This is a genomic window from Niallia sp. Marseille-Q9988 (assembly GCF_976954375.1).
The window spans coordinates 115,344-173,014 of the sequence record NZ_CDRJSZ010000011.1 but is presented as its reverse complement, the minus strand read 5'-3'; the positions used below and the strand labels follow the sequence as shown (position 1 = coordinate 173,014).

Here is a 57,671-nt window from a genome sequence, read left to right as displayed (position 1 = left end):
TTTTCTTTCATTCCATTAATAACAAAAGCGATATGATGTGGACCTTCTCCATGTTCATCCAAATATTCACGCCATGTACTTGGATTACGATCTGGTTCAATCAATTCAAGCTGAAGGGATCCCAAATTAAAGAAGGCAAGCTTGGCACGTGCTTCTGTAGATTGATTGCGATATTCTGTTTGTGCACGATCAACCGTATCAGTTAAAGACCACTCGGGTTTATCTACGCCGAAAAAATCTGCATATGCCTGACTTGTTTTTTCAATATCGTGAACTAAAATCCCAATTTGTGTAATGAAGTTATTTCCTAACATATTTTTATCCATCACTCATTCTCCTTATTATTTAAATGAGATGTTTTTTCCATTTAGACATTGGATGAACTTCTGAAAAAGCCAACTATGGAAGAATCTTTGAAACGTATTTGTATCAAGCTATAAATTTAGCAATAAACAAATGTTTGAAAAAAAACGCAGACAATCTCAGATTGGGTTAACTGTCCCATCAAATCAAGTGGACGTATTTCCATGCTTTAACCCCTCATAGAAATAGGCTTTACTATACTCTCTCCATGCTCTCGAACCGATCCTCTGCGCCCTCTATCAATATATATCTTTCCTTATCTTTCGTATGAAGTATTCGTATTTGTTCTTCTTGTTGATATGAAGCATATTCTTCTTTTCTTAATATGTTATACCGGATACGACAATCACCACCATGTGAGGAGTAGATAGATAAAAAGGTGAGTTGATGATTATCCCATTTCATTTCTATTTCAAAACCTCCCCTTGCTTTTAATCCTTTTACTTCTCCACTTTTCCATGCTTTTGGTATAGAGGGAAGAAGATGAATGTCATTTGCATGGCTCTGAATAAGCATTTCTGCAATTCCAGCAGTTCCACCAAAATTCCCGTCTATTTGAAATGGTGGATGATTGTCAAATAAGTTTGGTAGGGTAGAAGATTTTAGTAGCTCTAGTACATTTTCGTATGCTAACTCTCCTTCTTCTAACCTTGCCCACATATTTATAATCCAAGCCCGACTCCAGCCAGTATGTCCACCACCATATTTCAATCTTCTTTCTAAGGTGCGTTTAGCAGCTATAGCCCATTCTGGTGTTTCTCTAGGATTTATCTGCTTTCCAGGATGAAGAGCAAATAAGTGGGAAATATGTCTGTGACCAGGTTCAGCTTCTTCATAGTCAACAAGCCATTCTTGAATTTGTCCATACTTACCTATTTTCAAGGCAGGTAACTTGTTTTTGAGTTGTGTTAATTCCGCCCTAAAAGGATGATCTCTATTCAGTCGTTTACTTGCTTCAATGCAACTAGAAAACAGGGCATAAATTATTTGTATATCCATCGATGGCCCTTCTGTTAAGCTTCCCTTCTCCCCATTAGGCAATAGATACGTGTTCTCTGGTGAGACAGAAAGTGGTGTAATAAGTTCTCCTTCTGGTGTTTCAACTAGATAATCAACAAAGAACAAAGCAGCATCTTTCATCAATTCATAAGCCTTATCTAAAAACGTAATATCTACTGTATACTCAAAATGCTCCCACAAATGTAAAGATAGCCAAGCAGCTCCTAATGGCCAAATACTCGCTGGTATAAACATATCTTGAGGAGCAGTATCTCCCCAAATATCCGTATTTTGATGGGCGGTAAATCCACGGCAACCATACATGATTTGAGCAGTTATCCTTCCTTGTTCTCTCATTTTCTCCAAATGATCAAATAGTGGTTGGTGGCATTCGGAAAGATTACATACCTCCGCTGGCCAATAATTCATTTGTGTATTAATGTTGATTGTATATTTACTATCCCAAGGAGGTAACATTTGATCATTCCAAATTCCTTGCAACGTTGCTGGTAAGGAATCTGGTCGACTACAAGAAATAAGTAAGTATCTGCCAAAGTGAAAATACGTACTGATTAAATCAAGATCTTCTTCTCCTTCTTTTAGTAAATCCAGCCTTTTATTTGTTGGTATATCGTGCTTTCTATTGTCTTTTCCTAGGTTGAGATCCATTCGATGAAACAAAGATTGGTAATCTTGAAGATGTGTTTTCCATAACTGTTCATATGATTTCTTTTCCGCAGCTAAAACGGTCTTTACACATTGACTAGCAGGTTGTTCGTAGCGATAGGATGTAGCTGCAGCTAGTATTATGGTTACAGCACTTGCCTCTTGAACTATTATTCTATTTCCAATCGAAGTGATTACTCCTTTTTCCACTAACACTTTGACCCCAGTATGAAAATGAATTCCATTCTCTCCACCAGTTTTTCCATCCATTATTAAATAATCTGGTTCGACTGCTTTCATATCATCTATATTTCTTGTCTTTCCTCTATCCAAAAACAATTGAAAGGAGATTTCTTTCTCTTTAGAAGCAGTTAAACGTATCACCATTACTTGGTCAGGATAACTTGTGAAAACTTCTCGATTGTAAGCAATATCTTTACACATATATTTAATAGTAGCTACTCCACGGTCTAAATCTAATTCTCGTTTATAATTGGTAAATACATCATCTTCATGATGAAAATCTATCCGCAAATCTCCTAATGGTTCATAATGTCTTTGTGATTCCGGGATGCCCGTACAAGCAAGTGCAGCTAGTTTTTCGGCTTCCCTAATTTCCCCGTTTTCTAAATGTTCCCGAATGGTAGGAAATTGCGTAAGTGCATCTGGATTATTTCGGTCTCTAGGTCCGCCATACCATACAGAGTCTTCATTTAATTGAATCCGCTCCCGCTCGATATGACCAAAAACCATTCCCCCAATACGTCCATTTCCAATAGGCAATGCCTCATTCCAGTCATTTGCTGGTTGCTCATACCAGAGTCTCTTTTTGCTTTGATTCACTTCATTCACCTCAAAATCAAAATATATTCTCCATTCATTGATGAAAATAAAGATGCTATCCTCTAAAAGACAAACTAGATAGCTTCTGTTATATCCTGCAATAAACATTTATTATTCATTCAAAGGTTCCATTCTAAAATAATCAAAATCAGCATAACCACCTATTTCTTCTGTAGAAAAATAAAACAAGGCATATCGATATCCGACAAAATGATCTAATTTATACTTCATTTGGAGTTCAGCACCTATTCTATTCCAATCCAATCCGTTTAAACTATAATAGAAATATGCCTTATCCCTACTATCTTTAAAATCACAATCAATTCTAAAATAAACTCTTTCCTGCTCTAGAGGAATAGATTCTACTACCACAGGGGAACCAGGACTTGCGTCGACCATTGTTATCATTTTTGAATCATTTATTACCTGTACACCAACATATCCATAATCTTTTTGAAAAGCAGCAAATCCAGCAATATCGCCATTCTTCATACCGTAAGTCTCCAATGAAATATTGGCAGAACATTTGGGTCCGAAAGTTCGTTGGGTAAGGGTATTTTTTGCTGCCTCTAAGTCAGGACAAAGCTTATTAGTTGTTAAACGTAAGTACCCAGGACGATCCGTTACAGACCATTTCGTCGGATCGGGATTATGATTCCACTGCCATACCAAGTCAAGTGAATCACTTTCATAAACAAACTCATCTGATGATACAATACGGTTTTCACTTGTTTCCTGATGAACTGGAATGGACATGTTTTTTGGTGTAATACCATTTTCTCCAAAAATTGGCCAGCCATCCTCCCACTTAACTGGGAGTAAACACGGCATTCTGCCTGCAGCCCCATTGTCGCAAAATAACATACCGTACCATTCACCTGTTGGCGTATCAACTATTCCTCCTTGTGCTACACCAGTTGGATCATCTACTGCAATTCTCCCTTCATATTCTCCATCAAACGCTATTGCCCGATGCACTAATTGGGTTCGATGTCCATTTTTCGGCCACGTAATAGTAAAAACATAATAATAGCCATCTATTTTTTGAATATGTGCACCTTCTGCTTGTAATCCTACTTCTTCTTTTGGAGATGCTACTAAACTAGCATCTGGAATGATTATCTTATTCAATCCACCCTCTTTAATAGCTGTTGCATCTGCTGTTAGTTCAATTGCGCGTATATTCCCATTTCCATAAACTAAATAGACACGTCCATCATCATCAAATAATAAAGACATATCATGATAATATTTATTCAAAATAGAGCGCTTCCATTTATCTTTCTCCAAATCCTTTGTCTGAAAAATATACGTTTTATCTGTTGCTAAAGAGCCCACAACTAAATAATACATCCCTTGATGATACCGAAGACAACTTGCCCAAGAGCCTTTTCCATATTCGTTTTTTCCATTGTTCAGCTCTTGCTCGTCATTTGCTGCTAAAGTGTCATATACATAGTTAACAATTTTCCAATGCAATAGATCTGTTGATTTCATAATCGGAACGCCTGGATTCATATGCATCGTTGTACTAGACATATAATAGGTATCTCCAACCCTAATTACATCTGGATCCGGAATATCCAAATACAAAATTGGATTTTCGTAGGTAAGCGCTTTCTCTTTTTGGCCACTATCTTCTAATTTAGAATGACTAGTCATTATTCCTCTCCTCTACTCCTTTTGTTTTCTCACCACTTATTAAGTACTTTATCAGTTCGATAGATTCCTCCTTTTTTTGGCTATAATTTGGTACAAATGCCACTAAAGATTGTTTCGATGTCACCCCTAACTTTGAGAAAGCATAAGAATCATTCCCTAGAGGGAGGGCATATAACTCCGTTTCGGATGTATCAGGATTCATTCCCTTTAAATTTTCTAGAAGATTACTATTTAGAGATAGCTCTTCTCTACTTTATATGTGGTAGATGCCTGGAAGACTTCCATTATAGAAAATGTTTGTCGCTCAAGCTAGAGGCCAATCCGTTTTTCCAGCTCTTCAAGGAGGCACTGTAATGGTGACGGTAGAACAAGTTGCAGAAGCGGCTATTGGCGCAATGGAAAAAGGGGAACATCGCCATACCTATGCTATTTGTGGAAAAAACATGAAATTTCAAGAGTTTTACCAAATGATTGTAGACGCATTAGATCAACACGAAACCACTCAAGTACCAGTAGTAGACTATGAACAAATGAGACCAATTTATGAAGAACTGGATAAACATGCAGAAGCAGCAGGTACAGAGATGGCATTCATATGGCGATAAGTTCAAAATTACAAACAGAAGATTTATACCTTGATCCAGAAGATACTATGCCCGTATTAGGCATAAAAGAGTACGATATTATCGCTTCCATTAAGGAAACATTAGAAAAATGTTTATAAGAATGGGGAAATAGACAGGGAAATCTACTTTCTTTTTATAGAGTGTAAACTACGAAATTTGGTTTTCCCTTGATAGTTATCTATTTTTTACTATTAATATGTACAAATAGGAAAAGGCACCAGAATATCATTATCTGGTGCCTCCAAGTTCAATCCAGCTAAGCTTCTCTTTATAGCCCGACTCATTCGAAATCATTAAATCCACAATCTACTACTTTCCTGTCTTCTCAGTAGAAGCCTCAAAAATAGACGTAACAGCTTCTTTTAATGCAGCATTAAATTCCTCTTCTGATTGGTTAACGTTTAACTCTTCGCTTAGCGCTCGAGAAAAACTTGCGATGATATTGTCGTTTTCCTTTAATTTTTGATTTGCTTCTTCTCTGCTGTATCCACCTGAAAGTGCTACTACTCGCACTACTCTTGGATGTGTAGTCAATTCTTTGTAAGTATTAGCAACTGTAGGGATGGACAGCTTAAGCATGACATTTTCATCTTCTTTTAGACTATTTAGATTTGTTAATAGTTCCTCTTTCAATATCGCTTCTGATTGCTCTTTATCTGGACTAGTAATATCCACTTCTGGTTCAATAATTGGCACTAGCCCTGCTGCCATTATTTGTTTTCCGATTTCAAATTGCTGATCCACTACTGCTTTGATACTTTCAGAATTTGCTTCCTTAATAACTGAGCGCATTTTCGTTCCAAAAATATGGCGCTCCTTTGCACGTTGGAGGATCTCATCTAAATCCGTGATCGGCTTCATCAATTGAACTCCATTTGAAGGTTCAGCTAACCCTTTATCAATTTTTAAAAAAGGAACAATCCCTTTTTTCTCTGCTAAATAATCAGCTGTATACATGCCTTCTATCTTACTATCCATCGTTTGCTCGAACAAAATGGCACCAAGAATATACTGAGAATCAAAAGCTGGAGATGTAATAATTCTTGTCCGCATTTGGTGCACCTTATCAAACATTTCTGCTTCATTTGTATAGGCACTTTCAGGTACTCCGTAATTCAACAATGCTTTTGGTGTACTGCCTCCACTTTGGTCTAATGCGGCAATAAACCCTTTTTGATTCTTCATTCTTTCCAAATGGTCGTTCATATATTTCTCCTCCTTGTTGTGAAATATTGCTTATTAGAAATTATTCACTTAAGTTGAGGAGTTAAAACATTATTCTTCTGTTTAATAAATGATTTCTTTTACTTACAAAAAAATCTATCAAACTATCTTAAAACTCAAAAAAATGTTTAAAGAGTTATTGACTATTACACTTATACATTATAAAATACTATTAAAATATTCAGAAAATTCTAAAGAAAAACTTTGTATACAATTATACAATTCTTTACCCAATTAAATTCTGCAATTGGAGGAGATTATGGCCAATCGTACAAATCGAAAACTAACAAAAGATCATGCTTACCTTGCACTTAAACACCAAGTGATAAATGGAGATTTAAAACCAGATGAAATTATACGAGAAGAACAACTTGCATCCAACCTTGAAATAAGTCGTACTCCTTTACGCGAAGCAATACAACGACTAGAAATGGAGGATTTTCTAGTACGCCAAACAAATGGTAGATTAAAAGTTGCTCCTGCAAATAGAAAGGAAATGGAAGAAATATTTTTAATAAGAAGTATGCTTGAGGGAACAATCACAAGACACGCTGCAATGAGAGCAACCGATAAAGATATTCGTATATTAAATAGCATTCAAAACAAAATTAAATATTCTTTTCAAGAAGGAGCAAGCCAAGATTTTGTCTCCTATGGCTTTGAGTTTCATGATTACTTGGGTGAAATTAGTCAACTAAAGACTTTTGAAAAAACACTTGAAAAACTTAGGGACCATTCTCTTAGATACTGTCGACTTATTTCTCGATTCGGAAAGTGGAGCAATCATGCGGACGAAGAACATGCTTTAATTTTACAAAAAATAATGGAAAAAAACCCCGATGGTGCAGAGCAAGCAATGAAAGATCATATATTTAGTAGCTTATCTACAGCTCTAGATAAAATAGAAAGGATGACTAGTGATGAAACAAAAACAATGGGGATTTGATACAAAACTTATTCATGGCACTCATCCACAAGTTCTTAAATCTAAAGCTATTTCAAACAGCATAATTCCAGCAGTTGCATATGCATTTCCAAACATAGAAACTGCAACTGCGGCTGTAGTTGGTGACATTCCTAATGTTTATTATGGGAGATATGGGAATCCAACACTGAGGACATTAGAGCAAAAGATAGCATTTCTTGAAAACGGGGAAGACGCTCTTGGATTATCAAGCGGTATGGCTGCAATTGCAACAGCAATACTTGCTTTTGCAAAAAAAGACGACCATATTATTATCACAAAAGATATTTATGGAGGAACTTATAATTTTCTTTCAACTATAGCAAAAAGGTATGGTATCTTCTTTGATTTTATAGACTGTACCGATAGTAAATATATTGTTAAGGCAATTAAACCAAATACTAAAGCAATATTTATCGAAACACCTTCCAACCCTTTGCTTACAATCTTGGACATTCAAGAAATTGCAAATGTCAGCAAACAATATGACTTACCACTAATTGTTGACAATACATTCATGACACCTTACTTACAAAAACCGCTAGATTTAGGAGCAACTATTGTTGTACATAGTGCTACCAAATATATAAATGGACATGGAGATGTCTTAGCTGGATTTATTATCGGTAAAGAGCGAATTATTGAATTAATGCGTAAAAACTTTATGGGAAACCTTGGTCAGAATCTCAATGCATTTGATTCCTATCTTATATTAAGAGGGTTAAAAACGATGGCAATAAGGATGAATAAACATTGTGAAAATGCTTTACAAATTGCAAACTATTTAAAAAGTCATCCATCCATACAAGAGGTTTATTATCCTGGCTTAACTACCCATCCCCAGCATTCATTAGCAAAGAAACAAATGAAACAAATGGGTGGTATTATTTCATTTGAAGTAAAAGGAAATTATGAAACAGCTGTAAAATTTTTAAATTCACTTAAACTAGCATATATTTCTTTTAGCCTAGGAGACCCAGAAACTTTTGTGCAACACCCTGCATCAATGACCCATTCTTCTATTCCTGAGGTAGAGAGAGCAAAAATGGGGATAACTAATACTCTAATTCGGCTTTCTGCTGGCTTAGAGAATGCAATAGATATTATTCATGATATCGATCAAGCTTTATTGACAACTTCTTTACAATCATCAGAGATATATTCTGGAAATAAATAGTTAATTATACCTATTTCCAAATAAAAAAAATAGCGTTATCTTTATTGTCAATGGGAATAGTCGGGATTTATTGTTCGGAATTTTCCCGCTTTTATGTTTTTTAAAATTTTTTAAAGAAAGGAAATGTACATGATTGAATTAAAGGACATCCATAAATCTTATACACGTAAGAATAAGACCGTAGAAGCCTTAAATGGAATCAATTTAAAAGTAGATAAAGGTGATATTTTTGGGGTAATAGGATACAGTGGTGCAGGAAAAAGCACCTTAATTCGGCTTGTCAATTATTTAGAAATACCGACCAAAGGAGAAGTAATTGTTAATGGACAGTCCCTAGCTACCTTCAATAAAAGGGATCTTAGAGAAACAAAAAAACAAATTGGAATGATCTTTCAACATTTTAATTTATTAGAATCAAAAAAAATCTTCGATAATGTAGCAATTCCTTTAGTACTTCAAAAGAAAAACAAACAAGAGATAAAAAAAAGAGTAACAGAATTATTAGACTTTGTTGGATTAAGCGATAAATCAAACAGCTATCCAAACGAATTATCAGGAGGACAAAAGCAACGTGTAGGGATTGCTAGAGCTTTAGCTTCCAACCCATCCATTTTACTCTGTGATGAAGCAACTTCTGCACTTGACCCAGAGACAACCCAATCTATTCTACAATTGTTAAAAAAAATAAATGCTGAATATAACATAACAATCATGATTATTACACATGAAATGACTGTTATCCAAGAAATATGTAACAAAGTCGCCGTAATGGAGAATGGAAAAATTATTGAGTCTGGAACCGTACTTGAAGTTTTTGGGAAACCACAGCATCAAACAACCAAAAATTTTATTCAAACTGTGATTCATGATAAAGTACCAAATAGCCTTCAAAATTCTGTGGATTTCAGACATAAAATTTTCAAACTAAAATTTATTGGAGAAACCGCTTATGAACCAATCATCTATGAACTAATCCATCATCATCAACTCAAATTAAATATACTCTATGCAAATATGACTGAAATCCAAGGTACTGCGATTGGTAATTTGATTGTTCAACTGCATGGAGAATCAATGAATATTCAAAATGCATTAACCTATCTTCAAGATATAAATGTTTTTTTCGAGGAGGTACATGAGTAATGACTACTAATATTACCTTAGATCAATTTTTACAAGCAATAATTGATACCCTTTATATGGTTGGATACTCATTATTTATTGGATCGTTAATAGGAATCCCATTAGGAATTTTATTGGTTGTTACAAGAAGTGGAGGAGTACTGGAAAATAAAATAATCTATTCCATATTAAATCCATTAATAAATATTTTTCGTTCCCTTCCCTTTATCATTTTATTAGTAGCTATTATTCCTTTTACTAGATTAATTGTACAGACATCTATCGGGACAGCTGCTGCAATTGTTCCGCTAATCATTTATATTGCTCCTTACATTGGTAGACTAGTGGAAAACTCTCTTTTAGAAGTTAATCCAGGAATTATAGAAGCCGCTCAATCAATGGGAGCTACTCCTTTACAAATCATCTGGTATTTTTTACTTCCAGAAGCAGTTGGCTCTTTAATACTTTCCATCACTACTGCAACCATTGGTTTAATTGGTGCAACAGCAATGGCTGGAACTGTTGGTGGAGGGGGTGTAGGTGATTTAGCGATTGTATATGGATATCAAAGATTTGATACTGTAGTAATGGTAGTAACAGTCATAGTTCTTATAATTATGGTTCAAGGAATTCAGTCGCTTGGGAATTTCTTAGCTCGAAAAGCAAGACGTAACTAAATTAATACAAACAATCATTTATTTTAAAAACTATAGTGAGGAGATATAATATGAAAACTTGGACAAAACATGATCGATTTAACGCCCTCCTTTCCGGTGAAAAAGCGGATCGTCCGATTATAAGTGGGTGGAGACATTTCATAAACAAAGAACATAATGCAATTGATTTAACAAGTTCAACAGTGAACTTTACAAAGAAATACGATTGGGATTGGGTTAAAATAAATCCTAGAGCAACTTATCTTGCAGAAATTTGGGGCAATGAATACGACTTCACGGACTACCATACTGTTTTTCCAAGACAATTAACAACAGTAATAACTAAACCTTCTGACTTATGGAATTTGGAAGTAAAAAAAGTGTTTGAATCTTCTTCTTTACTAGAACAACTTGAAGCGGCTAAAAGTATTAGAGCTGAATTACCTGATATACCTTTAACTCAGACTATTTTTTCCCCACTGTCCGTGTTACTTTTTATTGCAGGTAGGTCTGCCTATGTGTATGAAACGGTATTTGGAATCGATGCACCTGTTTCTTTCGAAAGCTTATTTGTAGATAATCGTTCTGGTGTTCATCATGCCTTACATGCTATTGCTCTAACTATAGCTGAATTTGTTCAAGAATTAGATAATGTAGGTATAGACGGGCTATTTTATGCCGTAACAGGAACAGCTAATCCTACACTATTTGATGACTCTGCCTTTAATGAATTTTCAAGACCTTATGATTTAATCGTTTTAGAAGCAGCTCAAAATGGAAAAAGAATTTTACACACCTGCGGACCAAATGCTCAACCTGAAAAATTTAATGATTACCCAATTGAAGGCATAAGTTGGGATACCAAAGCTAATGGGAATCCAGGTTTATTAGCAGACGTAAATGCAACCGTTGTTGGTGGTGTAGATCACCATTTATTTGCAGATAATCATGTTAAATCTATCACAAGAGAAACAAAAAATACTCTTAAGCTGATGGAAAACAAACCTTTTATTGTTGCTCCTAACTGTGCCATCCCACTCAGTGTTACAGAAGAATCTTTATATGCATTCAGAAAGACTATTTTAGAAAAGGAGATTTCAAAATGAAAAAAACATTCATTACAATTTTAATAGGATTACTTCTTATTATTGGTGCTTGTGGTAACGACAAATCAACTGCTGGGGAGGACAAAAAAGAAATAGTAGTTGGCTTTGGTGTCGGAACATATGAAGAGCAATTTCGAAATGGGATTCTTCCGATATTAGAGGACAAGGGATATGATGTGACAATTAAAACATTTAGTCAGAACATGCAAGTAAATCCAGCAATGAAAGAAGGCTCTATTGATGCAAGTGTTTTTCAAAGCACTGCATATATGGAAGGCATCAATGAAGAACTTAATACAAACATGATTGGGATCACCTTTGTCCCAAGTGCTCCTCAAGGATTGTATTCCACTAATCATACAACATTAGATGATGTTAAAGATGGAACAACAGTTGCTGTTCCAAATGACCCAGTAAACCAAGAGCGTGCTGTACGAATTCTTGAAGAATTAGGATGGGTGAAAGTTGATAAAGACGCGGGTACAACTGATTTTAATTTAAATAGTGTTAAACCGGATAAGTATAATATTGATATTAAAGTCTTGGACCCAGCTCAAATATTAGTTTCTTTACAAGATGTTGACTATGGCGTAGTAAACGGAAATTATATTGCAAGCGCTGGTAAAAAAATTACCGATGCCTTAAAAATTGAAAATACTCCTGAAGAACATCGTATTATTGTGTCTGTCAATGAATCTAATAAAGATACCCAGTGGGCAAAAGATTTAAAAGCAGCCTACGAGTCAGATGAGTTTAAGTCTTATATTGAGTCACAAGGAAAATACGATGGTTTCATTCTACTAGATGCATGGAATTAGAAAATTCAGGAGTTTCTATGTTCAGGCTGTGTGCATAGAACTTAATGCACACAGCCTAGACTCTACCAATAAATTAATGCAGAAATGTACAATCGTTACTAATCTTTTCAATAAAAAGGAGTATGAATCATGAAAAAGATATATTTTATCGGTGGAGGACAAATGGTTGAAGCAATCATTCGGGCAGTTATTCACAATAATATTTTTGAGAATAAACAAATTAACGTTTATGATATAAATCATTCTCGACTAAAGTATCTTGCTGAAACATATGGGATTGGGGTTGTTTTTAATGAAAAAAGCGGGTTTAGAGATGCAGATTTAATTATTATTGGCGTAAGGCCACAAGATGATATCAAGGCTATAAGTGGATTAATTGATCAATATGCTGATCAGAACGCTACCATTATTTCTATTGTTGCTGGAGTTACGTTGAAAAAAATTGAATCCTATTTACATAATAAATTTCCTATTGTTCGTGTTATTCCTAATACGTTAACAGATACTGGCTTTGGGTATAGTGCTGCCACCCTAAATAAGCTTGCTGAAAAGAACAAAATCAATTCATTTTTAAACAGTTTTGGTAAAGTTGAATTCATCGAAGAATCCTTATTGGATATATTTACTGGTTATGGAGTAGCTGGACCAAACTATATTTATTATTTTATTGAATCATTAGCAGATGCAGGTGTTCTCGCAGGTTTGCCCAGAGATCTCTCTTGGAAAATCGCCCTAGAAAACACGAGTGGTGCAGTTGAAATGTTAAAAATAACAGGAAAGCATCCTAGACAATTATTAGACATTAACAATTCACCTGGGGGGGTTGGAATAAATGCATTATTTGAGCTAAATAAAAGTGACTTTGCAGCTGGATTACAAAATAGTGTTTTAACAGCTGTTAAACGGACATCCCAATTAGGAGGAGAACCAAAATGACAAAATTAGAATGGGATCATATCGTTCATTATGTTAACGATGTTGATAAACCGATTGAAATATTCAAAGAAAAAAACTTAATCGCTTTTAGAGGGGGGGCACATAAACAATGGGGAACCTATAATTCACTCAGTTATTTTAATCTAACTTATATTGAATTCTTAGGAGTTGAAAATAAAGAATTGGTTCAAAAAGTTAATGAGCCTAACAGAGTAGTCAAAGATTCAATTCAACTTCTCCCTAAACACGAGTCCTTAAGTAGAGTTGCTCTTCGAACAAATAATATAGAAGAAATCGCTCATAGACTAAAGGATGCTGGATTAAGCCTTTCCCCCATTATGGCAGGAAAACGACTAGATAGTAAAGGTGAAGTTATCGAATGGAAAATGATGACAATTGATGATTCCTATCAAGGTCTCCCCTACCCTTTTGTAATCGAGTGGAAAGGCACAGATTCAGAACGTTTACATACCCTTCAATCCTCAGGAATTATCCAAAATCATCCTGCTGGAAAAACTATTATTCATCAGGCTGTTTTTACCGTATCGGACCCTTCAGCGGTTGCTGAGCATTGGAATGAGTTATTTCACTTAAATATTATCGATTCAACTAATACTTCATCTACTTTATCAATCGGAGAACAGAGCTTTATATTTAAGAAAGGGGCTTTAAATCAGCTAACAGAAATCATTCTCTTAACGGAGTCTACACAGCTTCAAAACACGTCGTTCAAGATAGGCGACGGAATTTATACCTTTAAATCGATTGATTAGCATATTATGGTTGTTTTTGTTTAGAATTGTCCCAAAAAGAGTATATTCTATATGCAATATTGATTGATTCAAATTTAGCTTTATAGTCTGAAACTTTTTTGGGACAAGTCCATTTTCTATTACTACATAGTTCCAATTAGCGGATACTTTCCTTTTTAACGTTATAATTAAGAGTTTGTTTTTTATACTTCTCATAAAACCGCTCCACTCGACCGCCACGATCAGAGAATTTTTGACGGCCAATGTAAAACGGATGGGTATCAGAGCTAATTTCCACTTTTATAAGTGGGTAGGTTTTTCCATCCTTCCAGATAATTTCTTCCTTAGAAGTTTTCGTTGATCCAGATAAAAATGGAAAGCCACTATTTACATCCATAAAAACGACTTCCTGATAAGTAGGATGTATTCCTTTTTTCATAATAAAGTCCTCCTCTATTTAATAGAATATACGTATCACCAACTTGACTTTTTCACACCAGGTATTTGCCCCTTATGAGCGTATTCTCTAAAGGCAATTCGAGACATTTTGAATTTTCTTAAATAACCTCTTGGTCTTCCCGTTACTTCACATCTATTTTTCAATCGTGTTGGAGAAGAATCTCTAGGTAACTTTCTTAATGCCTCATAATCCCCCTTTTCGATTAATTCTCTGCGAACGGCAGCATATTTCTCCACCGTTGCTCTTCTTTTTTTCTCTTTTGCTACCTTGGATTTTTTGGCCACAATCTTTATCCTCCTTTATACAAATCGACATCATTACGATTTAACATGTGAAAATAACCCATCTTTCAGATGCATATTTATAATAAAACGAAATGGTTACGATTTGCAAGTTATTTGCTTTCACAAAACTATCTTGCTGCTACTTGCCAATGAAACGGATCGCTTAACTGTTGCCAATCTCCATAAAACTCTTCATCTGTTAATAAGCAATCTTCCAATTCTTTTTTTATCAGCTCCACGTTTAAATCCATTCCTATAAATACTAGCTTTGTATGCCTGTCACCAAATTTAGGATCCCAACTTTCCTTCAATCTTGGATTAACACGAAGAATTTCCTTCTGTCTAGCTTCTGTTAGTGATGCAACCCAATAAGAGATGGGTTCAATACTTACAGACGGCCCAGCTTGTGATAAAAGTAGGGCTAAATTATTCCTTGAGGCACACCATGCTATTCCTTTTGCACGAACAATCGAGAGTGGCATCGAATGACACCAATCATTAAAGCGTTCCGAATGAAAAGGTCTTTTACTAGCATAAACAAAAGAGCTAATCCCATATTCCTCTGTTTCCGGTGTATGCATACTAGGACCAATATTCAATTCACGCAACCATCCTGCTGACTCACTAGCCCGGTCAAAATCAAATAGATTTGAATCTAAGATTTCTTGCGGTGTAATTTCACTATTAACGGTTCGAATAATTTTAGCAACAGGTTGTAATGTTCTAATTACTTTCTCTAATTTATCTAAATCCTTTGGTGCAACTAAATCACATTTATTAAGAATAAGCACATCGCAAAATTCAATTTGGTCAATTAATAAATCAGCAACATTTCTGTCATCCCCTGCCCCAACTGCTTCTTTTCTATCTAAGAGTGAATCACCAGACTCATAATCATGCCAAAACCGATTTGCATCGACTACCGTTACCATTGTATCTAGTTTACAAAACTTTGTAAGATCAATTCCCATTTCTTCATCAATATAAGAAAAAGTCTGTGCGACTGGGATTGGTTCACTAATTCCAGATGATTCGATTAAGATATAATCAATATCCCCTTCCATCGCAAGCCTTTCCACTTCTACAAGTAAATCTTCTCTAAGTGTACAGCAAATACAGCCATTTGACATTTCGACTAGCTTTTCTTCTGTACGGGAAAAACCCCCAACTGTTTGCACTAGTTCACTATCAATATTTACTTCACTCATGTCATTGACAATTACCGCAACCTTCAACCCATCTCTATTATGTAAAATATGATTAAGCAAAGTTGTCTTCCCAGCACCTAAATAGCCACTTAACACTGTAACAGGTATTTTTTTCATTTTATCACTCTTTCATTTCGTTTTTTAAATCGTAATCATTACGATTTATATATTAATCTCTTTTGTGGAAAAATGCAAGGATAAATACATTAGAGGAATCAAAGAGCCATCCAATTAACAGGATCATCTGCTTCTAGATGAGTGCTATGGATTCTTTCTTGGATTTTCGTATGCTTCAACTGCAAGTCTTGCCTGCTCTAATTCATTTAGCGTATCTAATTCTCGTTGCCTTCTATTTATATTCACCTGCCTTTGATAGACAGACGATTTTACTTCGGCTATCTGTTGTGGTATAAGAACACCAGTTTCTGGTATACTAGCAGTCACTCTCCTGCCTGTGGTTCATACACGCAAATCCCCCATTTCATTTTGCCAGAATGAGGGATTCTGTTCTATCTAACTTTTTATTATGTATAAAGAAAGATAATCTATTAAACTATTATAATTCCTTTGATGACAATGGCAAGAACAGCTTAACGCCTCGTTTATTAAATGGGAAAATTTTAAAATCAGCTATTAAATGACTGATATATCCCCCAAGACAAGTATAGTACAATCCTTGCATTCCAAGCGAAGTCTCTAAATCAGAGGCTATAATTCCGAAGAACACGACTCCTAAGATAGAATGGGTATAGCTTCGATGGGAAGTAAAGGATGCAATCATAATAAAGATTCCTAATAGAATAATCCATCTTTCTTCTACAGAAAGCCCCCCCATCAAAACGGCAATTCCCGTTATCGTTAGCATAAGTTTTTGTTTAATTAAGGAGGCTATAATTAATATCAAAATCCCTATTCCGACACCCATCCACCTTTCTACTGCGACCTTCTCGAAGAAACTATAAAGAATCATAAGTATTCCGATTACCTGTGCAGACAATTGAATCATCTGATGCGGCAAAGTAATTTTCCCACGAAGTTTCCCGTCAATATCTAGATCAGGCATTAATCCAGAGACAGCTCCTAAAGCGACACACACAAGCGTCTCCGTTGGTGTTGCACGGTATGAGCAACAATAAATCCTGTTGCTGATCCAATTACAGCATGTGATGTTCCATTCAAGTTGATTTCCACCTTTAATATTTAATAGTTTTGATGCACTGATTACTATTCTACACCAAAACATTTGTTCTGTTTAGGGGAATTTTAAAGTAATAAAATACGCAAATAAAATTTGTAGGCTAATCGATAATTATATAATTATATTAAGAGTGTCAAATTGAGGTATTTCACGAAATATGTCAAAAATAGAATCTATTAATTGGAGAAAAGAAGGAATTCAATACTGGGGTTCTACGTCTATTCGTTAATATTACTTACAAACTATTCTATCTTTTTACTTTTGACGTTTCCTCTTACCTCTGCTACATTTTTTTGTAGGATTGAAAGTAGCTTTTAGGTGCTTATCTTAAAATAATCGTCTAAAAAAACCCAAGTAAATATGATGTCTTTATGCTCTTAGATACTCGAAATTAAGAATCATGAAAATTTTTTAAATACTACAAAAGGTGGGTGCAACAAGCTTGGAATATGTGTTGTTGCACCTAATAATACCTTCCTAATAAACACATAATTAAAAGCATGATTCTTCTTTTCTTAATTCTCAAATTTTCATTTTTTTCAGTGAAAACATTATTTATGGTCTTACGGCAGTTCCATCTACAATTCTTGCTAGGGTCCACTCTGGCAATTTATCATTACAAGGGTATTTTTTTGCCTTCTCTTCATTAATATCAATACCTAAACCAGGTAACTGATTAGGATATATATATCCATTTCTAGTCTCTGGGCTACCTGGAAATACTTCTTGCACTTTCTCACTAAATCCATAATATTCCTGAATCCCAAATGCTGGACTACTCACATTTAAGTGTACGTTTGCAGCGTGTCCAACTGGTGAGACATCTGCAGGTCCATGCCATGCTGTACGTATGCCAAACATTTGACATACTGCTTCTACTTTTCTCGCAGGGGTTATCCCTCCAATTTGACTAACATGGATTCTTATAAAATCAATTAATCTATTTTCTATTAGCGGCATCCATTCATTAGGATTATTAAATAGTTCTCCCATTGCAATAGGTACTGTAGTATGCTGTCTAATTAACTTAAACCAATCAATTTGCTCTGGAGCTAAAGCATCCTCTAAGAAAAATAATTTAAATGGTTCTAGATCTTTTGCAAATCCAACAGCATCAATCGGTGCTAACCTTTCATGAATATCATGAATGAATTCAACCTCCCAGCCTACTTTATTTCTTAGATAATCAAACATCTTTATAACACTTTTCATATAAATTTTTGGATCATAATAAATTCCATTGGGAGCTTTTTCTGGTTTATTGATAAAATGATTTTTCCCGCCATAGCCTCCAAGTTGACATCTAATATAACGAAACCCTTCCTTCATAAATTGGATTACATTTTCTTCTACCTGTTCTATAGTCTCTCCTTCTGCATGTCTATAAACAGCTGCACCTTCTCTACATTTGCCACCGAATAATTGATATAAGGGCATATTCGCTAATTTTCCTTTAATATCCCAAAGTGCCATATCAGCACCAGAGATTGCATTGTTAAATTCCGGACCATTACGCCAATAACCACTTACATTTGTGGTATTCCATATATCTTCAATATTATGAACATCCTTGCCTATTAAGAATGGCCTAACATAATTATCAATAGCTGAAACTACTGATAAATATCTTTGAGTAAATGTTGCACATCCTAAACCGTATAAGCCAGGTTCAGTTGTTTCAATTTTTACTACTACTAAATTCACACCCTCTGGGGCAGTTACTATCGTTTTTACATTTTTTATTTTTATCATAATTATCCCTCCCTATTTAACCTTTAACAGAGCCTGAGGTTAAACTACTGATAAAGTACTTTTGAAAGAAAATAAACAAAATAATTAATGGTAAACTTGAAATTACAGATGCAGCCATTAAATCATTCCAAAGAATTTTATAATATCCATTTAATTCAGCGATGCCAACAGGAAGAGTTCTCATCGTTTCTGAATTAGTTAATATCAGGGCAAACATATATTCATTCCAACCTGTTAACATTGCATAAATGGCTGTGGAAGCAAGTCCTGGTAACGATAGTGGCATAATAATTTGTAAAAAGGTTCTTAATTTACCACACCCATCCATCTTGGCCGCTTCATCTAATTCAGTTGGTATAGACTTGAAAAATCCTACCATCATCCAAGTACAAAAAGGGATAGTAAAAGATATATAGACTAATATTAAGCCTAAATGGGAATCGATTAGATTTACTGATCTTAACACATGGTAAAAAGGTATTAATAACATAATAGAAGGGAACATTTGAGTTACTAGTAAAAAAGTAAGAAAAGATCCCTTTCCTTTAAATTTAAACCTGGTTACTCCATAGGCAGCCAAACATGAAACAATAATAGATGCAATTGTGGAAATCGAAACGATTATAATACTATTAATAAAATAATCAGAAAAAGGATAATCTCTAAATATATTTATAAAGGATGCGAAGGAAAAGTTTTCCGGTATCCATTTTGGTGGTGTTGTCATTACATCTTCAATAGGTTTTAAAGAGGTAGAAAGCATCCACAAAGTAGGTACTAAGACAAATCCTGAGGCAAATATTAATAGTACATAAATTAATAATTTTGAAAGTCTAAATCTCTTTTTAATCATTATCTAGTACCCTCCTATACAAGAAGCCTATCAAGAAACATACCGCAAAAACAATTACCGCCATAGCTGCTGCATTTCCAAAATCAAAATATTCAAATGCATTCTTAAAGATATCTATACTAACTACATTTGTAGCATTTCCAGGTCCACCTGCAGTCATTACCCAGATCATCGTATAATGTTTAAACCACCAAACTGTATCTAGTATGAGGCTTACTACTAAAACTGGCTTTAAACCTGGAACTGTTATATAAAGAAATTCCTGCCATTTATTCGTTCCATCTATCCTTGCAGCTTCATATAAATCTTTCGGAATAGACTGTAATCCAGCCAGGATCATCATCATTATTAAAGGATACCCTTTCCAAATACTAACCATTACAACTGCTAAAAATGCATAAGTACTTTCACCTAACCAAGAGATAGGTTCAGAAATAATATTAGTTGTCAGCAAAATATGATTAAATAAGCCATACATTGGGTTAAATAACCATTTCCACAATAAAGCAACTACCACTTCAGGCAAAAGCCAAGGCAAAACAAGGATTGCTCTAAAAATAACGATTCCTTTTATATTTATATTTAATAAAAGTGCCAAACCAATTCCTATGATAAAATGACCTAATATCGTTAGTACTGTATAGAGTAAAGTAAGCAAGATGCTATTAGTAAAATCCATATTAGAAAATATTTCTTTAAAATTTTCTATCCCAACAAAATCCCAACGATTAACCAGATTTGTATCAAAAAAACTAATATACATACCATAAACTAATGGATAAGCCACTAACAACAACAACGCAATTGCAGCAGGTGCTGTAAACAAGTAGCCACTCCAATATTCTTTTTTTAATATTGAGAATGTTTTATTTCTCATATTTTCACCACCTGACCGCATATGTCGGCATTCCCCTAATCCAACTCTCTTATAAGCAAAAATAGTTAGGGGAATACCGCTTTATTATCTCTTTATCCTACCTAAAAATTATTCTTTACTAATTAGATCTTCTGCACGATTCTCAGCTTTTTTCACAATATTTTCGACGCTTTCACTATTCGTTAACATTGTTTGATAAGCTTCAGCTATTATATCTTGGAATTGGCTATATGAAGAGATCTCTGGTAAATGAAATGCATATGTGATAGCCTCTGAATATCCTGCCATTTCAGGTGTATTTAATTGTTGTGACTCCCCTACATCCTTTCTTGTTGGAAGTCTCCCTGTATCCTTATTCCATTGAAGGGAATTTTCTTTGTTTACTAGAAATTTCAAGTAATCTGCTACTTCTTCTTTATGTTCACTGTTCTCTGAAATTCCATATCCAATAAGGCCAAAATTAGAGGAATATTCAATATCTTTTGGAACTGGAATACTATAGACTTTACCTTTTAAATCAGGATTTTCCGCATATATTGCTCCTAATGCATTAGGTCCAGTAATCATCATAGCCACTTTATTTGTTGCAAATAAACTCGCTACCTCAGGAAAACCAGATTCAGTAACCCCTGGTGGAACAACTTTATATTTATTATTTAAATCTCCATAAAGTTGAAATGCCTTTTTAGCTTCATCTGAACCTAAGTCTGTAATCCAATTTCCGTTATTATCTTTTCTAATTTCTGCTGCACCAAAGGAACGTAAAATAGGTATAAATCTTGAAGCACCAGAACCATTTCTAGTTCCAACTAACCCAAATCCCCATTGATCTAACTGACCATCTCCATCTTTATCTTTTGTTAGCTTTTGAGCTACTTCTATAAATTCATCCCAAGTCTTCGGCGCCTCTAAACCTTCTTCTTCAAACCAATCTCCTCTAAAGATTAACGCTTGCGGGGTCGCGTTCCATGGGATTAATTGTAATTCCCCATTTATACTTGCTTCATCAATAATATTTTCGTAAAAATCTTTTAAATACTCTTCTCCTAATAATTCAGTAAGATTAGCTGTCATTCCCATATCATGAGCTGTTCTCATAAATTCAGGTGTCATAGTAAAAGCATCGGGCAAATCATTACTTGTTGCTAATGTTGTAAGCTTCTTATATAAATCATTCATTGGAACCCCTATAAATTCAATCTTGACTTTAGGATTTTGCTTCATGTATTCATCAGCAATTTTTTGTTCAAGTTCCCCGTCTGGTTGTTCTGTTTGTGAAACAGACATAATTTTTAAAGTTACTACGCCATCTTCTGATTCGCCAGCCCCTTCTTTTGATGAACACCCAGATAAAACGCTTACAATAAAAAGCAAGAAAACTAACCCCATTTTAATTTTTTTCATTTTCTCACTACCCCCATCTTTTCTAAATAAAATCTATTTCTAAAAATGATATTTTTTAGAAATAGAGAACAACCTATAAGGTGGCACATCATACAACTTTTCGGAAATTTTATCGTTACTGAGTCATATTGAGTTTTTCCAACATTTCCATTACTCCTCTTCTTATCTGGTCCTTAATACCTTCTGCGTCCCTCTTTTTAAAACATTCATACTGTTTCGTATGTCCATCTATACTGTTTTGGTTCACACCTATGACTCTATTCAATTCCTCTAAATATAAGTAGAAGTATTTTGAATTTTTCAACACTTCAAAAAGCAGCTTGTTTTTTGAAGCCTTAGCAATAACTAAGTGAAATTCAAAATCAGCAACAGTGTACTTTTTGTATTCTTTTTTGTTTTGTATCATTTTTTTTAAAGCTCTTTCTAAATTTAAAACATCTTCTTCAGTTGCTTTTTCCACAGCGAGATCAATACACTTAAATTCAATTGCTTCGCGGAATTCAAGCATTTCTAATATATCTTCCTTAGTTAACTTTAATTCTACATTTAATGTATCTAAGCTACTCAAAATACTTACCTTTGCAAAATTAGAAACAAATGATCCTTGCCCGTGTTTGATTTCAATGATCTTTTTTACACTTAATTTTTGTAATGCACTTCTAATACTCGTTCTACTTACCCCTAACATTTCACACAATTGATGTTCAGAAGGAAGTTTTTCTCCAAGGCCCCAATAACCATTATAAATCTTCTGAACTATCTGATCATAAATTTCATCAACCACACTCTGCCTATTAATTTGTTTAACCATATCCATCTTCACTCTCTTCAAGTTGTGTGTTGTCATACAACTTCTTGCTTATCTCTCCTCTTAAGAATTTAATTTTCTGTAGATGTATATTCTTCCACTTTATATTTATGACATTTAAAAAATTAAAATCACATCTAGAATCTTGCTTACTCTACATTGAATCCTCTTAAATACAGTGTTAAGCACAAATCTTATTTAATACTATAAATGGAAGCAAGAGACAGTTCCTTTTCCTACACTTCCATTCAGATTATAACCTCACTCATGTCATTGACAATTACCGCAACCTTCAGTCCATCTCTATTATGTAAAATATGATTAAGCAAAGTTGTCTTCCCAGCACCTAAATAGCCACTTAACACTGTAACAGGTATTTTTTTCATTTTATCACTCTTTCATTTCGTTTTTAAATCGTAATCATTACGATTTCTATATTAATCTCTTTTGGGGGAAAAATGCAAGTAGAAAATCAGGGAACTTGCTCTACCGTTTCCCTTTTGAAAATCAAAGAGAGAAGCAGACTACAACCGCCCCCCCTTCGTTCCTTCATTTATTTGCGAAAATGCTTATTGCTTTCTTTATATCTTGTTTGATGGTTTCTTTTGCTACTACGGTTAAATCATGGTAGAAAGGGTTCTCTTCTTTTTCTAAAAATGCTTTCGCAGCGTATGCCCCGGCCTTTGCTGCATAGCTGTAATAATTAATTTTTCTTACTCCTCTATTTATTACTGTTTTGTACTCTTCTTCACTTAAACCTGATCCTCCATGCATAACGACAGGTCTTTGAATATTTTCATAAATCCTTTCTAATCGATCAAAATCTAAGTTTGGTTTTGTCAAATAGATTCCATGGACTGTACCAAAGGAGGCAGCTAATGCATCGATATTCGTTTTCTCTACAAAGTCCTTTGCAATAGCAGGGTCTGTATAATAGTTTGCTGCATCCTCTAAAACATGTGAGTCTCCCTCATATGTTTCTTCTCCTCCAAGTCCAGAAGAAGTCATCACGCCAAGCTCTGCTTCTACAGAAACATTTTGTTTATGAGCATATTCCACTACCTCTTTCACAATTTGAATATTTTCCTCATAGCCTTTATGTGAGGCATCTATCATAACAGAGGTAAAGCCAATATCAATAGCCTGTTTCACCATTTCTAAATTAGTTCCATGGTCAAGATGAACAGCAATTGGCACAGATGCTTTTTGAGCAAACTCTACTAAGATAGGGCCCATTATTTCAAGAGGAATGATAGTATTATGCACCTCTGCGTGTGCCAGAATAATTGGAGCTCTTAGATCCTCCGCCGCTTCTACTACTCCTCTAACAGATTCTAATGTTGGACAATTAAAAGCCCCGACTGCATAGTTCCCCTTATCTGCTTCTATCAAAAGTTCCTTTAAAGTTACTAACATAGTAGCCCTCCTCCTATATTTCCACTTTATTTCTCTTCGGGTATTCCTGATACATCTTTACTAATTCATCATATGCCTTTACACCTGATGTTCCATCCGCCTCGAATAACGAGGAAGCTGCTGCTGCAGTACCTAATTGCATAGCCTCTACTAAAGAAAGCTCCTTCAACGCACCATATAGTACCCCGGATACATAAGCATCTCCTGCTCCAACAGTGCCTTTGATTGAGCTATTATCAATAAGTAAAGATGGTATACTATGAATCTCTTTTCCATCAAATCCAAAACTTCCCTCTGGTGTATGGATAACAACCCAATCCTTGACACCTAATTTTTTTAAGCGATATAACACTTTTCTAATATTGTGTTCAATCAGCTTTCCATCCCCATTCCTTAATGCTATGCCAACACTATTACCTGCTTCTAGTTCATTTATAATGCAATAATTCGTGAATTTAAGACAAGGTGGCACAAGCTTTTGATAGCGATCACTATTCTCACTGACAATATCAATAGACGTCTTGATTCCTAATTTTTGTACATTCCTTAACACCTTAGCCGTCTTTGTTCCATATTCTTTGTCTTCCTTATCTAGCCCATCTAATAATAAAATATAAGCGAGATGAAAAATTTTGGTGCGCAGCTGTTGATAATCTATTTTTGACTCATCGAAATAAAGAGCGTTTCCTTTATAAGTAAAAAATGTTCTGCTAGTTGCATCTTGATAAACATCGGTAAATGGTGTATCTCCTAACACTTTCACTTGACTACTATCAATATTTTTATAGTGAGATAGTCGCTCTTTAAGATAGTCGCCCCTCTCATCCTCTCCTATCATTGCTAACGTATCTATAGGCAACTCTCCATCTATTTTTGCTAAAGAAACAGCACAGTTAGATACCGCTCCTCCTATGGATCGCATTACGCTTTTTATTGTCGTCAGCTCTGACTGATTAGGGTATTTTTCAATTTTTTTTATTTCGTCAACAGCAATTGTTCCAGCGATTGTTATTCCCTCTTTCATCTAATCCTCCCCCCTATTCTATGTCCATTTATGCTTTTCTTCTTTTAATAACATCTGCATAGACAGCAACTAGAATTACAACACCTTTTACAATGTATTGCCAAAAGGAGCTTACTCCCATCAGATTTAGCCCATTGCTAAGCACCCCAATAATAAGTGCCCCGATAACTGTGCCGCCGATTTTCCCATAGCCTCCTGTCATACTCGTGCCGCCTAACACAACTGCCGCTATCGCATCTAATTCTGCACCTTCTCCCGCTGTTGGTTGACCAGAAAACATACGCGATGCTAACACAATACCTGCAATTGCAGCCATTAATCCACTAAATATATAAGCAAAAAATTGTACCTTTTTTATGTTTATTCCTGAAAATTTCGCTGCTTCCGCATTCCCACCCACAGCATACATGTGACGACCAAGTCGCGTTTTATTCATAATGAAGTAACAAATGATTAATAGAATTAAAAGGTAAAGGACAGGCATCGGCAATACACCACCAATATAACCAGATCCAATGAAATTGAAGGAATCAGACATAACTCTGACTGGCTTTCCATCTGTAATTACATAGGCCGCTCCCCTCGCTATATTCATAGTGGCTAGCGTAATAATAAAAGGAGGAATCACGGTTGTTGCAGCAACATAACCATTTAAAGCACCGATTAATAGCCCCACAAATAAACCAGCTAATACAGCTATAAATACCGGTGCCCCGAATGTTGCAATCATTAAAGTCGTAACTACTCCAGTTACTGCCATAATGGAGCCAACAGATAAATCGATCCCACCTAAAATAATAATCATCGTCATTGCCAGTGCTAAATATAGATTGGTGGACGTTTGTCTTAACACATTTAATAGATTATTAGAGGATAAAAAGTTGGGATTAATAATCGAAATAATAATACATAAAGCAAGTAACCCTATTAAAATACCTAAATTTTCTCGAATAAAGGTTATAATACTTGAACCTAAGTTCCATAAAAAGTTTTCTTTCTTTTTCTCCTTTAGTGCTGCTTGAGCCATCTTAATTACCTCCAGTAGCATAATGCATAATTACTTCTTGACTAAAGCGCTCTTTATTCTCCAATATCTTTTGAATTTTCCCTTTGTACATAATAGCTACTCTATCACTCATATTAATAATTTCAGGAAGCTCGGAAGATATCATAATAATGGAAACCCCTTTTTGCACGAGCTGATTCATAATCGCATAAATCTCCGCCTTTGCCCCTACATCGACTCCTCTTGTTGGTTCATCCAATATCAATACTTGAGGATTTGTCGCAAGCCATCTAGAAATCAATACTTTTTGTTGATTACCACCGCTTAAATTTTTTACTATTTGCCCACTATTTGGGGTTTTAATAGCTAATTCTTTAATAAAATCCTCTGCATACTGGTCTTCGATTTTCTTTTTTACGCGAAGAAATTTGATCACCTTATCCAAAACTTTTATCGTAATATTGTATTTAACAGACTGAATGAGAAACAGGCCTTCTTCTTTCCGATTTTCCGTAACATAGGCAATCCCGTGTTTAATCGCATCATTCGGGTTTTTTATCGTAATTTTCTTGCCGTCGCGATAAATTTCTCCTTCATCAAAGGGGTCAATGCCAAAAATACATTTCATCAGCTCTGACCTCCCTGCACCAACTAAGCCGGAAAAACCTAATATTTCGCCTTTATTTAATTGGAAGTCCGCATGATTCACATAATTTTCCCTTGATAAATTCTTTACTTCTAAAACTGTTTCTCCTACTTTAGAATAATCTCTAACATAATAGTTAGTTAGTTCTCTACCAACCATCATAGAAATTAGTTGGTTCTCCGTCGTTTCTTGCGTACGAACGGTCCCAATATAGGTTCCATCTCTCATCACTGTAATTCTATCTGTTATTTCAAATAGTTCATTCATGCGGTGTGAAATATAAACAATCCCCACACCTTGTTCCGTCAAATTACGAATTGTTTTAAAAAGAAAATTCACCTCTTTTTCCGTTAAAGAAGAAGTTGGTTCATCCATTAAAATAATTCTCGCTTGAAAAGAAACTGCTTTAATAATTTCAATCATTTGTTGCTGTGCAACATTCAACTCACTAATTAAACTCTTTTCCGATAAATCCAGCTCAAATGTATCTAAAAGGTTTCTTGCATTGGAAAACATTGTTTTTTTATCGACAAACCCTGTTTTTGTTAAAGGCTCTCTTCCTAAATAAATATTTTCCGCAATCGTTAAGTATGGTACTAAGATAATTTCCTGATGGATAATGCTGATACCATTGTATTGTGCATCTTTAACATCTTTTATCTCTACTTCTTGCTCGTCAATAAAAATTTTTCCTTCATCAATGGAATATATCCCACCAAGTATTTTCATAAGCGTTGATTTCCCAGCTCCATTTTCCCCTAATAGAGCATGCACCTCTCCCCTATTTAGTTCAAACTCCACACCCTTTAAGGCATAAACTCCTGGGAAACGTTTAGAAACATCCTTCATCTCTAATAATTTCGTAGACATAATCCCACCCCATTAAAATGTAGAAGGAGAATTCTATATACGATCCATTTTAGAATTGCATATTTCTTCTCCTTCTATTTGTAGTCGCTAAGAATGTATATTCACATCATTTATTGCCAGCCATCTGTTCCGTATTCCTCCACATTGTCCTTATTAATGATGAACGTTTCTACTGGAATTCTCTTTTCATAGTCTTCGCCTTTTAGTATTTTATAAGCGACTTCGACCGACTTTTCTCCAATAGAGATAGGCGATTGAGCTCCTGTTCCGATTAATGCTTCTCCATTTGCAATTGCAGTTTTCGCATCAGGTGATCCATCAACTCCATAAATGGCAATTCCTTCTATATTCGCAGCTTTAACAGCTGCTAATGCACCTAAAGCTGTTGGATCATTTCCACCCATTATAGCGATAATGTCAGAATGGGCTTGAAGGATATCCTCTGTCACCGTTAACGCTGTCTCTAAGTCTCCCTTGGCATCTTGCTGTGCAACAATCTCAAAATTTTCCCCTTCAATCGCTTCCATAAATCCTTCGATTCGATCATTAACTGAATTCATTGTTGGACTATCAAGGATAACTATGTTTCCTCCATCTGGAAAATTCTTCACTAAATCTTCTCCAGCAACTTTTCCGGCATTCTTATTATCTGAACCTACATAGCTCGTTATATATTCCATATCTTTCACTTCTGCATCGTAATTGATGATTGGGATATTCGCTTCCTTTAACATCGCTAATGCTGGTCTAATTCCTTCCCAATCAACAGGATTTAGAAAAATTGCGTCTATTCCTTGAGCAATCATATCTTCAATTTGATTAATTTGAAGCTCCACATCCATAGCAGGATTGGTCGTAATTAACTTATCTCCATTAGCTTCTACCTTATCTCTAATTGCTTTTTCTACTACTTGAAAATACGGGTTATTTTGTGTCATCGACGTATAGCCAAATACATATTGATCCTTTTCACTACTAGATTCTTCACTCGTATTACATGCAGCTAACCCAAAAGTTAGTACCAATGTCAATAATCCAATCAAAAACTTCTTCATACATATCCCCCTTGTTTATCGAAGTATTTATATATTAAAATCACCATTGTGACTTAATATCCAGATGCCAAATACATTTTTAAGCGCTTACATTTAATGCGTATTTAGAAACACTTTTGATTTTCACCAAAACTAATCAAAGGCTATTTACTTTCTATTCACATTTGATTCCATTTATTCATTAAAAGAGTTTCATCCATAAAAGGAGTTAAGAAATTATTGGTAGAGGTATTATTAAGTAAGAACGGATTGTAGTGTAATATGCTGAATTACATGCTTGTATGAGTAACAATTAATAGAAACACTCAAATCAATTGTTACTACATACTACTAACTCAACTCCACTGCTCTGAATTAACTTACAATATTCATTAGAGGGTTTTTTGTCTGTGATAATTCGATTTATGTTTTCAAGCGAGGTTATTTTGTGCATAAATTGAGTGTCAAATTTGCTATGATCTATAAGGAAGGTTATCTCTTTTGATTGCTTTATTACTTTTTGCTTAATCTCCACTTCAAAAATATTCGAGTTACTGAAACCTTGGTTAAGCGTGAAACCAGATGCAGCTAAAAAGGCTTTATCAAAAGAAAGATTGTTTAATGTTGAAATGGCAATTGGTCCATAAAGCGACGACGTGGACTCTCTTATCATGCCACCTAAAATAATTTTTTCCTTGTTTTTCCCATGAATTTTCGAAGCAACATTCAAGGCATTTGTTGTGATGGAAAGCTTTGCATCAACAGGTAGGTTTTTAACAAAATATGGAGTGGTCGTACCTGCATCTACAAAAATGCCGTCCCCCTCCTGAACAAATTTGACCGCCTTTTGCCCAATGAGTTCTTTTGCCCTTCTGTTTAATAATTCTCTCTTATTAATGACAATATCTTCAAAAGCGAGAATCGCACCTCCATATGTTCGTTTCAAAAATCCTAATTTCTCCATTTTATCAAGATCCCGCCTAATCGTCATTTCGACCACGCCAAATGTTTCTGTAAGGTCTTGAATCTTGATCTCTCCTTCATTCAATAGAAGTTGATAAATTTTATTTTGTCTTTTATTTAATTGCTGCAAATTTTCCATATTATGCAGTTCTCCCTATTATGTTCTTTACACCAAATGTTTGAATCAAACATTTTTTTGTTAACTAAACACATAATAAACGGAATTGCTATTTTTGTAAATGCTTTCTTTTCAATTTTTTAAATTTTTTATTTGCGTAAACTCTAGTTGTAGTATGTACCCAAAAGAATCAACTTCCAGGAAAATTTTTCATGATTAATAAAGCGTGAGTAACTATACCCACGCTTCTAACCTTATCCGCTTAATCAACCATAAGTCTACTAACTGCCTCAAACCCTTTTGTCTTTTTAAAATTCATCTTGTGTTCAAAGTTTTCTAATGCATCGGAGCAGTCAATATTAGCAAAATTTAATCGATTTAGTTTTCCTTTGTCCAATTTCACAGAAAGAATAGTGATTTTTTCCATATATCCAGTTGCAGTGTTTAAACGATTATCTATTGCATGTATGTAGACCGTATGTAGTGGTAATAGCGCAAACATATCACGGGCAATTCTTAATATACAGCTACAGACATAATCTTGCTGAATATCATAAAACTTCCCCTTCGGCATTTGCTTTCTTGATAATTTTCCAGTCTTTGTTAAAGATAATTGTTCTTTTGGAACGACATCCTCCGCATTTACTTCAAATTCGATTTCCATTACTTTCGGATCACCACAACTGAATTCAAATCCACTTCCAAATTCCGTTAAATCATCCAAAGGTGCAAATGCGTCAATGACTTGAAAATAAGTATCAATATCCCCTTCTAACACCTTTGTAGCAATCTTTATATCGCGCTCCCAAGTAAGATAATCCTGTTTATCTTCCTCTCTAGCAGCTATAACCTCTTCTCGTAACTTCTGTTCAGCAGATTGTCGATTAAAAAGCTTGGTAAGAACTCCTGGTTTATAATTTTGAAGCTGCTGTAAAGCTAGTTTTTCCTTTTCTCCCATTTCCCCACTAGGCAGGTGATAGGGCGCATCTGCCCCTCTTACTTTTATCCAATTAACAGGATCATCTGCTTCTATATGAATACTATGAATTCTTTCAATTGTATTTTCGTATGCTTCAACTGCAAGTCTCGCCTGCTCTAATTCATTCAGTTTATCTAATTCACGTTGCCTTCTATTTATATCCGCCTGCCTTTGATAGGCCGACGACTTTCTATTCCTGCCACCTGACGTGGTATAAGAGACACCAGTTCCTGGGATACTAGCAGTCACTCTACTTCCTGTTCGTGAGTTAACACTATATCGTAGCCCTTTTACACCAGCGCTTACCCCAACACTCTTTTTTCCAACATTCACCCGAACACCAGGAGCTATTTTAAAGCTCTTTCGAAAACCAAAGCCCATATTTAAGACCTCCCTTTTTCCATATTATAACATAAATAGATGGTAACTTCGATTCTATCTAGGTTAGAAATATCAACATATTGCTTTAGAGCCATATAGAAAGAATCCCCTATTAAGATTGCTATAATAGGGGATTCTTTCCATCCAACTTAATATTATGTATAAAGAAAGACAAATAGTAAACTATTAAAATTCCTTTGATGTCAGTGGCAAGAATAGCTTAACGCCTCTTTTGTTAAACGGAAAAATTTTTAAATCTGCAATTAAATGACTGATATATCCACCAATACAAGTATAGTATACTCCCTGGATGCCAATGGAGTTCTCTACATTTGCGGCAATGATTCCAAAAAACACAACACCCAAAATAGAATGAGTATAGCTACGATGAGAAGTAAAGGATGCAATCATAATATAGACTCCTAGAAGAATAATCCATCGTTCCTCAACAGAAAGTCCTCCCATCAGCACGGCAATCCCTGTTATTGTCAGCATATGTTTTTGTTTAATTAACGACGCGATAAACAAAATCATAATACCTATCCCGACCCCCATCCACCTCTCTACTGCTACTTTCTCGAAGAAACTATATAGCACCATAAGTATTCCGATTACCTGTGCAGACAATTGAATCATTTGATGAGGTAACGTAATTTTACCACGAAGCTTCCCGTCAATATCCAGATCAGGCATTAGTCCAGAAACGGCTCCTAAAGTGACACACACTAATGTCTCTGTTGGTGTGGATTGCACGGTATGAGCAACAATAAATCCTGTTGCTGATCCAATTACAGCATGTGATGTTCCATTCAAGTTGATTCCACCCCTAATATTTAATAGTTAATATAACATTTACTATTCTACACCAAAACATTTGTTCTGTTTAGAGGGAAATTCATAGTGGAATATATATGATAGAAAGAAATAATTAGATCGTATAATAGATTCTTTCTCTCACTTATGTTACACTTCACTTCAAAAGGTGGTCATAATGATGCAGGAATTACAATTTGAATCTGCCTGGGACAAGCAAATTGCCCCGCAAGATAGAGAAAATATAGAAAAAATCTTTAAGGAAACAAAACACATAAACAGTTCAAGCGTTATTTTTTCTCCTATCCGAGAAGCAATCAATCATAAGGATGCACTACTTGTTTCCGTATTGGTTCATAATTTCACGGAATATCCCCTAAGCTTTCAAAATACACTATTATATTACAGTGTTAATGATGAAGTGATTGCAGAAAAGGAATTCACACTGCCAGACCTTGTCATTCCTTCTCATGTCAGTATGCCTTGGACATTTATTTTCCCAAAGGATAGTTATAGAATGCAAGATTCATTTAAGCATGGGAGATTAGAGCTTAAGTATTAATAGAAAATAAAATGGGGTGTTAACTAGCTAGAACGGTTAACCCTCTTATTTTGTCTCCAACAATCATAATAGGATAATTATGGTAGAATAAAACAAACGACACTTCAATTAGTGGAGGCTTAATAACCATGAATTTTGACTTAGATAGGTACTTAGCATTACAAGAAGCTGAAAATGCATTACTTGAGAACACATTTACCCCATTGGAGCTGTAATAGTTGATGAAGATAATAATATAATTTCCAAAGGACGAAACCAAGTGCATCCACATCAAGATGCAACGGCACATGCTGAAATTATTGCGATAAGAAATGGCGGTCCGGCAATTTTACAGGGAAAAGTAAGTCGTCAGAAATATACTATTTATACCTCTTTAGAGCCTTGTCCGATGTGTACAGGGGCCATCTTATTTGCCAATATGAAAAAGGTCATCTGGTTATTAAACGATGACATAGGATTTGGAGGCTATAGAAAAATAAAAGATGCTAATCTATTTGATGAACGGTTCGATGAAATCGAGATGGTGGAAGAACCTTATGAAGATTTGAAAAGAAGACAACAAGAGCTACTGAGTAAATGGTCTACTAATCCAAATCATATCGTTCACTTGAGAAATGCTTTAAAATAAATGAACCTTCTATCAGTGGGATTTCCCTTCTTCCCCACTGATAGTTAGTTGTTCCTTTATAGATAATTGAATTCCAACCTATCTTCTACAAATCTACTATGCAAGAGTTGTGAGCCTTATTGACGTTTATGAGTTAGTGAAAAAACTAGCTGTGTTTGCTAGCCTTTTGGAAGAACTCTAATGATAGATACATCTTTATATCCTATAAAAAAATTCTCTATGGAGAGGGCTGAAACTTCTTGAATGAAAACAATTTTTGCTTTGATCCAACTCAAAGCAGTTGTAAATGCCCTGTAATTTCATCTACATTGTTTCTATATCCTAAAATGGCTAAACAAGTATCTGTCTTTTCTCCATGAAACATGGTCAAGCCACTGTCTGTTATTAATTTAACTGCTTCTCCCTTTTCGATGGCTCTATTTTTCACTTCATGTAATTCGTCTAGACTTTTGACGTAGACACATATTTTAGTCGAAGATTCGCTGAACCATTTTTCTAATATCGCTTGTGTATGCACATCTTCGCGCTTTATCATATCTAATACTAATCCTAAGCTTGCGTGACTACCTTGGGCTACATATTTCCCCTTTGTCATACACAAATCTTTTCGAACTACAATAACCATTTTTGTTTCTGTTGCCTTCCTCTCCAATTAACGTCACCCTCTATATATTATTCTTCGGAACTTTTTTGTAATTTTCAAAATTCAAGCTCCGATTGCTATACTATTCCGTGATAAATTTATTTGTTACTTGTTTAAATAAAATCTTACCTAAGATGAAAAAAACCAAAAAAGCAAAAATCCCTTCACTTTTTTGGCTGATTATTTTTCTTAAATCATAAATGTCCTTTGCTAATCTAATTTCATCCCTCGCTTGAAATAGCAATCGGTGTTACTGCCTTAGATCGATCTACATAAATAAATCCATTATAGCGGACTGAAACTTTTGATGGTACATAATTCCCATAATGTTCATATGCTGCCTCATAGATTACCCCTATGGCACGATGACCGATTGTATGCTCAAAAAAGTAACGGTTTTCCTCTGTAAAGGTTAGATATTTATTAAAGGAGCCAGCACGATGAAGTTGTGCTTCCCAGCTATTAAGTTGTGCAGGAGGAATATCCATTATTTTATAGCGATCTCCCCATTTTTCTGCTGCATTGACGGTCCCCTTGTAGGTACCAAAACCAACTGCATACACATTTTCTGCTCCAAATTTTTCTTTTGCAATTTGCCCAACATTCACTAATCCTTCTTGTTCCATACTAGTAGCTCTTGCATCACCAATATGCGTATTATGTTCCCAAACAATCCCCTTTGCTTCCTTCCCATAAAATTGGCTGACAATCTCTAAAGCTTCTACCATATGATAATCACGAATATTCCATGATTCGATATCGTCTGTAACCATTGCTTTATAATAGGCTTCTGCATTTTTGGATACTAACCCATTTATTTGTAAATTAAGGTAGGACTCTTTATCCTCTTCCATGTATTGCTTTCTTTTCGATACAATAGAATTTAGAAGCTCTAATACTTCCTCTCTACAGCTTTCTCCCAAAAAAGCCGCAGACATGCCATATTGCTCTGGCCTTTTGTTATAGGGGTGAAAACAAGTAATTGCTTGCATCGCTTTATCCAAATCTGGTGAATTTATTTTTTGCAAATAAGCAACAATAGACTCCATCGATTCCCATAAGCTATAGACGTCTATGCCATAAAATCCAACCTTGTCTTCTTCCTTTTTATCAAAATTATATGCTTTTAGCCACTCAATAAGGGGAATGATTTCTTCATTTGCCCACATCCATGTTGGCCATCTGTGAAACTGAGAAAGTACTTCTCTAGCATGAGAATAATTTGAATGCCCTTTTACATACTGGTTCACTTCATAACAAGACGGCCAATCTCCTTCTACTGCAATAAAAGTAAAGCCATGATCTTGTATTAATTTTTTACTGATTTCTCCTCGAATGGTATAGAATTCTGCTGTACCATGGGTGGCTTCTCCCAGTAATATGTATTTTGCTTTACTAGCATTTTCGATTAAACCTTTTAAATCCTCTATATCATGAAAAGGCTGACTATATTGTTGGATATTTTCGATTGTCTTACTGATTTTTGTGACCATTTTTGTTCACATCCTTTCATTTGCTATTTCCTTTTAATGAATTCATTTTATTTTGTTCATTTAATTGCAAGGTATACTCCTTTATATTTAGCAAAACAAGGTATAAAGGTAAAAAAAGAAGGTGGAGACTCACGAGGCACTCGCTAGTCTCCACCTTTTTATCTATTTTCCCCATTCGATTCGATTACTTCTTTATACCAATAAAAGCTCTTCTTCTTGATACGGCGAAGGTCGTGCGTTCCTTCTTCATGCTGATTAATATAAACGAAACCATATCGTTTTTGGAATCCGTTCAACCAGCTTAGAAGATCAGTAAACGACCAAACACAATATCCCATTAAGTCTACTCCATCTGTAATGGCTTCTTGCATCGCGTTAATGTGAGCGCGGATAAAATCAATGCGGTAATCATCATTGACGATATTGCCTTCTTCCAGCTTATCAAAGGCCCCTAAACCATTTTCACTAATGAGAATAGGTAGATGATAGCGATTTGTAATTCTTCGAAGCGCTATCCGTAATCCTTGTGGATCAATATTCCAATCCCAATCCGTTCTTTCTAGATTTGGATTCTCGACTGTTTTATACACACCAGGTATTCCGGAATCCTGAGAAGTACCTTTTTTCCCAGAAGTGTTCATTTCAGCACTACCTACTCCGCCTTCTAACGGATTTTTCTCAAAGGTCGTTGTTTGATAATAGTTAAGTCCCATGAAATCAGGAGTACCTTCTCTTAATAATTCAAAATCCCCTTCTTCCACCTCAGGAGTTAATCCATTTGCCTCTAAATAGTTCCATGCAGCTTCTGGATATCTTCCCCAAGCATAAATATCCATCCACCAATGGCTATTCAATTCCTCCGCATTCTCTGCTGCAATAATATCTTCTGGTTTTGAAGTTAAAGCATATGCAGGAGAATAAGCAAAGCTAGGACCAATTTTTCCATTTGGAACGTATTTGCGGAATGCTTTGATAACACTAGCGTTCGCTAAGTTCGCATGGTGATTTACTTGATAGAATCTCTTTTCATCTGTTACTCCAGGTGGATGTACAGCCATTCGGTAGCCTAAGCCAGTGAAAATATTTTGCTCATTTAAACTAACCCAATATTTCACTCGGTCTCCAAACTGTTTAAATAATTCGATACTATAATTCGTAAAATCCTCAATAATCTGGCGAGATTCCCACCCTGCATATTCATCTTGAAGAACTTGTGGAAGATCCCAATGATAAAGAGTAAGAACTGGCTCAATATTATACTTGATTAACTCATTAATTAATTTATTATAGAAATCAATTCCCGCTTGATTTACTTCTCCTCTTCCTTCTGGAAAAATACGAGTCCAAGCAACGGAAAATCGATAAGCCTTCATTCCCATTTCAGCCATCAGCTGCACATCTTCTTTATAACGATGATAATGATCTACTGCAACATCTCCATTTGTTCCTTTAAATGTTTTTCCCGGAATCCTAACAAATTTATCCCAATTTGAAACTCCTTTGCCATCCTCATTCCATGCACCTTCTACTTGATACGCTGCAGATGCAGCACCCCAAAGAAAATTATTCGGGAACGCTTTCATTGATTGATGAATCACTTCGCTCAACTCCTTAAATTCTTAGAAATAATACTCCTATTATAGATATATATTCTTAGCTAACATCCTTTTTTCATCACTACACATTTAGATACTGTATAAAACCACGTATAAAAAGTATAGTTCATTATAAAATAAGTATATACATTTAGTATCATTTTCGCAATACATAGCTATCATTAACTTAGAAAACCTTTACTCCCTCTATGAAAAATAGACATATTTTATCACTTATAAACCATAGGAAATCTTACGCAGAAACAATTTAATAAATGAAAGAATCATAGATTAGGAATGAAGCTTCCTTACTTAACATGAGCATGTATGAAAAACTTTTAGAATACAATATAATGAAGGAAAAGGAGGAGATATTTTTATGGAGTTTTCTTTATTTTGGGTAATAAACATTTTAATAACAGTTTATTTAGTTATAGATTCAAAAAAACAAGGCAAAAACCCTGTTCTATGGGGAATCATGGGCTTTCTGTTTGGAATCATTACACTTTCTATTTACTTGATTAGAACAGATCGAAAAATTTTAGGATGGATTTTACTCGTATTAGCAATAATATTCATGCTACTATTTATCCTATTTATCATCGCCATTTTGTTTATGTCTTTTTCTTACCTTTAATTCTCTAAATTAAAACCCAAATGGTGGACATATTTTATATGTTGTCCTGATTTTGGGTTTTAGATTAACCTATTATTTTAAGTTCTTCCTTTTTTAAATCGTCTATTCTATTTCTATAAAAAATTCCCCTCCCTCCTTATTACAAAAAAAGAGTCAGGATGTCCTTCTGCTATTCCTGAACTCTATATAGAAATTCTTATTCCATTTCTTCTTCTGTAAGCAATCTTGTTGCTTTTCCAATTGTTCCATCCTGGAGATTCCAAATGTCATTATGATCCTCAACCGCATTGCTAAAATCATTTTCCTGCCATCTTTCTAAAATAGATAGGTATAACCTGCTATTCTCATAAACATCAGTGTTTTCTTTTATTACTTCCAATAAGCGAGCAATTCTTCCTTGAGTTGGTTCTATAGAACCCCATTTTTCATCCGCATAAACTTTTGTATGGCTCATCTGATGAATAGCATCTTGGATTTCTAATTCTTTCATATTGTTAGGAAACTCAGAAATAAGCTCCAAATCCGCTTCTGGATCAGTGGAAGTAGTGGAATTATTATTATCGATTTCTTCACTCTTATCATCTTTCTCACTATTTACTGTCATCCTTTTTTCTGGCTCTGGCTTTACTTCAAAGTCTGTATCATTACTAGAAAAAAAGTAAACCCCAGTTCCCACAACAACTAAACTAACGAAGATTATTATAGCGAATTTATTTTTCATTATGACCTTCCTTACATGTTTTATTTCAACAGCTGTTCAATAACTTGTGCAACTCGGTGATCATATGGTTGAATTTCATCTGCAAGAGTTTCTAAACGTCTTTGACAATAAGCTTCCTTTTCTTTTAGATCATTTCCTCTTTTCAGTTCGGCTCCGATAATCTTTAACTGTTGAATCAATTCATCCATTTGCTCTTTGGTAGGACTGATTGCAGAAGTTGTTTCTGTAAAGTGACCTTTTTGTGCAGCATTTGCTAATTGCTCCTTAAAGAGATGCTGGTAGGTTGCGTAATGACTTTTACGATGTCCGTTTGCTCCTGAAGGATGAGGAAAATTAAACAAAATTGTTTTATTTTCAATCTTACCTTCTTCTACTAAGTATTGAAGTAAATCAGAAACTGCTTTTCCAGTAGGAATAATAACAGCATCTTTTAAACTGTTAAGTTCAGGGATTAACAGTTCATCTATCATTCTAGTAAAAATCGGATGTCCCATTAATTTTGGTTGACTTCCACTATAATTCTCTCCATTAATAAACACAGGGTATCTTAACACAGAAGATGTATGTAACAAGGAACTCTTCACATTAAATAATTGTTCACAACTATCAATGCCTAAATGTTTATGTAGTTCTATTCCATCAAGCATTTCAATGAGGTTCTTCCTCATTGCTCCACCAAAACTAGCATCGTATTTTGCATGATACTGTACTTGCTCCTCATCCTCTTTGTCCATATGATGGAGCACATAATTATAAGCCAACTCCATTTGCGTCCATCCAGGAGTAATTCCTAATATAACTACTTTAGCGCTTTTGTTAATATAATCGAAAGGGGCCCAATATACTTCTACCTTTTCATCCTTAGCGTACAAAAATCTCTCAGACATTAAATCTCTTTTTTCATACGTTTCTTTAAGTGGTGTTTTACACAACTCACTCCTATAATTTTCAAAACTCATTCTAGTTCCTCCTCCAATTTAACGATAATAATCATACCAATAAAAACCAATAACACTTTGCAAACAAAATAATAACACGAGTAAATATCACTGTCAATATTTTTCATAATATGTTATTATATCGGTAAACTAAATGCTATAAAGGGGATAGGATATGCCCAATTCTATAAATGAAAGAATTAAAAATAGAAGAAAAGAATTACATTTATCTCAAGCTGAATTGGCGAATCAAATTGGATTAAAGCCACCTGCTATTAGCCAATATGAATCTGGTGCAAGAAGGCCTTCCTTTGAGATTATTCAAAAACTAGCATTTGCTCTAAAAGTAACGACAGAATATTTAATTTCAGGTGTAGATCAAGTAAAAGCACAGCATTCGATTAATTTATCTGATCGTTTGTTCCTAAATATCGTTAACTCCTTATCACCACAAGATAAAGAAAAATTAGTTGAGTATGCAGCTTTTTTAGCAACTGGTAGAAAAATTAAAATGGATATACTATATGAAACACCAAAAGAATATGCGGAAGCCATTTTAACAGAAAAAGTAGAAGAACCGTTACCCATTGATTTATATAAATTAGCAAATGAGTTAGGAATAAAAGTTTTGGAAGATGATTTAGAGGAAGCAGAAGGAATTTATATACAAAGTGAATTTCCCATTATTGTATTAGCTCGAAGAAAGAAACACGAGCACAGAGCTAGATTTACATTAGCCACACTTATTGCACATCATGTTTTGCCATGGCACCTAAAAAATAAATACTTTTCCAGAAAATATAGGAATAACCAAGATAAAAATCAGCAATTTGGAGTATCCTCTCTCCTAACACAAGAAATCGAAGAAATGGAAGCACATCAGTTTGCCTCCACCCTTCTTATTCCAACAAATCATTTAACTATGGAGTTCACAAACAAAGTTGTAAATATAGAGACCGTTCAGCACTTTGCAGAAAAATATCACGTTACGTTATTCATGTTTTTAAATAGATTAGTTGATTTTGCACCAGAAAAATATGCAGTAGTCCAATCAGATGGCTCAAATATTATGAAAAGATTCCAAGGAAATCGAGCGCTAGTATCTAAATTACATACTAATAGCATTGCCGCAAGCTTTTTTCATAAACCTAGTACACAAATAGAAGTAAGACGAAATGAAGTCCCAGCATCCTACTGGTTTATAGACAGTAAGATGAATGAAACGGTTATAGAGGAGTCTGTGTATAATCCTGATATGGGGAGAGTTTTGAGTTTGATTACTATTTTGGAGGAAAAATAAGAGCTGTCCAACCGTCCATTAATGACGGTAGGACAGCTCTTTACACTTATGACTAAACCGAAAGAGACTCCTCTGCTATGTCATATTATCCTAGCAATTAGACATCTTTGACCTGAAGCTTCGTTGTTTATCCGTCTGAAAATCAACTTTTTCTCCTCTTTTCTTTAACATAATATCCGCCGTTTTAGAAATAATAATAGTTAAAGAAAGGAGGGAAAAGTATGACCCAAAATAAAGAGAACTTAAATTCCATTATGAAACCAGATTTTGCAGGAACGGATGCACAAAAAGTAAAACAAGAAATTCAAAAAGATGTAAAAGCAGGAGATGGCGCAATGACTTCTAGGGAGGCAGGACATATGCGCGACTAAGAAAACCACCTTATTTTCCACTATGGTTAAAGGGAAATAAGGTAGAATTAAAACTTATAGTTGATTCATATTTAATTTAGCTTTAATAAAACCAATCTTCTACTTCTACTAAATATATTTTTCATGAAATTCACCACGTTCTTCTGTTTTTTGTTTTCTAATTTGGTCAACTTCTTTAATGCTTTATTGATGATAGTTTGCTAAAGCATGTAAAATCTCTAAAACATCTGCTGATTCTTCTAAAGCACTATCACGATTTGGGACTTCTAAGTATTCCTTTAATTCTTCTAGGCTTTTTATTCTTAACTCTTGAATGTATTCTGCATCAGACAAGTTTTCAATGAAAATTCTTTCCTGTCGATGTGATAATTTGCGATATTTTGTCTCTTACTAGTTTGTTGTAGACTGGCATTTTTTATAATTTCTTTCGGATATAATTACTTTTTATTATATGAAAATTCTTTCTCCTTCTACTATTTCAATGCTATGATTATAAAGAACATTAATTTCTTCAGGAGGATCCACCAATTGAAAAAAACAGTAAATGTAGTAGCAGGAATTATTGAAAACGATCAAAAGGAAGTACTATGCGCACTTCGATCACCTCAAATGACTATTCCAAATAGATGGGAATTTCCTGGTGGCAAGGTAGAAAAGGGAGAGGATATCTTTACAGCACTCGAAAGAGAAATTAAGGAAGAACTAGGATGTATGATAAAAGCAGAAGAGCTTTTCCATGAACATACACATGAATATGACACTTTTATTATTACTTTATTATGTATTAATGCTAAAATTATCGACGGAACTCCAATGGCTAGTGAACATTCAAAACTAGTATGGCTAAAGAGAGAAAATTTGGATTCATTAAACTGGGCACCTGCAGATATTCCAGCAGTTACTGCATTAATAAATGAAAAGTAAAAAAATGCTAGGATTTCCCCCTAGCATTTTTTTACACCTTTACTACAAACTCATTATAAATGTTAGTTGGTAATGTATGCTCTAACTCCATAATAACAGTAATTGGTTTATCCCCTTCAAATTCTATCGTATTCCCTTTCCCTATATAAATATAAGGCTCTGTTTTGCCATCTATCTCTTTATATTTACGAATGAATAAATGTAAATGTATCCCTCTTTCTTTATTGTAAATAATATTCTTCCCTCTATCAGAACTTTGACTAGTACTATTTGGAGTTTGCCATTGGAAAGTACTCTCATCAATCATCATATCTTTATAATTTATACTTTCTTTAATGTCTTCTTCCTTGTGAAGATCTATATAAAGAAAATAGTCATTACCATTTGTTAAAAGTCCCGATCCTCTAAAGGAACTATGAATTTTACGATAATTAGATAATAAAGCGGCATCAATCATCTGATATTGTTCGTATAATTTAAAATGCGGGATGCCATAATATGTATCTTTAAATTCCTTTTCATATCGGAAAATTCCATACATTATACAATCTTCTATATAAATTCGAAATTTTTCCTTTTCCAATAGTTGCTTAAAAGTCTCTGTTTTAACAATTTTATTATGCTCATATATACAAAGTTGAAGCTTTCCTTTTTTTTGCATACTATCATAATAATTTTGGTTTAAGTTTTCAAAAGCATGGATTATGCTGTCGTCATCCACTCTTTCCACATATTTCAAAATTTCCTGTTTTGCATCTTCCAGAATAACTTCATTTGTTTCTAACAAAGTTTTTAATATAACAAACTCATATATTCGTTTAAGAGGAAGTTTACTGGATAACTCCTTTAATGCACTTTCAAAATTAGTATCCAATAGTAATTCTTTAAGCTTATTATCTTTTTCTACTTTCGCAACAAATTGCAGATAGCTTTTTTCTTTATCAATAAATTTAATTGGATCTGGTGCTCCATCATATTTTAGATAATCCACTAAAAATTTTGGAGTTTTCTCACTGTTGAGTTTCTTAAATTCAAAATACTCTTCTTTTAAATACTTCATAGAATTAAAGTTCTCTTTGTCAATTTGGGCTAAAATTCTTTCTTGTGAAATTCGATCCATTTGTATATGTGTACTACCTGGTATGTTAGCAAAGCCTGTTGCAATAGCAACCTTTAAACTTTCTTTATCGTAATATTTAGTTCCATTTAAGGCGATGGCGATTAAAAAAGTTTTATTATGATTTCCGATAAAATCTAATACTGTTAGAAAGCTTTTCCCCTTAAATTTCCTTAACCCTCTTCCTAATTGTTGAATAAACACAATTGGCGAATTAGTAGGCCTTAACATAAGAACTGTATTTACGGTAGGAATATCGACACCTTCATTAAAAATATCGACGGAAAAAATAACTTCCAATTCATCAGCATCATCTTCTAATTTATTGATATAATGTGACCTTTGATCAGCACTCATTTCTCCAGTCAAACAAGCACTTTTATAACCTCTTTTGTTGAATTCCTCTGTCATAAATCTCGCATGCTCAATACTTGCACAGAATCCCAAACACTTTCTTTTTTTACCATCATGCTGATAAAAGAGCATTTTCTCAATAATAAAATCTACTCGCTCATTAACTTTTAGTCTTTTCGTAATTTCAGCAATATCATTAATATCCACATCACTTAAATCAACTTCTTCTATATCCGTGATTCCAAAATAGTGAAAAGGAACAATTAATTCATCATCTAACGCCTCATGTAGACGTACTTCAATGGCAACATTATTGTCGAAAAGATCAAAGACATTTTGATTATCTGTTCTCTCTGGTGTGGCTGTCATCCCAAGTGTAAATTTAGGATCGAAATAACGGATGACAGATTGATAACTATTACTCGTTGCATGATGTGCCTCATCGAATATAATGTAATCAAAATAATCTTTATTAAACTCACTATAGCATTTGGATAAAGTCTGGATCGTTGTAAATATGTAATCAGCATTTTTCTCTTTATGATTTCCCGTTAATAAACCAAATCTAATATTCTCATTTGGTAATAGTTTTTCAAACGTTTCTTTAGCTTTCTTCAATATTTCTTCTCTATGTACAATAAACAGCATTCGTTTTGGCTGATATTGTTTTACATCGAAAGCGGACATATACGTTTTACCGGTACCAGTAGCAGCAATAACTAACGCCTTTTTTTCACCGAAAGATCGTAACCGATTTAAACTTTCCATTGCTCTTTTTTGCATTCTATTAGGAATAATATACTCACTTTTTTCATATATAAGCTGATGGTTTTTATCCGTATAACTGATAATAGAATTTACAAACTCCTCGTAGTCGTCAATAAATTGATCATCTGCTTCTGTTGTTATATCCCATAAATGATCATATTCCTTTTTTACATTATGGATAAAAGGAGTATCTTCCTTAGAGACGATTTTCACATTCCATTCAACATTACTTTTTAATGCACTCTGAGTAATATTAGATGAACCAATAATGACCTTATAGTTCTCTTTATTTTCTAAAATATATGCTTTAGTGTGAAATCCTGTTTCTTTATCCGTAACATACACTTTTAGATCTATATTACTAAATTCATTAATTTTTCTTAGTGCTTTGCCTTCCGTAAAATTCAGATAGGTAGATGTAATAATCTTCCCTTTTACCCCATTCATTTCTGCCTCTCTTAATGAATCTAAAAGCAACTGTAATCCACTGAAATTAACAAACGCTACACTAAAATAAAATCTTTCACACTCTCTTATAGCTTGTACTAACTCTTTTAATAAATTTCCATTATCTGAGTTTACGATTAATTCCTTTTCTGTCATTACGTAGAGTCTCCCAATTTTTTTATATTTCCTATCTTTTCTCTTTACTTTTATCCTAACCGAAACTATTTAAATAAAAACCATCTTCTAACTCATTCTTTTTAATCTATTGGGTTTAAGTTATATGTAAATATTATACAAGAAAAGATGCACCTAGGAATGTGCATCTTACATTAACTTTCTATTTAATAGTTATATTCTCTTTTTATAATTACCACTAGTTGTTTTGCTGTTTGTTCGTCCATTTGAAGTGTTTGACTTACTACACCTTTATGTAATCTTTCTGAAGAACCATATGTATTTATTTGTATATATTTTTTTCCACCACTTATTAGTGTATTATACGAACTTTCAACTTCTGTTTGCAATCTGGAATTTCTTGAGATTTTAGTCAAATTTTTTATTAATGCCACAAATACTCCTCCAATCCTATATGTAATTACTTAATACCTAGTAACATATTACCATAAAAATACAACTACATGGCACGATATAAAGTCAGTTGTTCAAATTGCTAAATCTATGACATAATGTTTTTAATCTGATTATTCTAACTATTAAGGAGTGGTACTAAATGATAGAAAAACTTTACTGGTTACCTACAGGAAAATTAACGCTAGATCATTCTTCTTTAAATCAAAAATTAGAGCCTGGAAAGCTTGTAACCTTACAAATATGGTCCTATCTGCTAGAAACAAAGGATGGCCCTATCCTTATTGATACAGGTATGCCAGAATCGTTTATTGAAAATCCAGGTTATTTTGATTATACGCCATTTGAAGGGTTGTTCTTACCTGATATGAGAAAGGAAGATCATATTCTTTCCGTATTAGATAGAATTGGCTATAAACCAGATGACATTCAAGCAATCATTTCTTCCCATTTACATATGGATCACGCTGGTGGAAATCCGCTGTTTCCCAAAACACCTATATTTGTTCAGCAAGCAGAGCTGGATGTTTCTATTGGAAACGAAGGATATGCTCCACCAGAATGCACGCAAGCAGATTTAAATTATAAGGCCATTCAAGGAGATTATGAACTCATGCCTGGAATTCAACTTCTCTTCACTCCTGGTCATACACCTGGACATCAATCAATTCTTGTAACTACGAAGCAATCTGGGCCTATTTTATTGACGATTGATTTAGCCTATACAAAAGAAAATTATGAAGATGACATTCCATTTGCTACATTTGATCAACAAATAGCTACTGAATCGATTAGAAAAATTAAAAATCTTATGGCCGAAATACGTCCTACTCGTATTTTTTATGGGCATGATTTGGTCCAAGCAACTACACAGAAGACTTACCCAGACTTTTCTTAGAGACAAACTTCAGATATAGTTTATTACAACTATTATAACAGTGCTATCCAGTTTCATTTTGATAGATTATGAAAAATCCACTCTAGAAAACAACAATAGTACCTGTCACCAAATAAGGTGACAAGCACTATTGTTTGCTACCATTTCCATTACTCAAATAACGTCATCTGCTCCGTCTCCCCAAGCCGATCAATCGTTTGTGGCTCATGATCTTGGAAAAATGCATGGTGCAGCCATTTCTCCTTCGTCATAATCTTTTTACTAGCATCATTTGATGGTCTTAAGCGGCAGCTATAAAGGATTGGAAAATAATCTTGCAAAAATTTACCTTCTGCATGTGCTGTTAACGCAATTATTTGAAATCCTAACTGTTCGGCAACGAAAAAGACCGGACTTAACACATGGTCGCTCGATGCTTTTCCGAATGGATTATCGAGAATTACCACCCTATTACGTTTTCGGTTAGTTGGTTGATGTTTTTTCTTTTCTGCTACATAATTGAGTATGCCTAAAAATAGAGTCATATTCTTACTCCATTTTTCCCCACCGGACCAGACATTACTTTGCTCCCAGCTGTAGTTCCGAGTGGATACCTTATTATCATTGGTTACTTTGCGACAGTTTACTTTTAAAACATCATTACTCATTACTACTTGGAGTAACTGTTTCGTCTGCAGCCATTTCTCTGTCTCTTTTCGAATTTTCACTGTATCTTGTTGTCCTAAGTCATTTAAGAATCTTTCTGAATCCAATTGTTGTAAAATCCATTCAATATAGTCTCTTATTCTCATCTTACCAGCATCTTCTTCCCATTCAGGAATTTTAAAGGTATAGATTTGCTTCCAATCATCTTCCACCTTCACTCTTGTTTTCTTAGGAATTTGATTGATTTCTTCGACCAGTGTTTGTAAATGGGAATGGATTTGATTGATAAAAAATTGTAAATCTTCGTCACTTTGACGGATATGCTCCATGGCATAGTTAGATATTTTCTCAATACGAAGAAGCATATTTTTCTTAAACTCTAACAAATCTTCATAGTTTTGTTTATTATCTAGGCCAGTGATAGCCATCTGCTGCAGCTTAATATTCGAAATTTCACGATTACAAAACTCTCGGAATTTTCGTCGAGACTTTTCCACTTCCGTCTGCTCTGTTTCCACTAATTGTTTATTCTGCTTTAATTCCTTCACTACTTTATCTATATATTTCTGGCGATTATAAGTAAAGGTAAGTATTTCTTCCTGTGCTATAGAAAATGGTACAATATGCGGTGCTTTAAAATGATGACTGTCCTCAAAAAGATCCATGCCTAAAATCGCTTCACCTATAGAAGTTAACTCCTTTTTAATTCTTGCTTCTTCTTTCTCTAAATATGCTTTTCTTTCGAGTAAAGCCTCTTTTTCTATTGCTAGTTCTTCCATAATTTCCGATTTTATTTTGGTAAAATGAACTACTTCTTCTAGGAATTTCTCTTTAAATTGTTTCACTTTTAGTTGCCATATACCATGTTGTCTTTCTTTTCGGGTGTTTCTGCGCTCTACTTCATTTACTAGTTTCTCAATTTCACTTTCAACAGTTTGCATTTGATTCCATAACTGATCTTGCAATAGCTTGTGGTCACTTAGAAACTCTATCGTTTCATCTATATAAGGATGTTCCTTTTGTAACTCTTCTATTTGATTTTTTACTTTGTTAAGAGAATTTTGATTTGCTTCTCTTTTAGCGAGTAATTCTCCTTCGGCAACCGTTATTTCACGAATTTTCATTTCTAATGAGAACATTTTTTCTTTAATTGTCGATTTATCCTCATTTGAAAAGATCGGAATAATGGTTCCTAAAGATTTATACTCCTCCTCTTGCTGAAGCATTTCTGCTCTCACCTTATTCCTACTTATCTGTTCATCTAGATACTCTTTCTCTTCCTTAAAATCAGTTAGTTGTCGTTCAATTCCGATAAGCTCTTTTTTTATTTCTACGAGTTGATTTCTAGTATCTATTTCTTTTCTAGAGACATCTAGAACTTCTTTGGCGTACTGTACATATTGTGTCCCTTTATCGATTTTTCCTTCTAACCCATTTTTCTCATCTCGATAATCTTTAACCGTAATTGTATGCTTTTTCCCTTTATCCTGAAAAGAAAGTATAAGTTTTTTTTCCTTTTGAAGTTGCTGCTCTAAATTCTCTAATAAAGCTTTTGCTTCATTCTGCTGATTCTTCCATTCTGTTATGCGAGCAAATGGATATGTTTCCAGAAAGTTTCGGAATGTCTGCTGGGCATCTTGCCATTTCTTCACTTCCAATTCTTTTTCCTCACGAAGCAGAGTAGCTTCCTTCGCAATCGTACTAACCTGTTTTTTCCATTCCGCGAAATGATTTTGACTTGAGTTTGCTTGCCAGTGAGACGGCACTACCCAATTTTCATTTGCTTGATAATCTTGAATCGTTAATGCTTCTTCAGTAGTAAGTACCACAATTGGGTATTGCAGCTCTTTGGTCATATTGGAAATTCGATCTAGGAGCTTCAACTTAGATTTTTGTGTTGTAACCAACGTAATCGGCCATAAAGGGTATTGTTTTGCTGCTTGCTTTTCTGCTTCATCTAATTCTTGTAAATACTCTACTCCAGTTACTACATAGTCCAATTGATTTTTCCATGACCAAAGCTGTTTTTCAAGGTAGGAATCCCCAAAGAAAATATCTTGATTCGCGTAATCATCAACAAAGCGATGGGCCATTCTTTCTTTATCCAGTAACTTCTCCTTTTCTTTCTTTACATTCACCAATGTTTCAGTAATTCTATGTTCAATGGATTCTTGTTTTAAATATACTGTATCAAGGGCATTCCATGCAGCATAAAGAGTTGCAAGTTCTTTTATTAGCTTTTTTTCTGCTTGTTCTCCAAGTGACAGGTTATAGGAGATTTTGTCCATCTCTTTTTCCAGATTCATCACTTGCAATTGAACCTCTTCTTTTCTTTGCTCTGCTTCTTTTATCTCCACCAGAAATTGCTTCATTTCCTGTTCCAGACGAATGATTTCTTGATCGAGATGCTGTGCTCTATGCTGCCATACTAAGAGCTCTGCTTCAACTTTTTCTTGTTCTGGATTGGCAAGAATTTGTTGTTTTATACGCCCCATATCCTTTTTAAGATAATTAATTGTCGTAGTAATTTGTGTATTAAGTGCCTCTATCTCCTTCTCCCTTGCCAATAAATCACTTTGCTTTGATTCTTTACTAGCAATCCCATCCATTATAGGATTTAGTTGATACCTTATCTCTTGCTTATTTTTTTCTAACCGTTCAAATTCTCCTTCATACCACCCTAACAAAGTTGCTTTTACTTCCACTAATTGTTCTCTAAAATCTTGCACTTCTTCCTTTTGATCATGCATTTTCAGTTCTGCTTCTATGTTGGTTAGCGCTTCTATTAATACACGTTTTTCGTTCTTTAAACCTTTTAGTTTTAAGGAGTAAAATTCTTTTTTATACCGCTTGAGATTTTCTTCTTTGTCATTTTTTTGTTGATAACTTTCTTTATAAGCTTGATTTAAATTCTGAAACTTCCACTCTTCTTGTAAAATATCAAAAGAAGCCTCTTTCACTTCGTATAAATGATTACTCGAAAACCATTCCTTCCATTTTTCTGTAATACTTTGTTGTTCTGCTAAGTAGCTTTCTTTTTGGCTAATCGCTTCCTTATAAAGACCTTTTACAAACTGTTTCGTTTTTTCATAAACATTTTCTTGAAAATGAAGTACTTCATATTTTTTTGTGAAATCTTCCAATTTCCTTTGTATTTGTTTATTTTCTTCTAATGTTTCTTTTAAATTTTGATAGTTTTTTAAACTGGCATGCTGTTGTTCAAATGTATTAGCGAACAACTGCGTATCATGACCAACAATTGAATTTTCTACTATAGGTATTAATAGACGGTCAAATAATTGATTCGTGTTTTTGCAGTCGTCAAAAAAAGCTTCTACTCCCCCTTCTGAACTATTAATTTTCGCAATACTTTCCCATTCACTTGTGATGATTTGAAATTGTTCTTCTATATACTGCTTATACTCTTTAATTGTCTGAAATGTTCTCGCCGATAAAGATTTTTCTCGCATATAACTATAGTAGTCTTGCATTTCGCCTTTTTCTGCCGTTCTTTTTCCTGCTTTCCCTTCTTTCACAAAAGGAATTTCTTCCATGCTGTTTGCATCGTTTTCTCCGTAATCATAGACATAGCGTAGTGAATCGATTCCTTGTTTTGTTGTAAATAGCGACACCGCTGTTACTACATAATGTCTTGGATTATCATTGGTAATCCATTCAATGGCAATATGCGCCGGAGCATTCTCAAGCATTAATGTATTCTTGATTTTCCGATCTGCTAAATCTGTATGAGGCAAAATAGCTTGCAGGGCAGTTTGAATAAAAACAGTCTTTCCTCCGCCGTTTTCTAAAAGAATCGCACTATTTTGTCCATCAAATAAAAAAATCTCATTGTTGTAACGCTTATTCCCCTCTTCATAGATCACATTCGTTAACCGGATTTTGCTAATCGATGGCATGACTTTCCTCCTTACTAAAGCTATAAATAAACTCGAAAATGCCTTTATTATATTCCACTTCCATAAAATATCGCTGAATGATTGTTTTCGCCTTTTCCGTTAAAGTTATTTCATTATTACCAATATCTTGGATTAAATCTTGATCAATTAAGAATCGCTTTACCGTATTCATGAAACTAAACCGACTGATTGTATTTCCAGCCTGCTTTTTAGCCGTTTCCTTAATATCATCCATGTCTTCCCATTTCTCGATAATGATACTCCAATTATAAGAAAACTCCTTTTCCAGTTCCTTCAATGTATCTTCATCATGCGTCTTTAGATGCTCTATTCGTTCATGAATAAAGCGCACCCATTCATCCAATCTTAAGAAAAGTCTTGTGGGCTCTATGCTTTGATAGGTATCGTAAAAACTACCAAAAAGGACGATGGTCGCAAAATAAAGCAAATAAATATCTCCATTTGTTGCTCCAGAACGTAAATAATTTCGCTTCAGCCATTCATTGCTAACATGAAAGGGGGATAGTTTCGTTTCTGGTATTAATAGCATTTGTTCGCTGGTATTCACAATAACACAGTCCACTTCTTTACTAAATAGATCGAGCAATCCTCGAATTTCGTCATCTGCTTTATATTGCTGAACAGCTTCTTTATCTGCTACACCATCCCGAACTAATCTTGTATATATTTGAAAAGCATTCTTAATCGTTTGTTCCGAGTAATTCATTTTCTTCTCCTTCCAAAGAAATAATCATTTCTTGAATTGAATAGCGGGCAAATTGTCTAATAACACTCTTTTCTTCTATAACAATAAGCGTACGATTTTCTATAAGTGCCAAAGCTTCACCAAGTAAGGTTGTTCCTTCTTCTTCCTGTATAGAACCTTGCGCAATTGGTGACCTTTGATGCAAGATTAACCAAAATTCATAAAAATAACGATTTTCATAGAGCGACGATTGTCCAATTTCGTCTAAAAAATGAAGATAGGAAGATAAAGTATTCCCCTTCCCTGTCTGATAGGCAAATAAAAATAATTCCATAATCTCTTTATATTTTTTCATTAGATTTTTCCGATAAGGTCCATCTTCGTCTTCATTACTTAGCTCTATTAATCCTTGCTCCACTGGTTTTTCTCTTTCTTCGTTTATATTTTGTTCAGCCAAAATGGTTAGAGGTGACCAGAAGTGATTTTCTTCCACTTTTAAAAATGGGTGCAAAACGCCTTGCATCGCTTCAAAAGGTAATGGTGTGGAAATCAAATGAGAAACAATATCTTGATCGAAATTAAATGCTTGTATCCCCGTATAATATAGCGATTCTTGGGCAGTCACTAGCGTAGTATTTTTTAAGGATAGTGTCTGTTCCAACAACCTTGAATGCTCATAATGTACTCCTTCTAATTCTCTTGTAATGGTAAGAATTAATTCATACGTTTTGTGCTCCTTCTTGTGAACATCTTTGGAATACAATCTTTCTCTTGTCTCTTTTACAAATTGGCGGAGCTCTTTAAATTCTTCATCTTCTCTTGATAATCGGGCAGAAATATCTTCTAATAGCTGTTTATAGCGGGCAAAGGTTTCTTCTGAAACAATACTCCGCTGAATCTCATGTTTTAACTTTCCAATTCGTTCATCTAAACTTTCTACATCTATTCTCATTTCATTAATCTGGCGCAGAGCTCCTTTAAACTCCCCTCGATCCAATTGTTTCCGCAACATAAGCTGATTAATAGACAGTTGAAATTCACTATAAAATTCTTTCGTCGCAAACACTAATTCAAGCCCATCTTCATCCAACGTATAATATTGTGTATTGGTTTCCATATCAAAATTATTCGCTTTGAGAATAGAATAGTCTATTATATCCTCTTTTCCTGAATCCCAATTATAATAAGAATAACTGCGTTTCCTCCCTGTTGTAGGTCGAAATATTTGAATAATAGTTCTTGCTATTCTTTCATAATCCCGCTCATCAAGTATATATTGATTTTCCGTTAGCTTTTGCAAAAAGCGAGCCAATTGTTTTGTACCAACTTTATAATTCCGAATTAATTTCTGCTCAAAAAAGAAAAGCAAGGAAAGCAATCCAAGTCCTTTCATATCAACCATCAACTCTTGTTGATCTTGTTCTCGTTTTCTTTCTAATTCATATAATGGATCAAATAAAGCGAGACGGTGCATTCGTTCTCTATATCCATTCGTTATTTCTTGTAATTCAAGCTTGTCCAATTTGACTCCCTCCAAATTTGCTGCAACTCCTTAGTTTTAAGTGTTTCCTGTGGATAATAGCATCCGTCTTCTAAGAGGCGTTGAATTTGCAGTTGCTGCTCCAAAGGAAAATAGGATAAAAATTGACTGAATGCTATTTCTCTACTTTTTTGATATGCTTTTCCCATAGCAGATTTCTTATGCAAACAAGCTTCATAGAAAGGAAGTGCTAATATCATATTCTGTTTTTCATTCAAGGAATACCAAATGGATATGCCTTCATGATCTATATCACCAAAGTAGAAAAAATAGTGTTTAGCTATTACAGGATACTGCATAGGAAATTGTTCAATACTTTTTATTACTGCTTTTCCACTCCCGTAGATTAATGTAGAAAATTTTGTTTCTTTTAATACAGGAAGTAGCCCTTGAAAGGTTGTCTTATTTTCAACTATTAAATGAAACTGTTCTTCTACTGTTATTTGCATAGGATTAATTGCGAACATGAGTGGTTCAGAAACTGGGATAATTTTCAATGAATGAAAGAGACCGATTTTCTCGAGTATTTCTTTTCCTCCTTTTTCCACTATCCATTTCTCATCTTCCACTAATTCATAGCTCCGTTCTGGAGCAGGTACTTCTTCAGTTGGAAAAGAAAACTTCTGCAAATACTGATCAATCTTCTGGATATAAGGTAAGTGTTTTTTCCAAACATTAGGTTCTTCTTGATAGTATGCGTCCAAATTAATGGATGGGTGCAAGTTTCTTCGGTAGGATTGTAATTCCTTATGATAATCATCTACTAACATTTTCTTTTGAATACGATATTGAAAGGCAAGTGAAGGATTTCGACTATTTCTTCCTTTTGCTTTTACCATTCCAAGAATTCCTTCTGCTTCCAATTCCAACACTACTTGAGCAAATTCCTCATAGCTACGAATAAATGGCTTTATCACTTGTTCTAATTCAAGCAGTGATACAGTCTTCTTTGGGAATGCAATAAACAATTTTTTTATCTCTTCCAATACACAAACACTTCTTTCATAAGTAATTAAATCTACTATTATTGTACTAGATAATGGTATGAAGGCTAAATATTTTTTTCATAACAAAGTGCCTAACAAAGTGCCAGGCACCTTAAAAAGACATTTGTCCATCGCTGGTACCTGGCACTAAAAAGTGTAAAAGTTTTCACTTAGGACATTCACTAATTGTCCTGTTCACTTGCATTTTGATAGTTTATAAGAAATCTAAACTATAATGGGAGGCTAAGATATAAATAATCAAGCAAAAGAAAAAGCTAATCAATCACACAGTTGCATATGATTGTTTGGCTTTTTTATTAGCTTAAAAACAAGTGGAATGGAGCGGAGAATTACTTCATTTATGGCCAAAATCAAATAGAATCATGGAGTGTTAGGACAAGACTCTTTCATTCATTTTGTCATAACGTAAACAAGGTGTTTAAGTAAAAGAAAGCTTCCCCTTCACTTTACTGCATTATATGGTGCCATCACTTCCAAAGCTTTTTCCACAAGATAATAATGAATGATAGAGAGCATTGCTTTTCCTGCATTTAGCATTGCCCTTTCGTCGAAATCAAATTTAGGATGGTGATGGGGATATGCAGCTCCTAAGTCTTCATTTCCTGCTCCAGTAAAGAAAAGCATACCTGGCTTTTCCTCCAGATAATTGGCAAAATCCTCACTGACTAACAGTGCTGGCACTTCTTCCACGTTCACTTCTGGCAGTGTATCTTTCGTGGATCTGGCAAATATCTCCGTCTCATTCGGATGATTATAAACCCCTGGGACTCCATGGAAATAGTCAAATTCATAATCTGCCTTTGAACTCAAGCATATTCCTTTGATTGCATCATTCATGGCTTCCTCTACTAATTGCTGCACTTCTTTTTCATATGTTCGCACCGTTCCTTTTAATATCGCAGAATCTGCTATTACATTGCTAGCATCCCCTGCATGAATGGAGCCAATAGTCACAACAGCTGTTTTTTGAGGGTTCACTCTTCGACTTACTATGTATTGTAGCTGATTGATCAGCTGACCAGCTACAGCAATAGAATCAATGGTATCATGCGGAGAAGAGCCATGACCGCCTTTGCCTTTAATTTTAATCTGGAATCCGTCTCCTGCTGCTGTTGTATACCCTTTCGTATAAGAAATCGTTCCAGTTGGGATTAAACTCCATAAGTGATTAGCGAAAATGGCATCTACTCCTTCGAGACAATTGTCCGCAATCATTTTTCTTGCTCCACCACCGCCTTCCTCCGCATGTTGAAAGAGAAGAACAACATTCCCTGCAAATTGCTCTCTGTTTTCCTGCAATACTTTACCAACTGCTAATAGAGTTGCAGTATGTCCATCATGTCCACATGCGTGCATGACCCCGGCTACTTTAGATTTATATGGTACTTCTTTTTCATCCTGAATAGGCAATGCATCAAAGTCAGCTCTTAACGCAATGGTTTTTCCTGGTTGCGCTCCCTTTATATAGCCTATAATTCCCATACCTCCAACATTTACCTTACTCTCAATCCCATATTCCGATAAAAGAGATGCGATTAGCTTGGAAGTCTGATATTCCTGATTTGATAATTCAGGATACTGATGCAAATATCTGCGCCATTCCACCATTTTGTCATACATTTCTTCTAATTGTACTTTCCAATTGTTTAGCATAATCCTTCCTCCTTCGTTCTGTTATTTTACACGCAATACTATTTTAATATTCTTTATATTCAGAATATTAAATTTATAGATAGTATAACGCGAAAAATTCAAGAATACAATTTTATTTTACGAATGTCGAAGTATTTTTAGTTAGTAAGATTGATATTCATACGAAAAAAATCGGTCAACACTTTAAAAAGATATGTTTGCCTATAATATAAATAAGAGAATCGGCAAATTGCTGATTCTCCTACTATTTTTTATTAATCCTATCTGGTGATAAGCTTGTTATATAATCCCCTGTGCAATCATTGCATCTGCTACTTTAATAAAACCAGCAATATTTGCTCCTGCTACAAGATTTCCTATCGTCGCATAATCCTCTGCTGCTTTTATACTTTTACTATAAATATTTTTCATAATTTCTTGTAATTTTTTATCTACCTCATCCTGTGTCCAAGCTATTCTTGCACTATTTTGTGCCATTTCTAAAGCAGAAACTGCTACTCCACCTGCATTTGCAGCTTTAGCAGGTGCAAATAACACATTATGATGAATAAAGGTATCAACTGCTTCTAATGTAGAAGGCATATTTGCACCTTCTCCTACTGCATTTACCCCATTAGAGATTAACTTTTCTGCCGCTTCCTTATTAAGCTCATTTTGTGTTGCACATGGCAATGCAATATCACATGGTATCCCCCAAATACCAGTATATCCTTCCTGATAAAGAGCATCTGGATGTTCTTTTACATATTCATAGATTCTCTTATTTTCTACTTCTTTTAATTGCTTTACTGTTTCTAGATTAATGCCATTGGGATCATATATGTAGCCATTTGAATCACTACAAGCTACAACCTTTGCTCCTAACTGTATCGCCTTCTCCATGGCATAAATAGATACATTTCCTGAACCTGACACAACAACTCTACTGTTATTAAAGTGTAGTCCTTGACTTTTTAGCATTTCTTCCACGAAATACACTAATCCGTATCCTGTCGCCTCTTTCCGCCCTAAGCTTCCTCCATAACCGACACCTTTTCCTGTTAAAACACCAGCTTCATAAGCACCTTTTAATCTTTTATATTGTCCAAACAGATAGCCAATTTCTCTTGCACCTACGCCAATATCTCCAGCAGGGACATCGATATCTGGTCCAATATACTTGCTAAGTTCTGTCATAAAGCTCTGACAAAAACGCATAATTTCTTGATCTGATTTGCCCTTAGGATCGAAATCGGAACCACCTTTCCCGCCACCTATCGGTTGACCAGTTAATGAGTTTTTAAAGATTTGCTCAAACCCTAGAAATTTAATAATGCTTGCATTAACAGAAGAATGAAATCTTAATCCTCCTTTATAAGGTCCAATCGCATTATTAAATTGGACACGATAGCCTCGGTTTACTTTTATAATTCCCGCATCATCTACCCAAGGTACTTTAAAGCTAATTAGTCGATCTGGTTCAAGCATTCTTTCTAATACAGCATGTTTAATATATGTTGGATTTTTTTCAAGTACAGGAACTAAAGAAACGAGGACTTCTTTAACTGCCTGCTGGAACTCCTTTTCGTGAGGATTGCGTTGTTGAACTTGAATAAACAACTCGTTAACGTAATCTGTCACGGTTTGTGTTTGAACCTCTTCTTTTTCCTCCAGCACTTTCATCCTTTTTCAGCCCCTAATGTTTTTAATGTTAGAAGTATGAGTAAAATGTTTGTGGGAGAATAAATATCCTTTTTGTCTAGTTGGGGGACGAGTCCCCCAACTAGACAAAAAGGCCACCAAGCGAGAGCGCGGTAGCTGGAAAAAATGAAGCATTAAAAAAGAGAGCTTCCTTTTGTAAAGTAGAGTTTGACTAGAACACTACGAAAAGGAGAGGCTCTCATGAATCAATGTAACACAAAAATGCCATCATTAAAAGAATTGGAAAAAACTTTATTTCGAACACTACAAATGACCTTTCAAGAAATCCTTGTTCAAACATTAGAAAATTGGGATCAAGAGATTGCTCAGCAACGAGACAAAAGAAGATTTGCTTTACGTGATAAACGAGAAATACGAGTAGATACAGCGTTTGGAGCTGTGGAGCTGAAGCGTAATTATTATTTTGATCGTGTGACCAAAAAATATATTTGTCTATTAGATCACTATTTACAGTTTCAGGGGAATAAGGGATTTAGTCCGCTACTAGAAGAATGGGGGTTAGAACTAGCG

General features: G+C 34.5%; 54 protein-coding genes and 2 pseudogenes (2 of these 56 cut by a window edge). 18 read left to right on the top strand and 38 right to left on the bottom strand.

The features are described from left to right. The 4 genes from ACWNMZ_RS19445 to ACWNMZ_RS19430 form a co-directional block, all read right to left on the bottom strand. Positions 1 to 326: the 5' portion of a VOC family protein gene (locus tag ACWNMZ_RS19445; protein WP_031537963.1), read on the bottom strand. 136 nt of this gene lie to the left of the window's left edge; the window shows 326 of its 462 coding nt (coding positions 1-326); it begins with the start codon at positions 324 to 326; the stop codon falls past the left edge of the window. 232 nt (positions 327 to 558) lie between these two features. Then, positions 559 to 2,979 carry a glycoside hydrolase family 95 protein gene (locus ACWNMZ_RS19440; RefSeq protein WP_449598818.1) on the bottom strand — a complete coding sequence of 807 codons (2,421 nt, stop codon included), beginning with the start codon at positions 2,977 to 2,979 and terminating at the stop codon, positions 559 to 561. Between the two features lie 3 nt (positions 2,980 to 2,982). Continuing rightward, entirely contained in the window at positions 2,983 to 4,533 is a 1,551-nt protein-coding gene (locus ACWNMZ_RS19435; RefSeq protein ID WP_031537966.1) for a glycoside hydrolase family 43 protein, read from the bottom strand. After that, a complete protein-coding gene (locus ACWNMZ_RS19430) occupies positions 4,526 to 4,657 on the bottom strand; it encodes a hypothetical protein (protein ID WP_449598817.1) in 132 nt (43 codons plus the stop codon). The genes ACWNMZ_RS19435 and ACWNMZ_RS19430 overlap by 8 nt, the downstream gene beginning before the upstream one ends. A gap of 229 nt (positions 4,658 to 4,886) precedes the next feature. On the opposite strand from ACWNMZ_RS19430, the gene ACWNMZ_RS19425 reads away from it, so the two are divergent. Beyond that, complete coding sequence (locus ACWNMZ_RS19425) at positions 4,887 to 5,138, top strand: hypothetical protein (RefSeq protein WP_051640965.1); 252 nt, start codon at positions 4,887 to 4,889, stop codon at positions 5,136 to 5,138. Beyond that, the gene (locus ACWNMZ_RS19420; RefSeq protein WP_269320384.1) at positions 5,129 to 5,257 is read left to right on the top strand and encodes a hypothetical protein; all 129 of its coding nucleotides are present in this window, start codon (positions 5,129 to 5,131) and stop codon (positions 5,255 to 5,257) included. Before ACWNMZ_RS19425 ends, ACWNMZ_RS19420 begins: the two co-directional genes overlap by 10 nt. A 211-nt stretch (positions 5,258 to 5,468) precedes the next feature. Here ACWNMZ_RS19420 and ACWNMZ_RS19415 read toward each other — a convergent pair whose 3' ends face one another. Continuing rightward, positions 5,469 to 6,365 carry a fructose bisphosphate aldolase gene (locus ACWNMZ_RS19415; RefSeq protein WP_031537968.1) on the bottom strand — a complete coding sequence of 299 codons (897 nt, stop codon included), beginning with the start codon at positions 6,363 to 6,365 and terminating at the stop codon, positions 5,469 to 5,471. A gap of 277 nt (positions 6,366 to 6,642) precedes the next feature. On the opposite strand from ACWNMZ_RS19415, the gene ACWNMZ_RS19410 reads away from it, so the two are divergent. The 8 genes from ACWNMZ_RS19410 to ACWNMZ_RS19375 all read left to right on the top strand — a co-directional run bounded on the left by ACWNMZ_RS19410 (position 6,643) and on the right by ACWNMZ_RS19375 (position 13,935). Continuing rightward, on the top strand, positions 6,643 to 7,329 hold the full coding sequence (locus ACWNMZ_RS19410) for a GntR family transcriptional regulator (protein ID WP_449598816.1): 687 nt from the start codon (positions 6,643 to 6,645) through the stop codon (positions 7,327 to 7,329). After that, complete coding sequence (locus ACWNMZ_RS19405) at positions 7,304 to 8,524, top strand: trans-sulfuration enzyme family protein (protein ID WP_449598815.1); 1,221 nt, start codon at positions 7,304 to 7,306, stop codon at positions 8,522 to 8,524. The genes ACWNMZ_RS19410 and ACWNMZ_RS19405 overlap by 26 nt, the downstream gene beginning before the upstream one ends. 129 nt (positions 8,525 to 8,653) lie before the next feature. Continuing rightward, positions 8,654 to 9,667, top strand: a complete 1,014-nt coding sequence (locus tag ACWNMZ_RS19400; RefSeq protein ID WP_449598814.1) for a methionine ABC transporter ATP-binding protein — start codon at positions 8,654 to 8,656, stop codon at positions 9,665 to 9,667. After that, positions 9,667 to 10,323, top strand: coding sequence for a methionine ABC transporter permease (locus tag ACWNMZ_RS19395; protein WP_449598813.1), 657 nt, complete (start codon positions 9,667 to 9,669; stop codon positions 10,321 to 10,323). The genes ACWNMZ_RS19400 and ACWNMZ_RS19395 overlap by 1 nt, the downstream gene beginning before the upstream one ends. A 50-nt stretch (positions 10,324 to 10,373) precedes the next feature. After that, complete coding sequence (locus ACWNMZ_RS19390; RefSeq protein ID WP_449598812.1) at positions 10,374 to 11,408, top strand: uroporphyrinogen decarboxylase family protein; 1,035 nt, start codon at positions 10,374 to 10,376, stop codon at positions 11,406 to 11,408. Beyond that, positions 11,405 to 12,226: a MetQ/NlpA family ABC transporter substrate-binding protein gene (locus ACWNMZ_RS19385; protein WP_449598811.1), complete on the top strand. Its 822-nt coding sequence runs from the start codon at positions 11,405 to 11,407 to the stop codon at positions 12,224 to 12,226. The genes ACWNMZ_RS19390 and ACWNMZ_RS19385 overlap by 4 nt, the downstream gene beginning before the upstream one ends. 129 nt (positions 12,227 to 12,355) lie before the next feature. Continuing rightward, positions 12,356 to 13,162 (top strand): pyrroline-5-carboxylate reductase, encoded by an 807-nt coding sequence (gene proC, locus ACWNMZ_RS19380; protein ID WP_449598810.1) that lies wholly within the window; start codon positions 12,356 to 12,358, stop codon positions 13,160 to 13,162. Beyond that, entirely contained in the window at positions 13,159 to 13,935 is a 777-nt protein-coding gene (locus tag ACWNMZ_RS19375) for a VOC family protein (RefSeq protein ID WP_449598809.1), read from the top strand. Before proC ends, ACWNMZ_RS19375 begins: the two co-directional genes overlap by 4 nt. 136 nt (positions 13,936 to 14,071) lie before the next feature. Here ACWNMZ_RS19375 and ACWNMZ_RS19370 read toward each other — a convergent pair whose 3' ends face one another. From ACWNMZ_RS19370 to ACWNMZ_RS19280, 19 genes and pseudogenes are all read right to left on the bottom strand, one after another. Continuing rightward, on the bottom strand, positions 14,072 to 14,353 hold the full coding sequence (locus tag ACWNMZ_RS19370; protein ID WP_449598808.1) for a type B 50S ribosomal protein L31: 282 nt from the start codon (positions 14,351 to 14,353) through the stop codon (positions 14,072 to 14,074). A gap of 35 nt (positions 14,354 to 14,388) precedes the next feature. Continuing rightward, the gene (rpsN, locus tag ACWNMZ_RS19365) at positions 14,389 to 14,658 is read right to left on the bottom strand and encodes a 30S ribosomal protein S14 (protein ID WP_235252756.1); all 270 of its coding nucleotides are present in this window, start codon (positions 14,656 to 14,658) and stop codon (positions 14,389 to 14,391) included. 128 nt (positions 14,659 to 14,786) lie between these two features. Beyond that, on the bottom strand, positions 14,787 to 15,983 hold the full coding sequence (locus tag ACWNMZ_RS19360) for a GTP-binding protein (protein WP_449598807.1): 1,197 nt from the start codon (positions 15,981 to 15,983) through the stop codon (positions 14,787 to 14,789). 144 nt (positions 15,984 to 16,127) lie between these two features. Beyond that, positions 16,128 to 16,310: a hypothetical protein gene (locus tag ACWNMZ_RS19355; RefSeq protein WP_441131877.1), complete on the bottom strand. Its 183-nt coding sequence runs from the start codon at positions 16,308 to 16,310 to the stop codon at positions 16,128 to 16,130. Positions 16,311 to 16,422: 112 nt separating this feature from the next. Then, complete coding sequence (locus ACWNMZ_RS19350; RefSeq protein WP_449598806.1) at positions 16,423 to 17,109, bottom strand: metal-dependent hydrolase; 687 nt, start codon at positions 17,107 to 17,109, stop codon at positions 16,423 to 16,425. A 510-nt stretch (positions 17,110 to 17,619) separates the two neighbouring features. After that, positions 17,620 to 18,816 (bottom strand): enolase C-terminal domain-like protein, encoded by a 1,197-nt coding sequence (locus ACWNMZ_RS19345; RefSeq protein WP_312095919.1) that lies wholly within the window; start codon positions 18,814 to 18,816, stop codon positions 17,620 to 17,622. A gap of 16 nt (positions 18,817 to 18,832) precedes the next feature. Next, positions 18,833 to 19,669, bottom strand: a complete 837-nt coding sequence (locus ACWNMZ_RS19340; protein ID WP_441131875.1) for an ABC transporter permease subunit — start codon at positions 19,667 to 19,669, stop codon at positions 18,833 to 18,835. Further along, positions 19,662 to 20,546, bottom strand: coding sequence for an ABC transporter permease subunit (locus ACWNMZ_RS19335; protein ID WP_441131873.1), 885 nt, complete (start codon positions 20,544 to 20,546; stop codon positions 19,662 to 19,664). Before ACWNMZ_RS19335 ends, ACWNMZ_RS19340 begins: the two co-directional genes overlap by 8 nt. Positions 20,547 to 20,654: 108 nt before the next feature. Next, a complete protein-coding gene (locus tag ACWNMZ_RS19330; RefSeq protein ID WP_449598805.1) occupies positions 20,655 to 21,950 on the bottom strand; it encodes an ABC transporter substrate-binding protein in 1,296 nt (431 codons plus the stop codon). A gap of 115 nt (positions 21,951 to 22,065) precedes the next feature. Next, on the bottom strand, positions 22,066 to 22,767 hold the full coding sequence (locus ACWNMZ_RS19325) for a GntR family transcriptional regulator (protein ID WP_441131869.1): 702 nt from the start codon (positions 22,765 to 22,767) through the stop codon (positions 22,066 to 22,068). Positions 22,768 to 23,009: 242 nt separating this feature from the next. After that, positions 23,010 to 23,144: pseudogene (locus ACWNMZ_RS19320) on the bottom strand (GTP-binding protein); the annotation flags it as partial. Between the two features lie 163 nt (positions 23,145 to 23,307). Continuing rightward, positions 23,308 to 24,174 carry a class II fructose-bisphosphate aldolase gene (locus ACWNMZ_RS19315; RefSeq protein WP_449598804.1) on the bottom strand — a complete coding sequence of 289 codons (867 nt, stop codon included), beginning with the start codon at positions 24,172 to 24,174 and terminating at the stop codon, positions 23,308 to 23,310. A gap of 13 nt (positions 24,175 to 24,187) precedes the next feature. Then, a complete protein-coding gene (locus ACWNMZ_RS19310; RefSeq protein ID WP_449598803.1) occupies positions 24,188 to 25,198 on the bottom strand; it encodes a carbohydrate kinase family protein in 1,011 nt (336 codons plus the stop codon). Positions 25,199 to 25,226: 28 nt separating this feature from the next. Beyond that, positions 25,227 to 26,225 carry an ABC transporter permease gene (locus ACWNMZ_RS19305; RefSeq protein WP_449598802.1) on the bottom strand — a complete coding sequence of 333 codons (999 nt, stop codon included), beginning with the start codon at positions 26,223 to 26,225 and terminating at the stop codon, positions 25,227 to 25,229. Between the two features lies 1 nt (position 26,226). Continuing rightward, on the bottom strand, positions 26,227 to 27,720 hold the full coding sequence (locus tag ACWNMZ_RS19300) for a sugar ABC transporter ATP-binding protein (RefSeq protein ID WP_449598801.1): 1,494 nt from the start codon (positions 27,718 to 27,720) through the stop codon (positions 26,227 to 26,229). 110 nt (positions 27,721 to 27,830) lie between these two features. Beyond that, positions 27,831 to 28,775 (bottom strand): substrate-binding domain-containing protein, encoded by a 945-nt coding sequence (locus ACWNMZ_RS19295; RefSeq protein WP_449598800.1) that lies wholly within the window; start codon positions 28,773 to 28,775, stop codon positions 27,831 to 27,833. A gap of 310 nt (positions 28,776 to 29,085) precedes the next feature. Beyond that, entirely contained in the window at positions 29,086 to 29,856 is a 771-nt protein-coding gene (locus ACWNMZ_RS19290; protein ID WP_449598799.1) for a DeoR/GlpR family DNA-binding transcription regulator, read from the bottom strand. A 241-nt stretch (positions 29,857 to 30,097) separates the two neighbouring features. Beyond that, positions 30,098 to 31,195: a DUF4236 domain-containing protein gene (locus ACWNMZ_RS19285; RefSeq protein ID WP_449598798.1), complete on the bottom strand. Its 1,098-nt coding sequence runs from the start codon at positions 31,193 to 31,195 to the stop codon at positions 30,098 to 30,100. Positions 31,196 to 31,381: 186 nt separating this feature from the next. Continuing rightward, on the bottom strand, positions 31,382 to 32,008 hold the full coding sequence (locus ACWNMZ_RS19280) for a metal-dependent hydrolase (RefSeq protein WP_048718181.1): 627 nt from the start codon (positions 32,006 to 32,008) through the stop codon (positions 31,382 to 31,384). Between the two features lie 181 nt (positions 32,009 to 32,189). Here ACWNMZ_RS19280 and ACWNMZ_RS19275 point away from each other — a divergent pair, with 181 nt between their 5' ends. Both ACWNMZ_RS19275 and ACWNMZ_RS19270 read left to right on the top strand, forming a co-directional pair. Then, positions 32,190 to 32,570, top strand: a complete 381-nt coding sequence (locus ACWNMZ_RS19275) for an SLAP domain-containing protein (protein WP_449598797.1) — start codon at positions 32,190 to 32,192, stop codon at positions 32,568 to 32,570. 128 nt (positions 32,571 to 32,698) lie between these two features. Continuing rightward, positions 32,699 to 33,198, top strand: a pseudogene (locus ACWNMZ_RS19270) (nucleoside deaminase). Between the two features lie 271 nt (positions 33,199 to 33,469). Here the strand turns inward: ACWNMZ_RS19270 and pth2 are convergent. From pth2 to ACWNMZ_RS19255, 3 genes are all read right to left on the bottom strand, one after another. Beyond that, positions 33,470 to 33,850, bottom strand: coding sequence for an aminoacyl-tRNA hydrolase (gene pth2, locus ACWNMZ_RS19265; RefSeq protein ID WP_204375780.1), 381 nt, complete (start codon positions 33,848 to 33,850; stop codon positions 33,470 to 33,472). Between the two features lie 212 nt (positions 33,851 to 34,062). Further along, complete coding sequence (locus ACWNMZ_RS19260) at positions 34,063 to 35,334, bottom strand: erythromycin esterase family protein (RefSeq protein ID WP_449598796.1); 1,272 nt, start codon at positions 35,332 to 35,334, stop codon at positions 34,063 to 34,065. A 158-nt stretch (positions 35,335 to 35,492) separates the two neighbouring features. Beyond that, positions 35,493 to 36,917: a glycoside hydrolase family 1 protein gene (locus ACWNMZ_RS19255; protein ID WP_449598826.1), complete on the bottom strand. Its 1,425-nt coding sequence runs from the start codon at positions 36,915 to 36,917 to the stop codon at positions 35,493 to 35,495. Between the two features lie 391 nt (positions 36,918 to 37,308). Here ACWNMZ_RS19255 and ACWNMZ_RS19250 point away from each other — a divergent pair, with 391 nt between their 5' ends. Then, the gene (locus ACWNMZ_RS19250) at positions 37,309 to 37,566 is read left to right on the top strand and encodes a hypothetical protein (RefSeq protein ID WP_031537988.1); all 258 of its coding nucleotides are present in this window, start codon (positions 37,309 to 37,311) and stop codon (positions 37,564 to 37,566) included. A gap of 196 nt (positions 37,567 to 37,762) precedes the next feature. Here ACWNMZ_RS19250 and ACWNMZ_RS19245 read toward each other — a convergent pair whose 3' ends face one another. Next, entirely contained in the window at positions 37,763 to 38,287 is a 525-nt protein-coding gene (locus tag ACWNMZ_RS19245) for a DUF6241 domain-containing protein (RefSeq protein WP_053094391.1), read from the bottom strand. Positions 38,288 to 38,307: 20 nt separating this feature from the next. Then, positions 38,308 to 39,246, bottom strand: a complete 939-nt coding sequence (locus ACWNMZ_RS19240; RefSeq protein WP_048719212.1) for a uracil-DNA glycosylase family protein — start codon at positions 39,244 to 39,246, stop codon at positions 38,308 to 38,310. Between the two features lie 154 nt (positions 39,247 to 39,400). Here ACWNMZ_RS19240 and ACWNMZ_RS19235 point away from each other — a divergent pair, with 154 nt between their 5' ends. Together ACWNMZ_RS19235 and ACWNMZ_RS19230 are read left to right on the top strand one after the other, a co-directional pair. Then, positions 39,401 to 40,525, top strand: coding sequence for a helix-turn-helix domain-containing protein (locus ACWNMZ_RS19235; protein ID WP_449598795.1), 1,125 nt, complete (start codon positions 39,401 to 39,403; stop codon positions 40,523 to 40,525). Between the two features lie 221 nt (positions 40,526 to 40,746). After that, a complete protein-coding gene (locus ACWNMZ_RS19230; RefSeq protein ID WP_449598794.1) occupies positions 40,747 to 40,896 on the top strand; it encodes a hypothetical protein in 150 nt (49 codons plus the stop codon). A gap of 183 nt (positions 40,897 to 41,079) precedes the next feature. Here ACWNMZ_RS19230 and ACWNMZ_RS19225 read toward each other — a convergent pair whose 3' ends face one another. After that, on the bottom strand, positions 41,080 to 41,229 hold the full coding sequence (locus tag ACWNMZ_RS19225; protein WP_449598793.1) for a hypothetical protein: 150 nt from the start codon (positions 41,227 to 41,229) through the stop codon (positions 41,080 to 41,082). Positions 41,230 to 41,424: 195 nt separating this feature from the next. Between ACWNMZ_RS19225 and ACWNMZ_RS19220 the strand changes: the two genes are divergently transcribed. Next, a complete protein-coding gene (locus ACWNMZ_RS19220; protein WP_449598792.1) occupies positions 41,425 to 41,820 on the top strand; it encodes a (deoxy)nucleoside triphosphate pyrophosphohydrolase in 396 nt (131 codons plus the stop codon). Positions 41,821 to 41,851: 31 nt separating this feature from the next. On the opposite strand, the gene ACWNMZ_RS19215 is transcribed toward ACWNMZ_RS19220, so the two are convergent. Both ACWNMZ_RS19215 and ACWNMZ_RS19210 read right to left on the bottom strand, forming a co-directional pair. Continuing rightward, entirely contained in the window at positions 41,852 to 44,662 is a 2,811-nt protein-coding gene (locus ACWNMZ_RS19215) for a DEAD/DEAH box helicase (protein ID WP_449598791.1), read from the bottom strand. 185 nt (positions 44,663 to 44,847) lie between these two features. Then, the gene (locus tag ACWNMZ_RS19210) at positions 44,848 to 45,075 is read right to left on the bottom strand and encodes a hypothetical protein (RefSeq protein WP_449598790.1); all 228 of its coding nucleotides are present in this window, start codon (positions 45,073 to 45,075) and stop codon (positions 44,848 to 44,850) included. Between the two features lie 161 nt (positions 45,076 to 45,236). Here ACWNMZ_RS19210 and aiiA point away from each other — a divergent pair, with 161 nt between their 5' ends. After that, positions 45,237 to 45,992 (top strand): quorum-quenching N-acyl homoserine lactonase AiiA, encoded by a 756-nt coding sequence (gene aiiA, locus ACWNMZ_RS19205; RefSeq protein WP_048717817.1) that lies wholly within the window; start codon positions 45,237 to 45,239, stop codon positions 45,990 to 45,992. A 149-nt stretch (positions 45,993 to 46,141) separates the two neighbouring features. Here the strand turns inward: aiiA and ACWNMZ_RS19200 are convergent, their stop codons facing one another. From ACWNMZ_RS19200 to gdhA, 6 genes are all read right to left on the bottom strand, one after another. Beyond that, entirely contained in the window at positions 46,142 to 50,554 is a 4,413-nt protein-coding gene (locus ACWNMZ_RS19200) for a hypothetical protein (RefSeq protein WP_449598789.1), read from the bottom strand. Further along, complete coding sequence (locus tag ACWNMZ_RS19195) at positions 50,541 to 51,281, bottom strand: DUF6063 family protein (protein WP_048717814.1); 741 nt, start codon at positions 51,279 to 51,281, stop codon at positions 50,541 to 50,543. The genes ACWNMZ_RS19200 and ACWNMZ_RS19195 overlap by 14 nt, the downstream gene beginning before the upstream one ends. Beyond that, positions 51,256 to 52,782 carry a hypothetical protein gene (locus ACWNMZ_RS19190; RefSeq protein ID WP_035416739.1) on the bottom strand — a complete coding sequence of 509 codons (1,527 nt, stop codon included), beginning with the start codon at positions 52,780 to 52,782 and terminating at the stop codon, positions 51,256 to 51,258. Before ACWNMZ_RS19190 ends, ACWNMZ_RS19195 begins: the two co-directional genes overlap by 26 nt. After that, the gene (locus ACWNMZ_RS19185; protein WP_048717813.1) at positions 52,755 to 53,786 is read right to left on the bottom strand and encodes a Wadjet anti-phage system protein JetD domain-containing protein; all 1,032 of its coding nucleotides are present in this window, start codon (positions 53,784 to 53,786) and stop codon (positions 52,755 to 52,757) included. The genes ACWNMZ_RS19190 and ACWNMZ_RS19185 overlap by 28 nt, the downstream gene beginning before the upstream one ends. A gap of 462 nt (positions 53,787 to 54,248) precedes the next feature. Then, the gene (locus ACWNMZ_RS19180; protein WP_449598788.1) at positions 54,249 to 55,460 is read right to left on the bottom strand and encodes a M20 metallopeptidase family protein; all 1,212 of its coding nucleotides are present in this window, start codon (positions 55,458 to 55,460) and stop codon (positions 54,249 to 54,251) included. A 279-nt stretch (positions 55,461 to 55,739) separates the two neighbouring features. Further along, complete coding sequence (gdhA, locus tag ACWNMZ_RS19175) at positions 55,740 to 57,122, bottom strand: NADP-specific glutamate dehydrogenase (RefSeq protein ID WP_449598787.1); 1,383 nt, start codon at positions 57,120 to 57,122, stop codon at positions 55,740 to 55,742. A 219-nt stretch (positions 57,123 to 57,341) separates the two neighbouring features. On the opposite strand from gdhA, the gene ACWNMZ_RS19170 reads away from it, so the two are divergent. Next, positions 57,342 to 57,671, top strand: the start of a protein-coding gene (locus tag ACWNMZ_RS19170) for an ISLre2 family transposase (protein WP_449598786.1). Its footprint extends 870 nt past the window's final position; 330 of the gene's 1,200 nt are visible here — the first part of the coding sequence; it begins with the start codon at positions 57,342 to 57,344; its stop codon lies beyond the right edge, outside the window.

Bases quoted from the DNA above. Each gene is read 5' to 3' on its own strand.
- ACWNMZ_RS19390 (WP_449598812.1), top strand. From the start codon at position 10,374: ATGAAAACTTGGACAAAACATGATCGATTTAACGCCCTCCTTTCCGGT.
- ACWNMZ_RS19335 (WP_441131873.1), bottom strand. From the start codon at position 20,546: ATGAGAAATAAAACATTCTCAATATTAAAAAAAGAATATTGGAGTGGC.
- ACWNMZ_RS19230 (WP_449598794.1), top strand. From the start codon at position 40,747: ATGACCCAAAATAAAGAGAACTTAAATTCCATTATGAAACCAGATTTT.
- ACWNMZ_RS19295 (WP_449598800.1), bottom strand. From the start codon at position 28,775: ATGAAGAAGTTTTTGATTGGATTATTGACATTGGTACTAACTTTTGGG.
- ACWNMZ_RS19385 (WP_449598811.1), top strand. From the start codon at position 11,405: ATGAAAAAAACATTCATTACAATTTTAATAGGATTACTTCTTATTATT.
- ACWNMZ_RS19275 (WP_449598797.1), top strand. From the start codon at position 32,190: ATGCAGGAATTACAATTTGAATCTGCCTGGGACAAGCAAATTGCCCCG.
- ACWNMZ_RS19310 (WP_449598803.1), bottom strand. From the start codon at position 25,198: ATGAAAGAGGGAATAACAATCGCTGGAACAATTGCTGTTGACGAAATA.
- ACWNMZ_RS19235 (WP_449598795.1), top strand. From the start codon at position 39,401: ATGCCCAATTCTATAAATGAAAGAATTAAAAATAGAAGAAAAGAATTA.
- ACWNMZ_RS19405 (WP_449598815.1), top strand. From the start codon at position 7,304: ATGAAACAAAAACAATGGGGATTTGATACAAAACTTATTCATGGCACT.
- ACWNMZ_RS19415 (WP_031537968.1), bottom strand. From the start codon at position 6,365: ATGAACGACCATTTGGAAAGAATGAAGAATCAAAAAGGGTTTATTGCC.
- ACWNMZ_RS19420 (WP_269320384.1), top strand. From the start codon at position 5,129: ATGGCGATAAGTTCAAAATTACAAACAGAAGATTTATACCTTGATCCA.
- ACWNMZ_RS19245 (WP_053094391.1), bottom strand. From the start codon at position 38,287: ATGAAAAATAAATTCGCTATAATAATCTTCGTTAGTTTAGTTGTTGTG.
- ACWNMZ_RS19315 (WP_449598804.1), bottom strand. From the start codon at position 24,174: ATGTTAGTAACTTTAAAGGAACTTTTGATAGAAGCAGATAAGGGGAAC.
- ACWNMZ_RS19250 (WP_031537988.1), top strand. From the start codon at position 37,309: ATGGAGTTTTCTTTATTTTGGGTAATAAACATTTTAATAACAGTTTAT.
- ACWNMZ_RS19285 (WP_449598798.1), bottom strand. From the start codon at position 31,195: ATGGGCTTTGGTTTTCGAAAGAGCTTTAAAATAGCTCCTGGTGTTCGG.
- ACWNMZ_RS19345 (WP_312095919.1), bottom strand. From the start codon at position 18,816: ATGATAAAAATAAAAAATGTAAAAACGATAGTAACTGCCCCAGAGGGT.
- ACWNMZ_RS19350 (WP_449598806.1), bottom strand. From the start codon at position 17,109: ATGTTTTGGTGTAGAATAGTAATCAGTGCATCAAAACTATTAAATATT.
- ACWNMZ_RS19255 (WP_449598826.1), bottom strand. From the start codon at position 36,917: ATGAAAGCGTTCCCGAATAATTTTCTTTGGGGTGCTGCATCTGCAGCG.
- ACWNMZ_RS19300 (WP_449598801.1), bottom strand. From the start codon at position 27,720: ATGTCTACGAAATTATTAGAGATGAAGGATGTTTCTAAACGTTTCCCA.
- ACWNMZ_RS19340 (WP_441131875.1), bottom strand. From the start codon at position 19,669: ATGATTAAAAAGAGATTTAGACTTTCAAAATTATTAATTTATGTACTA.
- ACWNMZ_RS19305 (WP_449598802.1), bottom strand. From the start codon at position 26,225: ATGGCTCAAGCAGCACTAAAGGAGAAAAAGAAAGAAAACTTTTTATGG.
- gdhA (WP_449598787.1), bottom strand. From the start codon at position 57,122: ATGAAAGTGCTGGAGGAAAAAGAAGAGGTTCAAACACAAACCGTGACA.
- ACWNMZ_RS19360 (WP_449598807.1), bottom strand. From the start codon at position 15,983: ATGAAAAAAATACCTGTTACAGTGTTAAGTGGCTATTTAGGTGCTGGG.
- ACWNMZ_RS19375 (WP_449598809.1), top strand. From the start codon at position 13,159: ATGACAAAATTAGAATGGGATCATATCGTTCATTATGTTAACGATGTT.
- ACWNMZ_RS19195 (WP_048717814.1), bottom strand. From the start codon at position 51,281: ATGAATTACTCGGAACAAACGATTAAGAATGCTTTTCAAATATATACA.
- ACWNMZ_RS19330 (WP_449598805.1), bottom strand. From the start codon at position 21,950: ATGAAAAAAATTAAAATGGGGTTAGTTTTCTTGCTTTTTATTGTAAGC.
- ACWNMZ_RS19410 (WP_449598816.1), top strand. From the start codon at position 6,643: ATGGCCAATCGTACAAATCGAAAACTAACAAAAGATCATGCTTACCTT.
- ACWNMZ_RS19325 (WP_441131869.1), bottom strand. From the start codon at position 22,767: ATGGATATGGTTAAACAAATTAATAGGCAGAGTGTGGTTGATGAAATT.
- ACWNMZ_RS19180 (WP_449598788.1), bottom strand. From the start codon at position 55,460: ATGCTAAACAATTGGAAAGTACAATTAGAAGAAATGTATGACAAAATG.
- ACWNMZ_RS19260 (WP_449598796.1), bottom strand. From the start codon at position 35,334: ATGGTCACAAAAATCAGTAAGACAATCGAAAATATCCAACAATATAGT.
- ACWNMZ_RS19395 (WP_449598813.1), top strand. From the start codon at position 9,667: ATGACTACTAATATTACCTTAGATCAATTTTTACAAGCAATAATTGAT.
- proC (WP_449598810.1), top strand. From the start codon at position 12,356: ATGAAAAAGATATATTTTATCGGTGGAGGACAAATGGTTGAAGCAATC.
- ACWNMZ_RS19215 (WP_449598791.1), bottom strand. From the start codon at position 44,662: ATGACAGAAAAGGAATTAATCGTAAACTCAGATAATGGAAATTTATTA.
- ACWNMZ_RS19290 (WP_449598799.1), bottom strand. From the start codon at position 29,856: ATGGAAAATTTGCAGCAATTAAATAAAAGACAAAATAAAATTTATCAA.
- ACWNMZ_RS19435 (WP_031537966.1), bottom strand. From the start codon at position 4,533: ATGACTAGTCATTCTAAATTAGAAGATAGTGGCCAAAAAGAGAAAGCG.
- ACWNMZ_RS19240 (WP_048719212.1), bottom strand. From the start codon at position 39,246: ATGAGTTTTGAAAATTATAGGAGTGAGTTGTGTAAAACACCACTTAAA.
- ACWNMZ_RS19370 (WP_449598808.1), bottom strand. From the start codon at position 14,353: ATGAAAAAAGGAATACATCCTACTTATCAGGAAGTCGTTTTTATGGAT.
- aiiA (WP_048717817.1), top strand. From the start codon at position 45,237: ATGATAGAAAAACTTTACTGGTTACCTACAGGAAAATTAACGCTAGAT.
- ACWNMZ_RS19425 (WP_051640965.1), top strand. From the start codon at position 4,887: ATGGTGACGGTAGAACAAGTTGCAGAAGCGGCTATTGGCGCAATGGAA.
- ACWNMZ_RS19400 (WP_449598814.1), top strand. From the start codon at position 8,654: ATGATTGAATTAAAGGACATCCATAAATCTTATACACGTAAGAATAAG.
- ACWNMZ_RS19440 (WP_449598818.1), bottom strand. From the start codon at position 2,979: ATGTTTATTGCAGGATATAACAGAAGCTATCTAGTTTGTCTTTTAGAG.
- ACWNMZ_RS19200 (WP_449598789.1), bottom strand. From the start codon at position 50,554: ATGCCATCGATTAGCAAAATCCGGTTAACGAATGTGATCTATGAAGAG.